55 protein-coding genes, 1 tRNA gene and 1 pseudogene (2 of these 57 only partly in view) are annotated in these 57,671 nt (G+C 33.9%); 33 read left to right on the top strand and 24 right to left on the bottom strand.

The window, feature by feature from the left end; genetic code table 11:
* On the top strand, positions 1–1,434 hold the 3' portion of the coding sequence (gene dnaG / locus P2W75_RS00995; RefSeq protein ID WP_207297636.1) for a DNA primase. 642 nt of this gene lie to the left of the window's left edge; the window shows 1,434 of its 2,076 coding nt (coding positions 643–2,076); the start codon falls outside the window, past its left edge; the stop codon is at positions 1,432–1,434.
* 83 nt (positions 1,435–1,517) lie between these two features.
* On the opposite strand, the gene P2W75_RS00990 is transcribed toward dnaG, so the two are convergent.
* The gene (locus tag P2W75_RS00990; protein WP_207297635.1) at positions 1,518–2,147 is read right to left on the bottom strand and encodes a response regulator transcription factor; all 630 of its coding nucleotides are present in this window, start codon (positions 2,145–2,147) and stop codon (positions 1,518–1,520) included.
* A gap of 92 nt (positions 2,148–2,239) precedes the next feature.
* Positions 2,240–3,046 (bottom strand): NAD(+) synthase, encoded by an 807-nt coding sequence (gene nadE / locus P2W75_RS00985; RefSeq protein WP_276378573.1) that lies wholly within the window; start codon positions 3,044–3,046, stop codon positions 2,240–2,242.
* A 98-nt stretch (positions 3,047–3,144) separates the two neighbouring features.
* Between nadE and gldB the strand changes: the two genes are divergently transcribed.
* Together gldB and gldC are read left to right on the top strand one after the other, a co-directional pair.
* A complete protein-coding gene (gene gldB / locus P2W75_RS00980; protein ID WP_207297633.1) occupies positions 3,145–4,098 on the top strand; it encodes a gliding motility lipoprotein GldB in 954 nt (317 codons plus the stop codon).
* Positions 4,098–4,436 (top strand): gliding motility protein GldC, encoded by a 339-nt coding sequence (gldC, locus tag P2W75_RS00975; RefSeq protein ID WP_207297632.1) that lies wholly within the window; start codon positions 4,098–4,100, stop codon positions 4,434–4,436. Before gldB ends, gldC begins: the two co-directional genes overlap by 1 nt.
* Before the next feature lie 126 nt (positions 4,437–4,562).
* Here gldC and yihA read toward each other — a convergent pair whose 3' ends face one another.
* Positions 4,563–5,183, bottom strand: coding sequence for a ribosome biogenesis GTP-binding protein YihA/YsxC (yihA, locus tag P2W75_RS00970; protein ID WP_207297631.1), 621 nt, complete (start codon positions 5,181–5,183; stop codon positions 4,563–4,565).
* A gap of 41 nt (positions 5,184–5,224) precedes the next feature.
* Positions 5,225–5,989, bottom strand: coding sequence for an alpha/beta fold hydrolase (locus P2W75_RS00965; protein WP_207297630.1), 765 nt, complete (start codon positions 5,987–5,989; stop codon positions 5,225–5,227).
* A 378-nt stretch (positions 5,990–6,367) separates the two neighbouring features.
* On the opposite strand from P2W75_RS00965, the gene P2W75_RS00960 reads away from it, so the two are divergent.
* From P2W75_RS00960 to P2W75_RS00880, 17 genes are all read left to right on the top strand, one after another.
* On the top strand, positions 6,368–6,841 hold the full coding sequence (locus tag P2W75_RS00960; RefSeq protein ID WP_207297629.1) for a division/cell wall cluster transcriptional repressor MraZ: 474 nt from the start codon (positions 6,368–6,370) through the stop codon (positions 6,839–6,841).
* On the top strand, positions 6,816–7,724 hold the full coding sequence (gene rsmH / locus P2W75_RS00955; RefSeq protein WP_276378572.1) for a 16S rRNA (cytosine(1402)-N(4))-methyltransferase RsmH: 909 nt from the start codon (positions 6,816–6,818) through the stop codon (positions 7,722–7,724). Before P2W75_RS00960 ends, rsmH begins: the two co-directional genes overlap by 26 nt.
* An 18-nt stretch (positions 7,725–7,742) precedes the next feature.
* Positions 7,743–8,090, top strand: coding sequence for an FtsL-like putative cell division protein (locus P2W75_RS00950; RefSeq protein ID WP_207297627.1), 348 nt, complete (start codon positions 7,743–7,745; stop codon positions 8,088–8,090).
* Positions 8,081–10,090 carry a penicillin-binding protein gene (locus P2W75_RS00945; RefSeq protein WP_207297626.1) on the top strand — a complete coding sequence of 670 codons (2,010 nt, stop codon included), beginning with the start codon at positions 8,081–8,083 and terminating at the stop codon, positions 10,088–10,090. Before P2W75_RS00950 ends, P2W75_RS00945 begins: the two co-directional genes overlap by 10 nt.
* Entirely contained in the window at positions 10,087–11,550 is a 1,464-nt protein-coding gene (locus P2W75_RS00940) for a UDP-N-acetylmuramoyl-L-alanyl-D-glutamate--2,6-diaminopimelate ligase (RefSeq protein ID WP_276378571.1), read from the top strand. Before P2W75_RS00945 ends, P2W75_RS00940 begins: the two co-directional genes overlap by 4 nt.
* A 101-nt stretch (positions 11,551–11,651) precedes the next feature.
* Positions 11,652–12,884, top strand: coding sequence for a phospho-N-acetylmuramoyl-pentapeptide-transferase (gene mraY / locus P2W75_RS00935; protein WP_276378570.1), 1,233 nt, complete (start codon positions 11,652–11,654; stop codon positions 12,882–12,884).
* 51 nt (positions 12,885–12,935) lie between these two features.
* Positions 12,936–13,286: a four helix bundle protein gene (locus P2W75_RS00930; RefSeq protein ID WP_207297623.1), complete on the top strand. Its 351-nt coding sequence runs from the start codon at positions 12,936–12,938 to the stop codon at positions 13,284–13,286.
* 65 nt (positions 13,287–13,351) lie between these two features.
* Complete coding sequence (gene murD / locus P2W75_RS00925) at positions 13,352–14,683, top strand: UDP-N-acetylmuramoyl-L-alanine--D-glutamate ligase (protein WP_276378569.1); 1,332 nt, start codon at positions 13,352–13,354, stop codon at positions 14,681–14,683.
* A gap of 66 nt (positions 14,684–14,749) precedes the next feature.
* Entirely contained in the window at positions 14,750–15,109 is a 360-nt protein-coding gene (locus tag P2W75_RS00920) for a four helix bundle protein (RefSeq protein ID WP_276378568.1), read from the top strand.
* A 57-nt stretch (positions 15,110–15,166) separates the two neighbouring features.
* Positions 15,167–16,486, top strand: a complete 1,320-nt coding sequence (locus P2W75_RS00915) for an FtsW/RodA/SpoVE family cell cycle protein (RefSeq protein ID WP_207297620.1) — start codon at positions 15,167–15,169, stop codon at positions 16,484–16,486.
* Between the two features lie 36 nt (positions 16,487–16,522).
* Positions 16,523–17,608: an undecaprenyldiphospho-muramoylpentapeptide beta-N-acetylglucosaminyltransferase gene (murG, locus tag P2W75_RS00910; RefSeq protein WP_276378567.1), complete on the top strand. Its 1,086-nt coding sequence runs from the start codon at positions 16,523–16,525 to the stop codon at positions 17,606–17,608.
* A gap of 156 nt (positions 17,609–17,764) precedes the next feature.
* Entirely contained in the window at positions 17,765–19,114 is a 1,350-nt protein-coding gene (gene murC, locus P2W75_RS00905) for a UDP-N-acetylmuramate--L-alanine ligase (RefSeq protein WP_207297618.1), read from the top strand.
* Positions 19,101–19,823, top strand: a complete 723-nt coding sequence (locus tag P2W75_RS00900; protein WP_207297617.1) for a cell division protein FtsQ/DivIB — start codon at positions 19,101–19,103, stop codon at positions 19,821–19,823. Before murC ends, P2W75_RS00900 begins: the two co-directional genes overlap by 14 nt.
* Before the next feature lie 6 nt (positions 19,824–19,829).
* A complete protein-coding gene (ftsA, locus tag P2W75_RS00895; RefSeq protein ID WP_207297616.1) occupies positions 19,830–21,236 on the top strand; it encodes a cell division protein FtsA in 1,407 nt (468 codons plus the stop codon).
* 79 nt (positions 21,237–21,315) lie between these two features.
* Entirely contained in the window at positions 21,316–23,307 is a 1,992-nt protein-coding gene (gene ftsZ, locus P2W75_RS00890; RefSeq protein ID WP_207297615.1) for a cell division protein FtsZ, read from the top strand.
* A gap of 244 nt (positions 23,308–23,551) precedes the next feature.
* Complete coding sequence (locus P2W75_RS00885) at positions 23,552–24,001, top strand: GatB/YqeY domain-containing protein (protein WP_276378566.1); 450 nt, start codon at positions 23,552–23,554, stop codon at positions 23,999–24,001.
* An 82-nt stretch (positions 24,002–24,083) separates the two neighbouring features.
* Positions 24,084–24,157: transfer RNA gene (locus P2W75_RS00880), tRNA-Arg, on the top strand.
* Between the two features lie 106 nt (positions 24,158–24,263).
* Here P2W75_RS00880 and P2W75_RS00875 read toward each other — a convergent pair.
* From P2W75_RS00875 to P2W75_RS00865, 3 genes and pseudogenes are all read right to left on the bottom strand, one after another.
* Positions 24,264–24,413 carry a hypothetical protein gene (locus P2W75_RS00875; RefSeq protein ID WP_276378565.1) on the bottom strand — a complete coding sequence of 50 codons (150 nt, stop codon included), beginning with the start codon at positions 24,411–24,413 and terminating at the stop codon, positions 24,264–24,266.
* A gap of 30 nt (positions 24,414–24,443) precedes the next feature.
* Positions 24,444–24,983 (bottom strand): SRPBCC family protein, encoded by a 540-nt coding sequence (locus P2W75_RS00870; RefSeq protein WP_276378564.1) that lies wholly within the window; start codon positions 24,981–24,983, stop codon positions 24,444–24,446.
* A 12-nt stretch (positions 24,984–24,995) separates the two neighbouring features.
* A pseudogene (locus tag P2W75_RS00865) lies at positions 24,996–25,565 on the bottom strand (NAD(P)H-dependent oxidoreductase).
* Between the two features lie 178 nt (positions 25,566–25,743).
* Between P2W75_RS00865 and P2W75_RS00860 the strand changes: the two are divergent.
* The 3 genes from P2W75_RS00860 to P2W75_RS00850 all read left to right on the top strand — a co-directional run bounded on the left by P2W75_RS00860 (position 25,744) and on the right by P2W75_RS00850 (position 30,203).
* Positions 25,744–26,646 (top strand): LytTR family DNA-binding domain-containing protein, encoded by a 903-nt coding sequence (locus P2W75_RS00860; protein WP_276378563.1) that lies wholly within the window; start codon positions 25,744–25,746, stop codon positions 26,644–26,646.
* A 102-nt stretch (positions 26,647–26,748) separates the two neighbouring features.
* Entirely contained in the window at positions 26,749–27,903 is a 1,155-nt protein-coding gene (locus P2W75_RS00855) for an acyltransferase (protein WP_276378562.1), read from the top strand.
* Positions 27,904–28,001: 98 nt separating this feature from the next.
* Positions 28,002–30,203 carry a carboxypeptidase-like regulatory domain-containing protein gene (locus P2W75_RS00850; RefSeq protein ID WP_276378561.1) on the top strand — a complete coding sequence of 734 codons (2,202 nt, stop codon included), beginning with the start codon at positions 28,002–28,004 and terminating at the stop codon, positions 30,201–30,203.
* Between the two features lie 60 nt (positions 30,204–30,263).
* On the opposite strand, the gene P2W75_RS00845 is transcribed toward P2W75_RS00850, so the two are convergent.
* The 4 genes from P2W75_RS00845 to P2W75_RS00830 all read right to left on the bottom strand — a co-directional run bounded on the left by P2W75_RS00845 (position 30,264) and on the right by P2W75_RS00830 (position 33,098).
* Positions 30,264–30,857 (bottom strand): dihydrofolate reductase family protein, encoded by a 594-nt coding sequence (locus P2W75_RS00845; RefSeq protein ID WP_276378560.1) that lies wholly within the window; start codon positions 30,855–30,857, stop codon positions 30,264–30,266.
* 160 nt (positions 30,858–31,017) lie between these two features.
* Positions 31,018–31,482 carry an Mpo1-like protein gene (locus P2W75_RS00840; RefSeq protein WP_276378559.1) on the bottom strand — a complete coding sequence of 155 codons (465 nt, stop codon included), beginning with the start codon at positions 31,480–31,482 and terminating at the stop codon, positions 31,018–31,020.
* Positions 31,483–31,558: 76 nt separating this feature from the next.
* Positions 31,559–32,830, bottom strand: a complete 1,272-nt coding sequence (locus P2W75_RS00835) for a TMEM143 family protein (protein WP_276378558.1) — start codon at positions 32,828–32,830, stop codon at positions 31,559–31,561.
* A gap of 61 nt (positions 32,831–32,891) precedes the next feature.
* Positions 32,892–33,098 (bottom strand): hypothetical protein, encoded by a 207-nt coding sequence (locus P2W75_RS00830; protein ID WP_207297606.1) that lies wholly within the window; start codon positions 33,096–33,098, stop codon positions 32,892–32,894.
* A gap of 90 nt (positions 33,099–33,188) precedes the next feature.
* Here P2W75_RS00830 and P2W75_RS00825 point away from each other — a divergent pair, with 90 nt between their 5' ends.
* On the top strand, positions 33,189–33,572 hold the full coding sequence (locus tag P2W75_RS00825; protein ID WP_207297605.1) for a hypothetical protein: 384 nt from the start codon (positions 33,189–33,191) through the stop codon (positions 33,570–33,572).
* 309 nt (positions 33,573–33,881) lie between these two features.
* On the opposite strand, the gene P2W75_RS00820 is transcribed toward P2W75_RS00825, so the two are convergent.
* Positions 33,882–34,313 (bottom strand): hypothetical protein, encoded by a 432-nt coding sequence (locus tag P2W75_RS00820; protein ID WP_276378557.1) that lies wholly within the window; start codon positions 34,311–34,313, stop codon positions 33,882–33,884.
* A 315-nt stretch (positions 34,314–34,628) separates the two neighbouring features.
* On the opposite strand from P2W75_RS00820, the gene P2W75_RS00815 reads away from it, so the two are divergent.
* On the top strand, positions 34,629–35,045 hold the full coding sequence (locus P2W75_RS00815) for a hypothetical protein (protein ID WP_276378556.1): 417 nt from the start codon (positions 34,629–34,631) through the stop codon (positions 35,043–35,045).
* Positions 35,046–35,283: 238 nt separating this feature from the next.
* The gene (locus P2W75_RS00810) at positions 35,284–35,568 is read left to right on the top strand and encodes a hypothetical protein (protein ID WP_207297602.1); all 285 of its coding nucleotides are present in this window, start codon (positions 35,284–35,286) and stop codon (positions 35,566–35,568) included.
* A gap of 59 nt (positions 35,569–35,627) precedes the next feature.
* Here P2W75_RS00810 and P2W75_RS00805 read toward each other — a convergent pair whose 3' ends face one another.
* The 4 genes from P2W75_RS00805 to P2W75_RS00790 form a co-directional block, all read right to left on the bottom strand.
* Positions 35,628–36,089, bottom strand: coding sequence for a hypothetical protein (locus P2W75_RS00805; protein WP_276378555.1), 462 nt, complete (start codon positions 36,087–36,089; stop codon positions 35,628–35,630).
* Positions 36,090–36,266: 177 nt separating this feature from the next.
* Complete coding sequence (locus P2W75_RS00800; protein WP_276378554.1) at positions 36,267–37,391, bottom strand: hypothetical protein; 1,125 nt, start codon at positions 37,389–37,391, stop codon at positions 36,267–36,269.
* 158 nt (positions 37,392–37,549) lie between these two features.
* Positions 37,550–38,260: a LytTR family DNA-binding domain-containing protein gene (locus P2W75_RS00795; RefSeq protein WP_276378553.1), complete on the bottom strand. Its 711-nt coding sequence runs from the start codon at positions 38,258–38,260 to the stop codon at positions 37,550–37,552.
* Positions 38,233–39,318: a histidine kinase gene (locus P2W75_RS00790; protein WP_276378551.1), complete on the bottom strand. Its 1,086-nt coding sequence runs from the start codon at positions 39,316–39,318 to the stop codon at positions 38,233–38,235. Before P2W75_RS00790 ends, P2W75_RS00795 begins: the two co-directional genes overlap by 28 nt.
* Positions 39,319–39,437: 119 nt before the next feature.
* On the opposite strand from P2W75_RS00790, the gene P2W75_RS00785 reads away from it, so the two are divergent.
* The 4 genes from P2W75_RS00785 (at position 39,438) to P2W75_RS00770 (ending at position 43,687) form a co-directional block, all read left to right on the top strand.
* A complete protein-coding gene (locus P2W75_RS00785) occupies positions 39,438–39,650 on the top strand; it encodes a hypothetical protein (RefSeq protein ID WP_207297598.1) in 213 nt (70 codons plus the stop codon).
* Between the two features lie 298 nt (positions 39,651–39,948).
* Positions 39,949–41,478 (top strand): SulP family inorganic anion transporter, encoded by a 1,530-nt coding sequence (locus P2W75_RS00780; RefSeq protein ID WP_276378550.1) that lies wholly within the window; start codon positions 39,949–39,951, stop codon positions 41,476–41,478.
* A 368-nt stretch (positions 41,479–41,846) separates the two neighbouring features.
* Positions 41,847–42,755, top strand: a complete 909-nt coding sequence (locus P2W75_RS00775) for an AraC family transcriptional regulator (RefSeq protein ID WP_207297596.1) — start codon at positions 41,847–41,849, stop codon at positions 42,753–42,755.
* 92 nt (positions 42,756–42,847) lie between these two features.
* Positions 42,848–43,687 (top strand): SDR family NAD(P)-dependent oxidoreductase, encoded by an 840-nt coding sequence (locus P2W75_RS00770; protein WP_207297595.1) that lies wholly within the window; start codon positions 42,848–42,850, stop codon positions 43,685–43,687.
* A gap of 236 nt (positions 43,688–43,923) precedes the next feature.
* On the opposite strand, the gene P2W75_RS00765 is transcribed toward P2W75_RS00770, so the two are convergent.
* From P2W75_RS00765 to miaB, 8 genes are all read right to left on the bottom strand, one after another.
* The gene (locus tag P2W75_RS00765) at positions 43,924–45,123 is read right to left on the bottom strand and encodes an ectonucleotide pyrophosphatase/phosphodiesterase (RefSeq protein WP_276378549.1); all 1,200 of its coding nucleotides are present in this window, start codon (positions 45,121–45,123) and stop codon (positions 43,924–43,926) included.
* Positions 45,124–45,395: 272 nt separating this feature from the next.
* Positions 45,396–47,027, bottom strand: coding sequence for a chaperonin GroEL (gene groL / locus P2W75_RS00760; protein ID WP_276378548.1), 1,632 nt, complete (start codon positions 47,025–47,027; stop codon positions 45,396–45,398).
* A 79-nt stretch (positions 47,028–47,106) separates the two neighbouring features.
* Positions 47,107–47,382, bottom strand: coding sequence for a co-chaperone GroES (groES, locus tag P2W75_RS00755; protein ID WP_008467105.1), 276 nt, complete (start codon positions 47,380–47,382; stop codon positions 47,107–47,109).
* A 146-nt stretch (positions 47,383–47,528) separates the two neighbouring features.
* Positions 47,529–47,867 (bottom strand): preprotein translocase subunit SecG, encoded by a 339-nt coding sequence (secG, locus tag P2W75_RS00750; protein WP_207297593.1) that lies wholly within the window; start codon positions 47,865–47,867, stop codon positions 47,529–47,531.
* Positions 47,868–47,872: 5 nt separating this feature from the next.
* Positions 47,873–49,531, bottom strand: coding sequence for a tetratricopeptide repeat protein (locus P2W75_RS00745; protein WP_276378546.1), 1,659 nt, complete (start codon positions 49,529–49,531; stop codon positions 47,873–47,875).
* Between the two features lie 83 nt (positions 49,532–49,614).
* Positions 49,615–50,118: an LptE family protein gene (locus tag P2W75_RS00740; protein ID WP_207297591.1), complete on the bottom strand. Its 504-nt coding sequence runs from the start codon at positions 50,116–50,118 to the stop codon at positions 49,615–49,617.
* A 102-nt stretch (positions 50,119–50,220) separates the two neighbouring features.
* A complete protein-coding gene (locus P2W75_RS00735) occupies positions 50,221–51,480 on the bottom strand; it encodes a sigma-54-dependent Fis family transcriptional regulator (RefSeq protein WP_207297590.1) in 1,260 nt (419 codons plus the stop codon).
* Between the two features lie 148 nt (positions 51,481–51,628).
* Complete coding sequence (miaB, locus tag P2W75_RS00730; RefSeq protein ID WP_276378545.1) at positions 51,629–53,074, bottom strand: tRNA (N6-isopentenyl adenosine(37)-C2)-methylthiotransferase MiaB; 1,446 nt, start codon at positions 53,072–53,074, stop codon at positions 51,629–51,631.
* Positions 53,075–53,409: 335 nt separating this feature from the next.
* Here miaB and topA point away from each other — a divergent pair, with 335 nt between their 5' ends.
* The 3 genes from topA to gldK all read left to right on the top strand — a co-directional run.
* Complete coding sequence (topA, locus tag P2W75_RS00725; protein WP_207297588.1) at positions 53,410–55,923, top strand: type I DNA topoisomerase; 2,514 nt, start codon at positions 53,410–53,412, stop codon at positions 55,921–55,923.
* A gap of 15 nt (positions 55,924–55,938) precedes the next feature.
* Complete coding sequence (locus P2W75_RS00720; RefSeq protein ID WP_207297587.1) at positions 55,939–57,090, top strand: formimidoylglutamase; 1,152 nt, start codon at positions 55,939–55,941, stop codon at positions 57,088–57,090.
* A gap of 263 nt (positions 57,091–57,353) precedes the next feature.
* Positions 57,354–57,671, top strand: the beginning of a protein-coding gene (gene gldK / locus P2W75_RS00715) for a gliding motility lipoprotein GldK (RefSeq protein ID WP_207297586.1). It continues 1,086 nt past the right edge of the window; only the first 318 of its 1,404 coding nucleotides appear in the window; it begins with the start codon at positions 57,354–57,356; its stop codon lies beyond the right edge, outside the window.

Here is a 57,671-nt window from a genome sequence, read left to right as displayed (position 1 = left end):
GGTTTTGGCGGGCGTATTTTAACGAATGATAAAAAAGCGGCTAAATACCTTAACTCACCAGAAAGTGATATTTACCATAAAAGTAAAGTCCTTTACGGAATTTATCAGGCCAAGCAGTCAATTGCTAAACAGAACAACTGTTATCTTGTTGAGGGTTATACTGATGTGATTCAGTTTAATCAGGCTGGAATTGAGAATGTTGTAGCGTCTTCAGGAACAGCTTTAACACCAGATCAGATTCGTTTGGTAAATCGTCTTACAAGAAATATTACAGTACTTTTTGACGGTGATGCGGCAGGTTTACGAGCTTCTATACGTGGAATCGATTTGATTCTGGAAGAAGGAATGAACGTAAGAGTCTGTGCGTTTCCTGATGGAGAGGATCCTGATAGTTTTGCTAGAAAAAATTCGCATGACGATCTAGTAGCATATCTCGAAAACAATAGTAAAGATTTTATTCAATTTAAAGCTTCGATCTTAATGGGCGAAGCTAAAAATGATCCTATCAAAAAAGCCGATTTAATTCGTGATATGGTCACGAGTATTTCTAAAATTCCAGATCGTATTCAGCGCGAAGTCTATATTCAGGAATGTGCAAGAATCATGGATATTTCTGAGCAGGTATTGGTAAGTACATTGGCACAGCTGGTTCAAAAAGATCTTGCAGAAGCTAATAAAAAGCAAAAACAAGAACAAAAGCCTTTTCAAGTTTTTAGAAATCAAAATCAAAATCAGAACCCTGTTAGTTTTTCAGGAGGAGATCCAGAAGATCCAAGAACTGGACCTCCAGACGATTATTATCCCGGAGATATGGGTTATCCTCAAGAAGCCGCAGAAAAAGTAGATATTTTGTATGGTTTTGAAAGAAAGGTTATAGAGTTGCTTCTTTTGTACGGAAGTGTTACAGAAGATTTTGAAGATGTTTTCCTAAAAGCAGATGAAGAAGGAAATGTAAAAGAAGTTTCTGAAAAAAGAAAGTATAAAGTTTACGAAAAAATATATTTAAGCCTTCAAGAAGATGAAATAGAGTTATCTAACGCATTATTTCAAAATCTTTTTGCCAATATCATTGATTTCTATAATCAAAATGAGACTTTTAGTTTAGATAAATATTTAATGCACCTCCCGCCAGAATTTGCGCAGGAAGTAACTAATATTTTAATGGAAGATGAAAAAGTGACCATTCATAATTGGGAAGGACAGAACATTTTTCCAAAACATAAAAATGTCACAATTGAACAAAATGTTTCGGATACAATCTTTTCGATGCGATGGTTTTTGGTTTCAAAAATTATTCACGACCTAAAGCAATCACTTATAACCGATCCGCAGGATGATAATTCAGAATTATTGATGATGGTGGTTGATTATTCGAAACTGCTCAATAATTTTTCAAAGAAACTAGGACGGGTAGTCGTTCCTTATCACTCATAAGTCAAAAAGCTCTATACTGTAAACAATATAGAGCTTTTTTTTATGGTTAATGTTTTGCCGAAGCAAACCAGGATACCATTACATTAGATGATTTCTAAAGTCTTAGCTTTATTTACTAAATCAACTAAGTTAGTAACGTTTAATTTTGTTAACAATCTTAATTTGTAAGTACTGATCGTTTTTTCGTTCAGGCTTAAGATTTTAGAGATTTCGTTGTTTTTCTTACCATCGCTTAGGTAGCGTAAAACTTCGATTTCACGGTTAGAAAGTTTTCTGTACAAACGCTCACTTTTGCTTTGTTTAGCAATAAGTGCCATGTTTTTACGCACAGTTTCGTTGATGATAATTTTTCCTTCGTGTACTTTAATAATAGAAAGACCTAAAGTTTCAAGTTTTTCTGTTTTGTGTACATAACCGGATACACCAGCTTTAATCGCATTTGGAGCATACATTTGCTCTGCAAGGTCACTGAAAATTACAATTTTTGTTTTTGGGAAATTTTTCAAGATAGATTTAACTTCAAAGATACTTGAAAGACCTTCTAATTCTAGATCTAAAATTAGGATGTCGATCTCCTTCGTTTGAAGAATATCTCTAACCATTGAAAAATTGCCTACGTTGGCAACAACTGAAATTTGATCGTGGTCTTTGAAATAAGACTTAACGCCAAAGTGAGTCACAGGATGATTGTCTGCAAGACATACTTTAATCATAATTTTACCTTTTTAGAATTGTTATCATGTTTTTGGAGCTGTAAAATTAATAAATAAATTCTGTAATTAATTGCAGACAAATGTTAAAATATTTATTTTAACGTTTTTGGGATCTCACAAACAGGTATTGGATCCATTTTATGCTTGTTGCTGGTGTTTAATCTTTTATAGATTTCAAAGACAGATTTTTCTCTCCCAGTGAAGTTATCCGCTGTATTTCCTGACTCTGACGCGATCATCGCCCATTCTAATTCATCGTAACTTGCGCCTAATTGATCTTCATCGGTTCTATTGTCGCCAAAAAGTCCGTCTGTTGGAGCAGCTGTTAAAATTGATTCTGGAACACCTAAATAAGTTCCTAAAGCAAAAACTTCAGATTTCATTAAATCAGCAATCGGACTCAAATCTACACCTCCATCTCCGTATTTTGTATAGAATCCTACACCGAAATCTTCTACCTTATTGCCCGTCCCTGCTACTAATAGCCCGTTTATTCCTGCTAAATAATATAAAGAAGTCATTCTTAAACGTGCTCGAGTATTCGCTAACGATAAATTAACTTTTGTTGAATCTTTTGAAGAGGGTACAGAATACTTAAATGCTTCAAAAGTAGCTGTTAAGTCAGTTTGGACACTTGACACATTTGGGAAACGCTTTTTTAACTGCTCAATATGTTCTTTTCCTCTAGAAACTTGACTTTCAGCTTGATGAATCGGCATTTCAACACATAAAACCTGCAGTCCGGTCTGCGCACAGAGCGTAGAAGTGACAGCAGAATCGACTCCGCCGGAAATTCCAACGACAAATCCTTTCGCTTTTGCAGTTACCGCATAATTTTTTAACCATTCAACAATATGTGTATTTACTTTTTCTGTCTGAATTGTGCTTTTTTTAGCCATAATAGTTCAAGTTTTAAGATGCAGGGATTATATTTGCAGAATTATTTTTAAGTATACGAATACTTAAAATCCTGCAACACAAATCTAATTAAAATAAAATGAAAATGTATCGCTTTGTAGTGGTTCTGTGCTTGTTTTTTTTGTCTTGTGACCAAAAAACAAAGGTTGAAAAAGAAGTCGAGGAAATTCCAGTAGACGTTAAAGTAGAACGCTTTGACAAAGTGTTTTTTGAAACTAAGCCTGAAGATCTAGCTAAAATAAAAAAACAATATCCTTATTTCTTTCCTGGAAATGATGATAATGTATGGCTTCAAAAAATGAAGGAACCCATCTGGAGAGAAGTTTATGATGAGGTTCAAAAAAAATATTCCAATTTTGAGCCAGTGCGAGAAGAGTTTAATTCACTTTTCCAGCATATAAAATATTATTTTCCTAAAACAAAAACTCCTAAAGTAATTACAGTAATAGGAGAAATGGATTATAATGCTAAAGCAATTTATGCAGACAGTCTGGTAGTGGTGGCTTTAGAACTATATTTAGGTAAAGATCATAAGTTTTATGAGTTTCCAAATTATCTAAAACAAAATTTTGAAGAAAAGCAAATCATGCCAGATGTGGTTTCGAGTTTTACTTATAGAAACATTCCTGCGTATCCTGATAAGAATTTGGTTTCGCAAATGATTTTTGAAGGCAAACAATTGTATGCAAAAGATTTATTGCTGCCGAATTATACCGATGCGGAAAAGATGGGGTATACACCCGAACAAATAAAATGGTGTGAAGAAAATGAAAGCTATATGTGGCGTTATTTTCTAGAAAACGAAATGCTGTACAGTTTAGATCCTAAACTTACAACCCGTTTTATTACGCCGGCTCCGTTTTCTAAATTTTATCTCGAAATCGATAACGATTCTCCAGGAAGAGTTGGGGCGTGGATTGGATGGCAGATTGTTCGTTCTTATATGAAGAATAATAACGTATCGTTGTCAGAATTATTAAAAGTGAATGCAAAAGAAATTTTCGAAAAGTCAAAATATAAACCTAAGAAATAATGTCAAATACAATAAAATCAGAAATTAAATTCAATATAGAATTAGACGAGAACCGAGTTCCGGAAAAATTAACTTGGAGTGCACAAGATGGCGGAGTAGTTGCAGAAGAAGCAAAAGCTATTATGTTGTCAATCTGGGATAGCAAAGCGCAGGAAACAATGCGTATTGATCTTTGGACAAAAGATATGCCGGTAGACGAAATGAAGATTTTCTTCCACCAGACTTTAGTAGCGATGGCAGACACCTTTAAACGTGCCACAGACGATGAAAAAATGTCTGACACAATGAAGGATTTTTGTGATTACTTTGCAGAAAAATTGGAACTTACGAAACAATAGTAGAAATTCCAATTAAATAAAAATCCCAAATTCCGAGTTTAAACTTGGAATTTGGGATTTTTATTATGGTGTATTATATAAGTATAATTCTTGGAATTTGAAATTTTAAAAAATTGGAATTTCAAATCAAAACTCACTATTATTTTTAAAAACTTCCTGATTTACTTCATCAATATAAGATAAAACTTCTTCTCGTCCAGTAGCTTCTGTAGAAGAAGTGACAAAGTAATGCGGCATTTCGGCCCAGTTATTAGCATACATTTGTTTGCGGTAAGCGGCAATGTGAGCCTCAACTTTTCCTTTGCTGATTTTATCTGCTTTGGTAAAAATAATGCAAAACGGAATTTCGCTTTCGCCCATATACGACATAAATTCAATGTCAATTTTTTGTGCTTCATGGCGAATATCTATCAAAACAAAAGCACAGACTAATTGCTGTCTGTTTTCGAAATAATCAGTAATAAATTCCTGAAAAACCGATTTCGTTTTCTTGGAAACTTTAGCGTAACCGTAACCTGGTAAATCGACCAAAAACCAATTGTTGTTAATCTTAAAGTGATTTATTAATTGAGTTTTTCCCGGTTTTCCCGAAGTTTTAGCTAAATTTTTATGATTCGTAAGCATGTTGATCAAAGAGGACTTACCAACGTTTGATCGGCCTATGAAAGCGTACTCGGGTAAAAAATCTTTCGGACACTTTGATGCATCAGAATTACTGACAATAAATTCGGCGGTATTAATTTTCATGTTTCTTGGTTTTAAAACCTCCTAAAATCGAAAGTTAAATGCTATAAATTTTTCTCAGTAAGCCATTTTTCAAGAACTTCATTAAATTCCTGAGGATGTTCCATCATGGCAGCATGTCCGCATTTGTCAATCCAATATAAAGTTGAATTAGGCAGTAGCGTATGAAATTCTTCGGCAACATTTGGTGGTGTTACAGAATCATTCTTGCCCCAAATAATGCAGGTTTCAACTGTCATTTTTGGTAAATCTTTGGCCATATTATGACGAATTGCGCTTTTGGCAATCGTTAATGTTTTGATCAATTTGATGCGGTCATTTGCAGTTGCATAGACTTCATCAATAAGCTCAGGAGTTGCAATTTTAGGATCATAAAATACATCTTCAGCTTTCTTTTTGATGTACTCATAATCACCTCTTCTTGGATAACTGTCTCCCATTGCACTTTCGTAAAGACCTGAACTTCCTGTAATTACAAGTCCAGCCACTTTTTCAGGATACAGCTTTGTGTGATACAATGCAATATGTCCTCCTAATGAGTTTCCTAATAAAATAACTTTGTCAAAACCTTTAAAAGTAATAAAGTCTTTGACGTATTTAGCGAAGCTTTTTACGTTCGTTTTTAAAATGCTTTGTGTGTATATTGGCAAGTCCGGGATTACCACTTTGTATCCTTTCGTTGGGAAATATTGCGCTACACCATCAAAGTTACTAAGTCCCCCCATTAATCCATGTAAAATAACAATCGGAGTTCCTTCACCAGCTTCATAATAGCTGTATTTGCCTTCTTTTTTGTAGTTTTTGTCCATCTAGTTTTATGCCAATTTCAATTTCGACAAATATAGGGTTAATTACATAAAAATTAATTTTTGCTGCCATTTTTTAACTACATAATTTAAGTAGAATTTATAAGTGTTTAAAAATCAGGTTTTAGAGTGGGTTTTGTGATATTTTCTTAATGTTAATTTTGTTGCATTATCGTTACTTTTTTAAGAGAATTACTATATATTTTTTTTAATTGTTAAAAGATTTGATTTTTTAGCTGATTAATATCTAAAGTATTGATTATTCAATATTTAAAGGAAGTGGGACAAAAGTGGTTAAACTTATCAACAAAGTGGTATTTAGTGGTAATATGTGGTAATTTTTTTTATATTTTTGCTGTGTAACATGTTAAGTGGTTTTTCTTGAATACAATTGTTGGGACATATGAGTGTAAAGTTGATGCTAAGGGGAGGTTAATGATACCTGCGCCCCTTAAAAAGCAATTGGCTTCCTCACTTCAAGACGGATTTGTTTTGAAGCGTTCGGTTTTTCAACAGTGTTTGGAGTTGTATCCAATGGAAGAATGGAATTTAATGATGGCAAAAATTAATAAGCTGAATCGTTTTGTAAAAAAGAACAATGATTTCATCCGCAGATTTACTGCCGGCGTAAAAGTGGTAGAGATTGATGCATTAGGAAGATTGTTGGTGCCAAAAGATTTAGTGACGTTTTCAGGTATTTCTAAAGATGTTGTATTCTCATCTGCGGTTAATATTGTGGAAATTTGGGATAAAGATTTATATGAAAAATCAATAAGCGGCGAAGATATGGATTTTGCTGATTTAGCCGAGGAAGTAATGGGAAATATTAATGACGACGATAATGGAATATCATAATCCGGTTTTACTTCATCCGACTGTTGATGGTTTAAATATTAAGCCTGACGGCATCTATGTGGATGTGACGTTTGGCGGCGGCGGCCACTCAAAAGAAATTTTGAAACGTTTAGGGCCAAATGGAAAATTATTTGCTTTTGATCAGGATGAAGATGCTCTTGCGAATGCGCTTCCAGATGAAAGATTTACACTGATTAATGAAAACTTCAGATTCATCAAAAGATTTCTTCGTTTTCATGGTGTAAAAGCAGTTGACGGAATTCTGGCTGATTTAGGAGTTTCATCACATCAGTTTGATGTTCCAGAAAGAGGTTTTTCAACCCGATTCGATGCTGAACTGGATATGCGGATGAGTCAAAAAAATGATTTAAATGCGTATCGTGTAGTGAACGAATATGAAGAACAGGATTTGCGTCGTGTTTTTTTTGATTATGGGGAATTGAAAAATGCACCAGCTCTGGCAAGAACAATTGTAGAAGCGAGAAGAGAATATCCAATCAAAACAACTGATGAATTAAAAGAAGTTTTGAAAAGATATCTTCCTGAAAAAGTTCGAAACAAAATATTAGCTCAGATTTATCAAGCTATCCGAATTGAAGTAAATCAGGAAATGGATGTTTTAAAAGAATTTATTGAGCAGTCATTAGAAATTTTAAAACCAGGCGGAAGATTCTCAGTAATCTCATACCATTCTTTAGAAGACAGATTGGTAAAAAGATTTATAAAAAACGGAATGTTTGAAGGAGAACCAGAACGCGATTTTTTTGGAAACTATTCGGTACCGTTTAAAACAATTGGAAAATTGATTGTTCCTGATGATGAAGAAATCAAAATAAACAACAGAGCAAGAAGTGCCAAATTGAGAATTGCAGAAAAGATATAATATATATAGGTAGAAAAAATGAAAGGGGGAGTATTCGCAATATTAAAAGCAAGATTTCTGATTCATGATGATGCAGTGAAAAACTGGCGTTTCATTGTGTTCATAATTCTGCTGGCGATTCTGATGATTGCTAATACACAGCGATACGAGCAAAAAGTTTTTGAGATTGCAAAACTCAATAACGAAGTAAAAGAATTGCGATCAGAATTTGTAGATCGACGTTCAGAATTGATGAAATTAAAAATGGAATCCACGATATCGGATAAAATGAAAGAAAAACAAATCTTTCCATCAACGGTTCCGCCTATTAAAATTGAAGTTAAAAAAGAAGAAGAAAAAAGTTTCTTTAAAAGAATATGGCAGTAGACGATAAACATATATCCTACAGAATTTACCTCGTAGCAGTTTTCATCTTTTTGATGGCAATTGCTATTGTCGTTAAATTAACCAATATTCAATGGGTTGAAGGAGATTATTATAGAAAACTAGCGAAACAGCGTACCGTTAGAAACTTTGTAATTCCGGCTAACAAAGGAAATATTTATTCGGCTGACGGAAGTTTATTGGCAACATCAATCCCGAATTATGAAATTCGTTTTGATGCAAAAGCGCCAAAAAAAGAAACTTTTGAGAAGTATGTAAAACAACTTTCAGATTCTTTAGAAACAGTTTTAGACAGACCATCAGGTTATTACGAAAAAGAATTAAGAAAAGCACGTGAAAATAAAAACCGTTACTACTTAATTGCCCGCAATTTAAGCTATACCGAATATGTAAAAATTAAAGGTTTTCCATTATTCAATTTAGGAGCTTTTAAAGGCGGAATTATCGTAGAGCAGGAAACGGTTCGAAAACACCCAATTGGGAAAATTGCTGAAAGAACAATTGGTTATGACCGAATTGATCCGACAACAGGAATTGAAGTAGGAAAAGGAATCGAATGGGCTTTTAAAAGCTATTTGAATGGAAAAGACGGTAAAATTTTAAAACAAAAAATTGCAAAAGGACAGTGGAAACCCATTCGTGATGTTAACGAAGTAGATCCAATTGATGGTTACGATGTGATTTCGACAATAGATGTTTTTATTCAGGATATTGCACATCACGCTTTATTGAAACAGCTGGAAGATTATGAAGCCGATCATGGTTGTGTGGTGGTTATGGAAACGCAGACAGGACATGTAAAAGCAATTTCAAATTTAGGAAGAGCAGAAGATGGATCGTATTACGAAACCACAAATTACGCAATTGCAGAATCTCAGGAGCCGGGATCGACTTTTAAATTAGTGGATTTAATGGCGATTCTAGAAGATAAAGTAGCCGATACCAGTACGGTTTATGACAGCCACGGTGGTATAGTGAAATATTATGGAAGATCGGTACGTGATTCGCATAATGGCGGTTACGGAAAAGTTTCATTAGCCCGCGGATTCGAACTTTCGTCAAATACTGTAATGGTTCAGGCGGTTTATAATAATTACAAAAACAATCCTTCAAAGTTTGTAAATCACATTAAAAGCTATGGATTGAATAAAACATTAGGACTGCATTTTAAAGGAGAAGGAAGACCGTATATTCCAGAACCTGGAGACAAACATTGGTCAGGAACTACACTTCCGTGGATGGCTTTTGGATACAATGTTTCGGTTACGCCTATGCAGACCCTTGCTTTTTATAATTCAGTTGCCAATAATGGTGTAATGGTAAAACCGCAGTTTGTATCTGAAATTAAAGAATGGAACAAAACCATTAAAAAGTTTGATGTTGAAGTCATCAATCCAAAGATTTGTTCTCCTGAGACGCTGAAGAAAATAAAAGCAGTTTTGCAAAATGTAGTTAAAAAAGGAACAGGTTCTAAATTGTATTCGAAAGATTTTTCGATGGCAGGAAAAACAGGAACAGCTCAGGTAAATTATGGTGGTAAAGAAGGAAAATCAGCATTGTATTATGCTTCTTCTTTTGTGGGCTACTTTCCAGCAGATCATCCAAAATATTCTTGTATTGTAGTAGTTCACAAACCCAATACAGCTAAGAATAATTATTACGGAGCAGACGTTGCAGGACCAGTTTTTAAAAGAATTGCTCAAAAGATTTTTACAGATGCACCTTCAACTAATAAAATTAAACAACTCGATTCTAAAATAGCAAAACAAGAAACAAGCTATGATAAATACGATTTAGAATCGAGAAAAAAAACAAATCAAATTCCTGATTTAAAAGGAATGCCTGGAATGGATGCTATTGCTTTATTAGAAAATTTAGGTTTGAAAGTAAAGGTAAATGGGGTAGGAAAAGTAAAGAATCAATCGATTCAGGCTGGGCAGAGTATAAATAAGAACACAACTATAGTATTAGAATTATCGTGAAAATACTAAAAGACATATTATATAAGGTAGCAATTGAATCTGTAACAGGTTCAACAGAAATTGCCATTCAGAAAATTGAATTTGATTCACGTAAAGTACAATCAGATGATGTTTTCGTGGCCATTCGCGGTTCACTTTCTGATGGGCATGATTATATCGAAAAAGCAATTCAGTTAGGAGCTACAGCGATTATATGCGATACGCTTCCTCAAAATGTAGAAAAAGGAATCACCTACATTCAGGTAAAAGATACAAATACAGCATTGGCTTTTATGGCTGCTAATTATTTTGGAGATCCTTCTTCAAAATTAAAATTAACAGGTGTAACCGGAACTAACGGAAAAACAACCATTGCATCATTATTATATCAGTTATTCAAAAAAGCAGGATTTAAAGTAGGTTTATTATCAACCGTAAAAATCATGGTTGATGAAACGGAATATCCGGCAACACATACAACGCCAGATTCAATTACGATTAATCATTATTTAAATGAAATGATTGAAGCAGGTGTAGCCTATTGTTTTATGGAAGTAAGTTCTCATGGAATCCACCAAAAACGTACAGAAGCGTTACATTTTGCTGGTGGAATTTTCACGAATCTTTCTCACGATCATTTGGATTATCACGCTACGTTTGCGGAATACAGAGATGTTAAAAAGTCATTTTTTGATTCTCTGCCAAAAACAGCTTTTGCATTATCGAATATCGATGATAAAAACGGAACCGTCATGCTCCAAAATACCGTAGCAAGAAAGTTGACGTATGCGCTTAAATCTTATGCTGATTTTAAAGCTACAATTTTAGAAAGCCAATTGTCAGGTTTACTATTAAAGGTAAATGATAACGAAGTTTGGGTAAAACTAATTGGAACTTTCAATGCTTACAACGTTCTGGCAATTTACGGAACCGCTGTAGAATTAGGAATAGATAATCTTGAAGCATTGCGTTTGCTATCTGATTTAGAAAGCGTTTCAGGACGTTTTCAATATATTGTTACTGATTCGAAAGTAACGGCAATTGTAGATTACGCACACACTCCAGATGCTCTAGAGAATGTTTTAAAAACAGTTGATGACATCCGTACCAAAAACGAACAATTGATTACAGTTGTGGGTTGTGGGGGAAACCGAGATAAAACGAAAAGGCCAATTATGGCAAAAATTGCAACAGATCTAAGTGACAAAGCAATTTTAACATCAGATAATCCAAGAAACGAAGATCCTGAAGTAATTCTAGATGAAATGGAACAAGGTGTTGAAGCTCATAATTATAAAAAGGTTTTGAGAATTACTGATAGAAAACAGGCTATTAAAACTGCTTGTCAGCTGGCTCAGCCCAATGATATTATTTTAATTGCCGGAAAAGGGCACGAAACTTATCAGGAAATAAATGGAGTAAAACACCATTTTGATGATATGGAAACCGTAAAAGAAATTTTAGAACAGTTAAATAAATAACAAAATAAAAATTCGAAATTCTAAAACCCAATGTAATGTTGGAATTTGAGATTTAAAAATTGGAATTTAATTCGAAATTGGAATTTAAAAAATAGAAAAATATGCTATACTACTTATTTGAATATTTTGACAAAACATTAGATATACCTGGAACAGGAGTTTTCCAGTATATTACTTTTAGATCAGCTTTAGCATTTTTGCTTTCATTGCTTTTGTCAACTATTTACGGTAAAAGAGTGATCAACTTTTTGCGTCGTCAGCAGGTAGGAGAAACAGTTCGTGAGCTGGGTCTGGCAGGTCAAAATGAAAAAGCAGGTACGCCTACAATGGGAGGACTGATTATCATTTTTGCCACTTTGGTTCCAGTATTGTTGTTCGCTCGTTTGCATAATATCTATATCGTTCTGCTTATTGTAACCACTTTATGGATGGGAACAATTGGTTTTGTAGACGATTACATCAAAATATTCAAAAAAGACAAACAAGGACTTAAAGGAATTTTTAAAGTTATTGGTCAAGTAGGTCTTGGAATCATAGTAGGAGCAGTTCTTTATTTTAATCCAGCTGTTACTGTAAGAACAGATACAGGACGTACAGATGTTTTTAGAACAGCAGCAAACACAACAGTTGTGTTGCCTGCACCAGTTGAAGAAAAATCTACAGCAACGACAATTCCATTCGTGAAAAACAACGAATTTGATTACGCTGAGATATTATCTTTTATGGGAGACGGATATGAAAAATGGGCGTGGTTAGTGTTTATTCCAGTAGTAATTTTTATCATCACAGCGGTATCAAACGGAGCCAATTTAACGGATGGAATCGACGGACTCGCCGCAGGAACATCCGCAGTATCCGTCCTCGCACTCGGAATCTTTACGTTTGTTTCAGGAAATATCATTTTCTCAAACTATCTAAATATAATGTATATACCCAATTCGGGAGAGATGACCGTCTTTATTTCGGCATTTGTGGGAGCTTTGATAGGTTTTCTTTGGTACAACTCATTTCCGGCTTCGGTCTTTATGGGAGATACAGGAAGTTTAACCATTGGAGGAATCATTGCAGTTTTGGCAATTGCAGTTCGCAAAGAAATATTGATCGTTTTGTTCTGTGGAATTTTCCTTGCGGAAAGTGCTTCAGTAATAATTCAGGTAACCTATTTCAAGTATACCAAAAAACGATTTGGTGAAGGTCGAAGAATTTTCCTGATGTCGCCTCTTCATCATCATTATCAGAAAAAGGGATATCACGAAAGTAAAATCGTAACCCGTTTCTGGATTGTTGCCGTAATGTTAGCCATATTGTCAATTGTTACGTTAAAATTGAGATAACTCAATTAAAAATTCAGAATTAAAAATTAAAGATTACACGTTCTTATAAAAATGAAAGAAAATATTATTCAGGATAAATCATTCGATTTTGCGGTCAGGATTGTCAATTTATACAAATACTTGACTGATGTAAAAAAGGAATTTGTTCTGAGTAAACAAGTCTTAAGATCAGGAACTTCAATAGGCGCTAATATTGAAGAATCGATTGGAGGACGTTCTGATAAAGAGTTTTTGTTCAAACTTGAGATTTCATATAAAGAAGCGAGAGAAACAATTTATTGGTTAAAGTTGCTAAAGGCAACAGATTATATTTCTACAAATGAATTCGGCAGCATCTTTATTGAGGCAGATGAAATTTGCAGAATATTAGCAAAAATTATATTAACCTTAAAAGGAAAATAGGAATTCAATTAAAAGATCAGAAATGGTTTTTAATTTTTAATTCTGAATTTTTAATTATATAGAGTATGAGGCTAGTAGTTTTAGGAGGAGGCGAAAGCGGAGTTGGAACCGCAATCCTCGGTAAGAAACAAGGATATGACGTTTTTGTATCTGATTTCGGAAAAATAAAAGAAAGCTATAAAGAAGTTCTTATCATTAATAAAATTGCTTGGGAAGAAGAACAGCACACAGAAGATTTAATTCTAAATGCTGATGTGGTGATGAAAAGCCCCGGAATTCCAGAAAAGTCTCCGATAGTAAAAAAGCTTATCACTGCTGGAGTAAAAGTAATTTCAGAAATAGAATTTGCGATACCCTTTACAGATGCTATGACAATTGGAATTACTGGAAGTAACGGAAAAACGACCACCACTATGCTGACGCATCACTTGCTTAAATATGCAGGATTAAATGTGGGATTAGGAGGTAATATAGGAAAGAGCTTCGCCTGGCAGGTAGCCGAAAATAAATACGATGCATACGTTCTTGAATTAAGCAGTTTTCAGTTAGATGGAATTATAAATTACAGACCCGATATTGCTATAATAACCAATATTAGTCCAGACCATTTAGATCGATATGAATATAAATATGAAAATTATATCAATTCGAAATTCCGAATAACAATGAATCAGACCGAAAGTGATTATCTCATTTACGATGCAGACGATGAGGCAAGCACAGAATGGTTAAAGAACAACAAAACAAAAGCAAAATTAATTCCTTTTTCATTGACCAAAACATTCGATGAAGGGGCTTCTATAAATAACAACAAAATGGAAATTAAAATCAACCAAGAAGAGTTTACAATGGATACAGAACACATTGCGTTAGAAGGAAAACATAATATGAAAAACGCAATGGCAGCAAGCTCTGTAGCAAAATTGATGCAGATTAGAAATGCAACAATTCGTGAAAGTCTATCTAATTTCCAAGGTGTAGAACACCGTTTAGAAAAAGTATTGAAAATACAAAACGTTCAATACATCAATGATTCAAAAGCAACAAATGTAAATGCTACTTTCTTTGCTTTAGACAGCATGAATGTTCCAACTGTTTGGATTGTTGGAGGTGTCGATAAAGGAAATGATTACAACGAATTAATGTCATTGGTTCGCGAAAAAGTAAAAGCAATTATCTGTTTAGGAATTGATAACCGTAAAATAATCGATGCTTTTGGAGATGTTGTTGATATTATGGTAGAAGTAAACAATATGAGCGATGCAGTAAAAACAGCTCAAAGATTAACAGAAAAAGGTGACGCGGTTTTATTATCTCCAGCCTGCGCAAGTTTCGATTTATTCGAAAACTACGAAGACAGAGGGAAGCAATTTAAGCAAGCGGTACACAATTTATAATTTTAGATTTTAGAGTTCAGATTTTAGATTGTTTCTAAACTTTGAACTCAAAATAAGTTCTTTTGTATGACGACGAGTGAAATGAATGTGAGAACAAAGAAATTTTCTTTGATGATAATTGATCTAGCTGAAAAGCTGCCAAATACAAATGTAATTAGATCGATTACAAGTCAAATAGTAAGAAGCGGAACATCAGTTGGAGCGAATTATCGAGCAGTTTGCAGAGCTCGAAGCGATAAAGAGTTTGTTGCCAAAATGAACATAGTTTTAGAAGAAGCTGATGAAACTTTATTTTGGATAGAAATTATAAAAGAAAAAATGTGGCTCGCCAAAGAAGAGCTGGAAACAGCTTTAAAAGAAGCTAACGAATTAACTGCAATTTTTGTAAGCAGTCTAAAAACAGTAAATAACAGAATCAACAAATAGAACCGAAGGTTCGAAAAAAAATCTAAAATCTAAAATCAGAAATCTAAAATTAAGATTATGAAAGAACTAGTAAACAAACTAAAAGGAGATAGAGTAATATGGTCATTCGTGGCTTTATTAGCGCTGTTTTCGTTTATGCCTGTTTTTAGTGCAAGTAGTAATCTGGCGTATATAGGTCATGGAACCGGAAATACATTAGGGTATCTGGTAAAACACTTAGCTCACGTTTGTATTGGTTTCTTGATTATTTACTGGGTGCACAAAGTGCCATATCATTATTTTAGAGCCATTTCAAAAATTGCACTGCCAGTAGTTTGGCTGTTATTATTGTACACTTTGTTAAAAGGAACCGTAATCGCAGGAGCAAATGCAAGCCGTTGGATTCAGGTGCCTTTCATTGGAATCACGTTTCAAACCTCGACATTAGCGGCAAGCGTATTGTTTATTTATGTAGCACGTTATTTGTCAAAAACGAAAGAAGAAAACGAACCGTTTCAAACCTCGTTTATTCAGCTTTGGATTCCGGTTTTTATCACATTGGCATTGATTTTACCAGCGAACTTTTCAACAACGGCGTTGATCTTTTCAATGGTTATGATGCTGACGTTCATTGGAAAATATCCGTTAAAATACATTGCCTTTATTATTGGTTCAGGAATCGTAATGTTAGCCTTTTTCCTTTTAGTAGCGAAAGCCTTTCCAGAATCACGATTCTTCAGCAGGGTTTCAACATGGGAAAGCCGTATTATGAACTTTACCACAGATAAACCGGATGAAGACGATTACCAAATCGAAAAAGCTAAAATTGCAATCGCTTCGGGAAAATTAGGCGGACTAGGCCCTGGAAAAAGTGTTCAGAAAAACTTCCTTCCACAATCATCTTCCGACTTTATTTACGCAATTGTAGTTGAAGAATATGGTTTAGTTGGTGGTGTTTCAATATTGTTATTGTATTTACTGCTTTTATTCCGATTTGTAATTGCATCACATAAAGCAAATACCTTATTTGGAAAATTAGTCGTCGTCGGACTCGGTTTTCCAATGATATTTCAGGCGATGATTAATATGGCCGTTGCAGTAGAATTACTGCCGGTAACAGGGCAGACGCTTCCGCTGATAAGTTCTGGTGGTAGTTCGATCTGGATGACGTGTTTCTCACTTGGAATCATTATTAGTGTAACTAAGAAAGAAGAAGAAATCGCCGAAGAAAAAGAAGAAAAAGAAAGAAGAAAAGAAGCACTGCAAAGATTAATAGACAAAGAACTGGCTGAAGAAGATTTAGCTGGAAATGAAAAAGAAGAGATTTATGAAGAAGAAGCGATGTATTCGATTGAAGACGCTTCAAGAAATCCTATGAATGCAGTTTTAAATAAATAAAAAGGATAAAATAGTTTAACAACAACTATTAGAAATATGACAAAGTATAAATTCATATTAAGCGGAGGAGGAACAGGAGGACATATTTATCCTGCAATTGCGATTGCAAACGAATTAAAATTACAATTTCCTGATGCAGAATTTCTTTTTGTAGGTGCCAAAGATAAAATGGAAATGCAGAAAGTGCCTCAGGCAGGTTACGAAATAAAAGGTCTTTGGATTGCCGGTTTACAGCGAAAATTGACATTACAAAACATGATGTTTCCTCTAAAACTAGCCTCTAGTTTATTGGAGTCAAAAAGAATTATTAAAAAGTTCAAGCCAAATGTAGTGATAGGAACCGGAGGTTTTGCCAGCGGGCCTTTATTGCAAGCGGCTGGATCAGCGGGAATTCCAACTGTAATTCAGGAACAGAATTCTTTTCCCGGAATTACGAATAAATTGCTAAGTAAAAAAGCAAATGCAATTTGTGTAGCTTATGATAACTTAGACCGATTTTTTCCTAAAGATAAAATCGTTTTGACAGGAAATCCGGTTCGTCAGGATTTAATTGACATTGATACAAAACGTGATGAAGCAATTGCTTTTTACGGTTTAGATACGAATAAAAAAACACTGCTTGTTCTAGGCGGTAGTTTAGGAGCGAGAAGAATCAATCAGTTGATCGAAAAAGAACTGCAAAATTTTCTTTCGCAAGATGTTCAGATTATCTGGCAATGCGGAAAACTATATTTTGAGGATTACAAAAAATACAATCAGCCAAATGTAAAAGTGGTTGATTTTATAGAAAGAATGGATTTTGTGTACGCAGCTGCCGATGTCATTATTTCGCGTGCCGGTGCATCGTCAGTTTCAGAATTATGCATTGTGGGAAAACCGGTAATTTTTATTCCGTCCCCAAATGTAGCTGAAGATCACCAAACTAAAAATGCGCAGGCTATTGTAGAAGCAAAAGGCGCGATTTTGTTGAAAGAATCTGAGTTGGACGCCGAGTTTAGCATTGTTTTTGAAGCGCTGCTGAAAGATGAGGGAAAACAAAAACAGCTCAGCGCAAACATTAAAAAGTTGGCACGACCAGACGCAACAAAAGTTATTGTAGAACAGATTAAGAAGTTGTTATAATATAACATTTTACGAAAATTATACAACGCAGAGAATAAATAAGAAGGCTATTTTAGGCAATTTAGGCTTGGAAAGACTTCAAAAAACGCAAAGGTTTAATTGCTAGATTCTTACAAAAAATAAGAGTAGTGAACAAGTCTGAAAAATATATTTAAAATGAATTTAAATCAAATACAAAACGTTTATTTTATAGGTATCGGAGGCATCGGAATGAGTGCTTTAGCTCGTTATTTTAAACATATCGGGAAAAAAGTTTCTGGTTATGATAAAACACCTTCTATGCTAACAAGTGAACTAATCGAAAGCGGTATTGATATTCATTTTGAAGATAACATCAATTTGATTCCATCGGATTATTATGTAGAAAATACACTGGTGATTTTTACGCCGGCAGTTCCTATTACGCATTCAGAATGGAATTATTTCATCGAAAGAAATTACCAAGTTAAAAAACGTGCTGAAGTTTTAGGAATTATTACAAAAGGAACTTTCAGCTTTGCAGTAGCAGGAACGCACGGTAAAACCACTACATCTAGTATTTTAGGCCATATTTTATATGAAAGTGGAGCAGATGTTACGGCATTTGTAGGCGGAATTGTAGAGAATTACAATTCTAATTTAATTGGAAGCGGAAAGACTGTTACAGTCGTTGAAGCAGATGAATTTGACCGTTCATTTCTGCATTTGCACCCAAACATTGCCTGTGTAACTTCAATGGATGCAGATCATTTGGATATTTACGGAACGAGCGATGCTATTGAAGCTTCCTTTGTTGAATTTGCCTCAAAAGTAGAAGATAAAAGCAAATTGTTTATCACAAAAGAACTGCCTCTTGATGGAGTTCAATGTGCTATAAACGAAGATGCAGTATATAAAGCATACAATGTTCGAATTGAAGATGGAAGTTATGTTTTTGATGTGCAGACGCCATCAGAAATTATGAAAGATCTTCGTTTTGGATTGCCTGGAAAACACAATTTGATGAATGGTTTAATGGCAATTGCAATGGCAAAAACGTATGGCACTGCAACCGATGCTATTGCAAGAGCACTTGCTTCTTTTAACGGAATCAGAAGACGTTTTTCATATCAGATTAAATCTGAAAAACTAGTTTATATTGACGATTATGCACATCATCCAACCGAAATAAATGCAGTGCATCAGGCTGTTAGAGAATTATATCCAGGCCGAAAAGTACTGGCGATTTTCCAGCCGCATCTATTCAGCAGAACAAGAGATTTTGCAGATGGATTTGCTGAAAGTTTATCTCAATTTGATGAAGTATTTTTAATGGATATTTATCCAGCCAGAGAACTTCCGATGGAAGGAATTACATCAGAATGGCTGTTAGGTAAAATGACAAATTCGAACAAAAAAATTGTTGCAAAAGAACATTTATTAGCAGAAATCAAAGCCAGTGATGCGCCAATAATTGTAACAATAGGAGCTGGTGATATTGGAGAAATGGTACCATCAATCAAAAAGATGTTAAATGAAACTATTTAATTGGACAAATATTCGATTAGTACTCATTTTAGGCCTCGTTTTATTCTTATATTCTTTCGCACAGCATCGAAATGGGGATAGAAAACTGAAAAAATCTATGGTCATTTTTGTAGGGGAGAATACACTTTTTGTGAAGCCGGAAACGGTTAATAAATTGTTGATAGAAAATAAAAGGGACGCTTCCAGTATTAGAAAAGATGAAGTAGATTTGAATAAGATAGAGAAAACCATCAACTCACAAGACATGATTGAAAAGTCAGATGTTTTTGTAAGTATCGATGGCGTTCTAAAAGCGGTTGTAAAACAGAAGACGCCCATAGCAAGAGTTTATGATGGCGCTCAATCTTTTTATATTGACTATGAGGGTAATAAAATGCCTTTATCTGATAATTTTACCGCAAGAGTTCCTCTTGTTTCAGGGGCAATAAATGAAAAAAATAACGAAGATTTAGCTGCTTTATTTCGCACAATTTATGACGATGCGTTTTTGAAAAAAAACATCATTGCTATACAAATTATGCCGAATGGCAGCCTAAAAATGTTTAATCGAAACTATGATTATGTCATAGATTTTGGTCGTACAATGAATGTTGATAGAAAATTTAGAAACTATAAAGCCTTCTTTCAAAAAGCAGTTTTAGATAGTTCGTTATATAAATACAATAAAATTGACCTTAGGTTTACGGAACAAGTAGTTTGCACTAAATAATAGAAAATGGAAAAAGATAATATTGCAGTAGGTCTAGATATTGGAACGACAAAGATAGTTGCCATGATAGGCAAGAAAAATGAGTATGGAAAACTGGAAATTTTGGGTATTGGTAAATCCAAAAGTCTGGGAGTGGCACGTGGGGTTGTAAACAACATTACACAAACTATCCAGTCCATTCAACAAGCAATACTTGAAGCGGAAAATAATTCAGGTTATAAGATTAAAGATGTCGTTGTGGGTATTGCCGGACAACACATCAGAAGTATTCAGCATACAGATTATATCAGTCGTAATAATCCGGAAGAAGTAATTGGTGAGAAAGACATTCAGCTTTTAATCGATCAGGTAAATAAACTGGCGATGTTACCGGGAGAAGAAATCATTCACGTACTGCCTCAAGAATTTAAAATTGACGGACAATCTGAAATTAAAGAACCAATCGGAATGTACGGCGGAAGACTTGAATCTAGTTTTCACGTTGTTGTCGGACAAGCTTCTTCAATCAGAAACGTGGGAAGATGTATCCAAAGTTCAGGAATTGAACTATCTGGATTAACATTAGAACCATTAGCTTCGGCAGATGCTGTTTTAAGCCAGGAAGAAAAAGAAGCTGGAGTGGCACTTATCGATATTGGAGGTGGAACAACAGATTTGGCGATTTTCAAAGATGGAATCATCCGTCACACAGCTGTAATCCCTTTTGGAGGAAATGTAATTACAGATGATATAAAAGAAGGCTGTTCGATTATCGAAAAACAAGCTGAACTTTTAAAAATAAAATTCGGATCAGCATGGCCGGGAGAAAATAAAGACAACGAGATTGTTTCTATTCCGGGACTGAGAGGAAGAGAGCCAAAAGAGATTTCATTAAAAAATCTTTCTAAAATTATCCACGCACGTGTGGTGGAAATAGTAGAACAGGTTTTTGCAGAAATCAAAGCTTACGGACACGAAGATCCTCGTAAAAAATTAATTGCTGGAATCGTTCTTACAGGTGGTGGTGCACAATTAAAGCATATTAAACAATTGGTTGAGTACATCACAGGAATGGACACCAGAATTGGATATCCAAATGAGCATTTAGCAGGAAATTCAAGCGAAGAAATTTCAAGTCCATTGTTTGCGACAGCTGTTGGTTTAGTAATGAACAGCATTGAAAACAGCACACAAAGTGCGATTCGAATGGAAGTCGTAAACGAGCAACCAAAAGTTGTGTACAGAAATGTGCCTCCGCCAGTGCAGAAATACGAAGTTGAAGAAAACTACGTTGAGAAAGTAGAAACTATTGAAGAGCCTAGAGAACTTAAAACAGTAAAGGCAGAATCAGAATCTACTGAAACAAAAATTAGAAGATCATTTTTTGACAGATACGTCGACAAAATCAAAGATTTTTTAGATAACGCTGAATAATAATAAGAGAAAAGGATTACTTTTTGCCCCAAGTCAAGAAGTAAAAAATGTACAAATAAGAATTTCAAAAACCAAAAAGATGATGAGCAACTCAGAATTTGGAAGTATTTCATTTGATTTACCAAAAAACCAATCAAATGTAATCAAAGTAATAGGTGTAGGTGGAGGTGGTAGCAACGCTATTAACCACATGTTTAAACAAGGTATTAAAGGCGTTGATTTTATCGTTTGTAATACAGATTCACAGGCACTGCAGAACAGTTCAGTACCTAACAAAATTCAGTTAGGAGTAAATTTAACAGAAGGTCTTGGAGCAGGAGCAAATCCTGACGTAGGACAACAATCTGCTATTGAGAGTATTGCCGACATCGAAAAAATGTTAGACCGTGGTACTAAAATGGTATTTATTACTGCTGGTATGGGTGGTGGTACAGGTACAGGTGCTGCGCCAGTTATCGCTCAATTAGCAAAAGAAAGAGAAATCTTAACGGTGGGTATCGTGACGATTCCGTTTCAGTTTGAAGGGAAAGTACGTCAGGAGCAAGCACTTTTAGGAATCGAAAAATTGCGTAAACAAGTTGACTCTTTAATTGTAATCAACAACAACAAATTAAGAGAAGTTTACGGAAATTTAGGTTTCAAGGCAGGATTCTCTAAAGCGGATGAAGTTTTGGCAACGGCCTCTAGAGGTATTGCTGAAGTAATTACGCACCACTATACTCAAAATATCGATTTACGTGATGCTAAAACAGTTTTAGCAAACAGCGGAACAGCTATTATGGGATCTGCAGTAGCGCAGGGAGAAAACAGAGCAAAAGACGCTATCGTATCTGCTCTTGACTCTCCATTATTAAATGACAATAAAATTACAGGAGCCAAAAACGTATTGTTGCTTATCGTTTCTGGATCTGATGAGATAACACTTGATGAGATTGGAGAAATCAACGATCACATTCAAGCAGAAGCGGGTTACAATGCCAATATTATCATGGGAGTTGGTGAAGACGAAACTCTTGGTGATGCTATTGCTGTAACTATTATTGCGACCGGTTTTGATGTTGAACAACAAAATGAAATCGTAAATACAGAGCCTAAGAAAATTATTCACACGTTAGAAGATGAACAGAGAAGTGTTCACAACTTAACAAATAGACCACTTACTACTTTTGATATCAATGCAGAAACACCAGCTGCAAAATCAGAAGACAGAGTAGTTTTTGATTTAATGGAGGATACAGCTGTTGCTCCTGTGTCTAATCCAGTTGCTCCAAAAACACCAACAATCAATCAAGAAGAATTGGTTGTAATGTCTGAGTTTATTAAAAATCTAGACGTGACTTTTGAAATCGTTTCGCCAATCACCGATATCGATTTTAAAATTTCAACTCCAGCAGCTGAAACTTTCCAACAAGAAGTAAAGCCTGTACAGCAGAGAACTTTTGAAAGAGAAGAACAACAACAAACTTTTTCATTTGATTTACCGCTATTCAAATCAGAGCCTGAAGTTAAGAAAGAGCCAGTTGCCGAACAGCAGCAAGATAATAGAATCGTTTTTGAATTATCAAACGAAACTAAAAATATCAAAGTAAACGATCCCGTTTCGTTTGTACCGGTAACAGAACTTTCTGATAACGGAATTATCAAATATTCGTTAGAAGAATATATGGAAGTTGAAAATGATTTAATGTCATCTAAACCAGTTGAAAAAGTGGTTGAAGATACGGTTCCTGAGGAATTGAACATTACATTAAAATCAAGAGCTGATTTTGCAAGCCAGCCTGATTTCTCAACAACTTCTGAAGTCTCTCCAATGGAATTAACAATTGAAGAAACATTACGTTTACGTGCTGAAGAAAGAAGAAAGAAACTAAAAGAATTTAACTATAAATTCCATAACAATGTTTCAAGAATTGACGAGCTGGAAAAAGAACCGGCTTACAAAAGATTAGGAATCGATTTATCAAATTCTCAATCTGGTAATAGCAATTCAAGAATTTCGGTTGGAACAGACAGTAATAACGATTTACAATTGCGTTCAAACAATTCATTTTTGCACGATAATGTAGATTAATACTGCGTCTTAATAATTTAAGATGACCCGAAAATTGGATTTAATTTTCGGGTTATTTTTTTTATCTTCGCACAGAATTTAGAAATTTGACTTTTAAATAGTACTTTTAAAAACAATATTGTCACCCTGAGCAAAGTCCAAGGGCTTCTTGTCGGAATGGGCTTCGACTAAGTAATAGTCAAAACAAATTGCAAATTAATATATCAATTAATAGGCTTAGGCTTATTTTAAATAAAACATAAACATGAGTTTACAAGCAAAAATCATGGACGAAATCAAAACGGCCATGAAAGCAAAAGATACTGTAGCATTAGAAGCATTGAGAGCTGTTAAATCAGAATTATTGCTGGCTTCAACAGCTTCAGGATCTAAAGAAGAATTAAAAGAAGATGAAGAAATTAAATTACTTCAAAGATTAGTAAAAACACGTAAAGAAAGCGCAAGAATCTTTACAGAGCAAAACCGTCCCGACTTAGCTGAACCAGAATTGGCTCAAGTAGCTGTAATCGAGAAGTTTTTACCAGCTCAGTTAAGCGAAGCAGAAGTAGAAGCAGTTATCGAAAAAATCATTGCTGAAACTGGAGCTTCTGGAATTGCTTCTATGGGTAAAGTTATGGGATTAGCATCTGCGCAATTAGGCGGAACTGCTGAAGGAAAAACCATTTCTACAATTGTAAAGAAATTACTTTCGTAAATATCATTTTAGATTTTAGAGTGTAGATTTTAGATTCCAATTGGCCAATCTAAAATCTATAATCTGAAATCATAAATTAACTGACCTCGTAGTTCAACTGGATAGAATATCAGATTTCGGCTCTGAGGGTTGGGGGTTCGAACCCCTCCGGGGTCACAATAAAATTAAAAGCCTGAGAATGTAGATTCTCAGGCTTTTTTATAGTTTGAAAATTGTGATCAAACTTGTTGTAGCTGTTGGCAGTTGCTGTTTATATTTATTACTATTGCCATCCCATAAATCCTTCGTAAGCAAAGTATAGCACGATGGCATACAAACTATATTTCAGGATTTTTTTTGCTGCTTTATAACTTTTAAATAATAGCGGATTGTAACTCGATTTGTCGAAAGTTGTTTTTGTTGTCTGTTTCATTTTTTCTAATTTTTAATTGTTGTAAATAAATTATTTTTCAGATTCAGCTTTTAATGCAGTAAGCCAATAATCTATTGAGGTGTCGAGGCTGGATTGAAAGTTGCTTTTCAATAAAGAAACCAGCCAGCCTTCCATGCTTTCTTCTACAGTTATTGTCGTTTGATTATTCTGTTCGTTAAAATACCAAGTGTGTATCGCAAATGCTCCAAATGCGGGTCCAGACCAGCCAACCATTTTGTTGGTTTTGACCGTTTGTAACGTAGAAGTAATGTTTAATCCATTGCTTTTCCAATAAAAAGATGTTCCTGGTTTAAACGAGCCATCAATTCTAGGCGTTACGATTTCCTTTTGCCATGTTCCCCAGTTATTTACGTCACTAAAGATTTTCCAAACCTTTTCGACAGGTGCATTAATTACAATACTCTTTCTTGTAATTACAGGCGCATCAAGATGAATGGTTTTAGAGGTTTTATAACTACTGAAATACTCAAGTGAAAAAATAGTAACAGCAATTAGTAAAAGGAAAGAAATAAAAACAAATAATACCTTTTTGAGTGTTTTGATTTTCATAATAATATAGAATTAATAGTTTGATATAATTTCTTTTGTCCAATTTTCTATACTTTCTGGAGCAGGTTTGTCGGCTTTGTCAAAGAAGAAATGCTGATTAATTTTAAGTCCGCAATAAGTAAAAATACCTTTGTCTGATGTCAGCGATAAAGCTTTATCCATGCCGATTTTTTCATATTCGGCTTGTGATTTTCCGTGAGTATTGATTACGGTTGTTTGTTTGCCCGTAAATAGTCCCTTTTGAACACCTTGGTCGTAACGATAGGCAAAACCATAACTAAAAACACGGTCTATATATCCTTTCATAATGGCAGGCATTCCTGTCCACCAAATAGGATAAATAAAAATAATATGGTCTGCCTACGAAATAAACTCCTGTTCTTGCTTTACATCGTCGGCAACTTTTCCCATTCGTTGTCCTTGCATATCATGTAGTGAAAGCACGGGGTTGAAATTGAGTTGATTTAAATCGCGAATTATTACTTCCTGTTTGCTGTTTGATAGATGTTCTGCAAGAGTTTTTTTAAAATGGCTGTTTAGGCTCTCTGGATTTGGATGGGCATAGATAATTAAGTGTTTCATTGTTCTATTTTTTGAATTTGTTAGAACAAAAGTAAATCAGCAATTTTCGCTAAAATTGTAAGAAAACGAACTTGACTTTCCCCTTCGGCTTGCAAATAATATTTGGAATTATTTGATTTACTAATTCAAACGCCATCAAATTGTTATTTTTGTATTTATTCCCAACAAACCTTTTATTATGCCATTCTACATCAATACAGAACATTTGCGAAATGAAATTGAATATCCCCGACGATATCAATCTCAAAATCTCGTAAAAAGTTCAGTTATTGTTTTTCTGGTCATTTTACTTTTTCTTTTAGCATTCAAACCATTTGGGGTTTATGATCCAGAACTAAGAATGCATTATTTCTTCATTTGTTTTTTGCATGCACTGGCTCCAGCACTTGTTCTGTTTATTTATTTTAGAACACTGAATTATTTTAGATTATTGAAAAATAAAACGGAATGGACTTTACTAAAAGAATATGTTTGTATTGGAGTTCTATTTGTTTTTATTGGCATAACCAGCTTTTTAATGCGTGATTTGCTTTATACCAATTCCAACAATTGGTCGTGGAATTATCTTTTTGAAGAAATTAGAAATTGTATTGTAGCGGGTATTTTCTTCTATCTTTTTCTAAGATTATCCAGTTTTTATTTTGAGTCCCAAAAAGGATCTACATTTATTGTTCAATTTGCTCCATTACAAACCGAACCCGAAAAAACAGTTACACCTGCTCTTTTTATTCATACGCAGGTAAAACAAGATGATTTTAGTCTGGATATAGATCAGTTACTGTTTGTAAAAGCTGATGGAAATTACATCGAGTTAACAAAATCGAATGGCGATCAAATTATCACAGAAGTAAAAAGAATTTCCTTAACTCAATTTGAAAATCAAATAACAGATTATCCGCATTTTTTTAGATGTCACAGAACTTATTTAGTAAATATGTTTAAGGTCGAAAAAGTGTCTGGAAACTCACAAGGATATTTGCTTTCATTCAACGAAACCAATGTTAAAATTCCAGTTTCAAGAAAGCAGGTCGACAGTTTTAATAATTATTATCAGGAGCTTCGCAGTAAATGTATTCCGTAAGGTTGTTGTTCGTCACAAAAGCTAGTTGTCAGTAACAACCCTGATTTTACTGGACTTTCTTATTGTACGTTTGTCATCAATAACAACAAAACCAAAATTATTATGACAACTGTGATTACTTCTAAGAATCAGGATTCTGAGTCTTCAAAAAAACTTCTTTATGTCGACAATATCAAAGTACTTCTGACTGTATTAGTGGTGCTTCATCATACTTTTATTGCTTATAGCGCTTCTGAAGGCTGGTATTATAATCAGCCAACGAATATTTTAGGCGCACGTATTCTTGCCACAGCAATCATCAGTATAAATCAATCCTTCTTTATGGGGTATTTTTTTCTGTTGGCGGCTTATTTTACTGAAACTTCCTATTCTAGAAAAGGAGCGTTTACATTCATCAAAGACCGACTCATTCGATTAGGAGTTCCGTTGTTATTCTATTCTTTCCTTCTTACACCCTTTATGTGTTATTTGGTTTACTATTTTGCAAAAGGGCATCCTATTACCTTCTTCGAATATTTAAGTGGCTACAATAGTTGGATCGATTTAGGTGTTACATGGTTTGTGGCAGCTCTATTGCTTTTTACATTACTTTATGCAGCAGTAAAAAAGATATTCAAAATTAACTTCAGCAAATCTATACAAGTTCCAGATTCACGCGCTATACTATTGTTTTCAATACTACTGGGAATTATTAGTTTTTTGGTTAGAATTATATTTCCGGTTGGCTGGGTTCTTAAACCAGTTGGATTTCAGCTTGGGCATTTTCCGCAATATATTGCCTTATTCATTATGGGCTTATTAGCTTCAAAAAACAATTGGTTTGATCAGCTTTCAGAAAAAACAGGCAAACAACTCAAAAGATCAGCAGGATTATGTCTATTGTTTTTTCCAGTATTTTTTATTGTAAAATTTAAACTCGACACACCTTCTTCTTGGTTTTCGGGAGGGTTTCACTGGCAGGCATTATTATATGCAGTATGGGAACAATGGATTGGTATTTCTATTCTAACGACGCTTTTAATTAATGGGAAAAGAAATTGGAATACTGCTTCAAAATTGCTCATTAAAGCATCACGCAGTAGTTTTGCCGTTTACATTTTTCATCCGTTAATCATAATCGTTTTTACATTATGCGTGAGAAATTGGGATATTGAACCAGCGATAAAACTTGTAATCATGACTCCCTTAATCATAATTGGCAGTTTTATATTTGGAGCACTTGTTTTATTAATCCCAGGAGTAAAGAAAATCATTTAGTTCTTTTACGGTTTTTATTGTTTTTAAAATAAATCTGTTTTGCTTCCCAACCATTTATTCAAAAAGATCATCTTAGTTAATATAAACACCTTTTAGCTATGATGAAAATATACTCTCCTTCGAAAACAGGTTTATTAATAACCTTATTATTTATCTTATTTGGATTAAATGTAAGCGCTCAAAAAATCAGCGGAATTATTTATGATGAAAATAAGAAACCTTTGGCTGATGTTGAAATCATAAATCAGCAGAACAATTTTGTGACTTATTCAAATTCTGATGGAAGTTTTACGATTAAAGGGAAGAAACGTGATGAGTTGAAATTTACATTTCAAGGAAAACGTGCAAAAATTGCAGCAGTAAATGATAGTAAACACTTGAAAGTCTATTTTGATGATCCGGAAACAATTAGAAAACAAGAAGAGAAAATAAGACAGAAAGAAGACAGAAGGGTAGAAAGGGAAGATAGGAGAGAAGACAGAAGAATAGAAAGAAATGAAAGAAGGTCAGCTAGAAGAGATAAAGCAAGAAATGAAAGAATTCCTATTGTTACTGCCGATCATTCTTTACGTGGAAACTCTTTAAAAAAATCAGTAATAGGACAAATTACAGATGAATATGGAGATCCCTTGCCGGGAGCCAATATAATGATTAAAGGAACTAAAATAGTTGCAAATACTGACTTTGACGGTTTTTACGGAATTGATGCAAAACTGGGTGATGTTTTAGTAATCAGCTATATTGGTATGAAAACCGTAGAAGTAATTGTAGATCATAGAATAATGAATATCGTAATGAAAAGCGATGTCGTTATGCTTGAATCAGTTGTTACAACCGCAATGGGTATATCAAGAAGTAAAAAAGAAAAAAGAATGACTGAAAAATCAGTTAGTAGTGTTGGTGCAGCAGAAGTTGCTGTTCCAGCTCCGGTATCTGATAAAAAGATTGTAGCAGAAGGGAAAAATAGTTCGCTAAAAGCAGGACAATTAACGGCTGGAGAAGTTAATGATTTCAGTCATTACAGCTATTGGCAGGGATTAACAGAAACAGAATTAAACCAATGGAAAAATCATTGGAAATTAAATCCAGCCTACAGATATTCTGTAAGCTTGAAAAATGACACAGGCTTTCCGATAATTAATAAAACGGTTCATTTACAAAATGAAGGAAAAACTATCTGGACAGCAAGAACTGATAATACTGGCCGTGCCGAGTTATGGTTTCAGCCAAATGATGTATCAGTCGAAAAAACTTCAGCCAATCTTCAAATTATTGATGAAGATAAAATGGTTTTAGTTTCAAAACCAAAAGAGTTTCATGACGGAATTAACGCTTATACCTACAAGCAGAATTGTATTGAACAAGATAAAATAAACATTGCTTTTGTAATTGATGCTACAGGTTCAATGGGTGATGAAATAAATTATCTGCAAGCCGAATTGTACGATGTAATTGAACGCACCAAAAAAGAATTTCCAACCTCTGATTTGTCTATGGGAAGTGTTTTTTACAGAGATGCCGGAGATGCCTATTTAGTGAAGAATTTCGATTTTACAACGAATATAGAAAACGTGATTTCGTTTATTAAAAAACAAAATGCCGATGGCGGCGGTGACTATCCCGAAGCTGTAATTGAGGCTCTGGAAGCATCAATAGAAAATATGAGTTGGGATGACGATGCCCGAAGCAAACTTTTATTTCTTTTGTTAGACGCGCCGCCGCATTATAGTGATGTAAATATTGTAAAACTTCAAAATCTCGCCAAAAAAGCAGCAGAAAAAGGAATCAGAATTATTCCAATTGCGGCAAGCGGAATCGATAAAAGCACCGAATATTTAATGCGTGCAATGGCTTTAGAAACAAACGGAACGTATCTTTTTATAACCAATCACAGTGGAATTGGAAATGATCATATTGAGCCTTCCACAGAAAGTTATAAAGTGGAAATGCTGAACGACTTGCTTTTGAGAGTTATTATTCAAAACTGTTCTGTTAATAGTTGTGCTTCAAAACAAGATTCATATTCTGAAAACAAAAAAATAGAAGAACAGCTGACAAACGATACAATAATCGATTTTAAATATTTCCCAAATCCAACAAGCGATGTGGTAAATGTAGCTTTAAATCAAGAAGCAACAGAATTATATTTATTTGATACCACTGGGAAATTAATTTTATACCGAACAGATAAATCAAGAGAGTACAAACTCAGTTTAGCATCATTGCCCAATGCAATTTATTATTTGAAAATTTTGGTAAATGATAAAGAATTGTTCGGGAAAATTATAAAGCAGAATTAATTTAATTTTTAAAATATAAATGCAAAACCTGTTTCGTTATGAAGCAGGTTTTCTTTTAATTTAAACCGTAGCATCTCCAGTTTTTACTTCGCCATTTCTTTTGTAATTCGCTAAAATAACTCCAGTTGAAGTTATCGTGCTTTCTGTTAAAACAAATGCTGATGGATTTATATTCTCATCAAACAGCTTTTTGCCTTTGCCTAATAATAACGGATGAATTTTTAAACGCAGTTCGTCAATTAAATCATTTTTTAGTAATAAATGAATAAGTTCACTGCTTCCCCAAATATTAATATCCAAACCATCAGAATCTTTAAGCTTTTTTATAGCGTCAAGATCATTAATAAAAACCGAATTTCTCCATTCAGATTCCTTTCTTGAATTGGAGAAAACATATTTAGTGCCTTCGTTAATTCCAGGCCAGAAATCGTTATGAAAAGGCCAGTAATTTTCCCAAATATCAAATGTTTTTCGACCTAAAAGATAATCTGCGGGTTCTAGCTCTTTTTGTACAGCATTATTATAAATTTCATCACCATACGGAACCGTCCATCCGCCAAATTTAAAACCACCTGATGTATCTTCTTCCGGTCCGCCCGGCGCCTGCATGACACCATCTAATGAAATCATTGATAAAACAATTATCTTTCTCATACCGTTTATAATTTGATTTATATATAAATTTAATGAATATTTATTTATTGATAGTCAGTTGTGTAGCAGTATTAAAGAGTTTAATAAAAGGTTTGAAAACAAAAAGGACAAAGAAAAACTCTTCTTTGTCCTTTTTAATATTTTGAATCGCAAATGATTTCTACTTTTTCGAAAACAAATTCTCAACTACCCAAGCCGGACCAATTAATAAAAACTGAAGATCTTTAAGAAAAGAAGGTTTCTTTCCTTCAATATTATGTCCATAAAATTGTCCGATCCAAGCGATTACAAATACACCAATTGAAAACATCCAAAGAGGCACAAACTGACTCACATAATAATTGACAGCAAGACAGATAAATGAAAAAACAGCAATTTTAAGCGCCATTACAACCGACAATCTAATGTAGAATATCAAAACAAAAAGCAGAACCACAAAAGCCCAGTTTTCGATAATAGGAGCATTTAATTGTAAAGTACTTGCAATAATACCGCTTGGAATGCTCATTAATAATCCCACAATAGAAAAATAAATAGCAGGAACACAAATGTAATGTATAGCTTTGTTTGTTGGGTTTTGGTGGCTTACAGCATATTCTGCAAACCATTGGTCTAAAGTTCTCATTTTTGTGGTTTTAAGGTTAGTTACGTAAATCTAGTGAAATTTCTTTTAGATTGATAACCAGCCCAAAAACTAAACTTTATTTTTGATTGTATTCAAAAACAGTATCCCACAATTCATCAATGGTTACCAAAGCTTCTTTTACGGGAACTACGTGCCATTTTCCGTTGTTTTCTTTGCCAATTCCTATACTTCTTAATTTCAGTAAAGCATCGTTTACATCAAAGTCAAGTTTAGTATTCAGCTTGGTTTCAAACCAAGATTCGATTTGAAAATCAAGTTCTTCGGCGGTAAGAGGTTTTTCGCTTTCGTGTAAAAAAGTGTAGGCGAGAATAGTTTCTTTTAAAGCTTCTTCTTCAGATGAATTTAAAAGCGAATAAAAAGCACCGCTGTTGTTTCCCACATTTTTAAAATACAAACTATCTGAAAGCATTTTCGAATAGCGGATTTTTTTATTGATGAAATTATTGTACTGACGGAAACAATATGCCGCCAAGATTCCCAGTGCAATCAAACCTTGATTTAAGGAAGTTTTACTGTTTAATAAATCAATTGTTTCGCCTGTTTGGTAGGCATCATACATATTAATCAAAGCTGGAATTACTTTGGCACTCAATAAAGAAAGTCCACCAAAAAGCCCTGGAACCCAAAGCAGTAATTTATCTCGAAGAGACATTCGCGGAATAGCATTTGGGAAAATAGTTTCTAAATCGTTTTTAGGAACACGTTTGAAAATCTTCAATGCAATAGAACCCGGATCGATTGGCATTTTGCCTAATTTGACTTTCTTTTGAGTCAGAAAATCAGCGTCGCTGTAATTAAGGTAAATTAAAACGCGGTCGTAATATTCGATTTCAACTTCTTTTTTCCAGAAATAAAATTTTCTAACCTTTTCTTTTGCGGCGTGATGTCCTCGCGCGTAAAGCTCATAATCTTTGAAAGCATTAAAATCAATCGCCAGATTTAAACCAATCAAATCCGATTCTTTAAAAGCATCTTTTAAAGTACCTTCATCAATTCTGTAGTAATTACCTCGTTGTAAAACCGTCAGCAGCGTTTCTTTAAAAACCGGAAAACTGCTTTTGCTTATAAACTGTTCACGTTCTTTTTCGCTCAAATCTGGATCGTATAAAGCATAATGCTGTTTTAGATTTCGGTTGAGGTTAAAAGATTCATAATGATAGTAATGCTCAACAATATCAAAAAGCTTTTTAAAATCATCGACTTTTTGAGAATCATCGGCGAAAGCGGCAATTTGTTGTTCGAGTAAGAATTCTTTGTTAAACGGAATATAATGTTCTCGGATCATATCGATTTCTGGCTTTAATTTCGTGGCGTTTACTAAACGCAAAAATACTGCCTCAATTTAATTTCCGAAAACTTTTTCTGTAAAATAAAGAACAATAAAGAGTTTACAATTTGCTGACTTGTATTTCTATAGCCTTTCTAGACTCACTTACAAGCTTGTTGTATTCGTATTTTATTTTCTCGCTAATCTCTCCAGAACGATCTCCTCTAATTGATTTACGAATATAGTCGTAAGAATACCCGTATTTATTTTTTAAAATCTTTAGGATTTCTTGGTTATAACTTGGTTTAGTTTTTATATTTTTGTTCATTACTTTGTTTGTATTATAGCTAAGACAAATATAGTAAGAATTTTCCTAAATAACTAATATATTGTAGAATATTTTCTAAATATTTATATAATGGCAGAAAACACTATAGAAAGAATAAAGCAATATCTAGATTCGAAGAAAATCCGAGTAAGTGCTTTTGAGAGAGAAGTTGGCATGTCGAATGGTTCTTTTGCTAGTCAGTTAAAACACCATAAAACCATTGGAGTTGATAAGTTAGAGAATATCCTAAAAAGATATTCTGATATTAATCCTGAATGGCTGCTGACAGGAGTTGGAAGTATGATAAAACCAACCATTTTTGAAGAAGAAGGTGAAATTTATGGTTTTTCTGACCCTGAAAATGCGGTTAGTTATAAAGATCTTGCCGATTCGAGAAAAGAAACTATCGACGGATTAAAAAAGATTATTATGCACCTCGAAGAACAAGTCGAAACCTATAGGAAAAGTAAATAAATATATTTAAAGTACTAAAAAACAAAAGTGGGATTTCTAATCGTTACCAGCGATTTGAAATCCCACTTCTTGTTCCAAAAAAAAAGTGACAAAAGTTTAAAAAAGCTTCTTCTGCAAGAAACTGCATTCTAAAGTAAAAATTATTCCTTGCAATTTTACCACTTAATAAACTTCTGGCAATACGTATTTATACCTGTTTTTGTAAATGGTACTCAAATAGTAGTAAAATTTTCTCAGAGTTATAATGCCTAGAATTCCTTCCTCTCTGCAAATGAGAAAGAAAGTTTTCAATTGTATGAATTTGAGAGTTTAATTGAAATTGGATCTTTTAAATTCAATTACACCTTGAATGTATTTAATTAAGCTTTCTTTATCGACAGAAAAAGGCGCAGTTTCGTCTTCCGTTTCCATGTATAAATTGGCAATACTTTCGGCATCCAGATTTTGGTTTTGAAGGTGTTTTTCTGCAAATTGGATTAAGTTTTCGATAAAAAGTTCGCGTTGTTTTCCTTTTTCTATCGCTTCTTCTTCGCCATTTTTAATTTGTTCGATTTCAGATTCGGGTAAATCTATCGTGAGGTATGTGCAGTCTACAGCCACTTTTGAAAGCATCTCTTTGTCGACTCTTCCTTCGCCGTTGCAGTAAGCGCAAGGCGCGGGAACCCATTTTAATTGTTTGTTCAAACGGCGAATATCTTCCCAATCCACAAATCCCTTGCCCAAACATCTCGGACATTTCATATTTGATCTCCTAAATAAATTAAAAATATTCATGAGTTTGTAGATTATCGTTCTGGGACTTTTGCGAAGGTAAATTATTTAAGTAAGAAAATTATATTTAAAGCTGATATTTTACGTAAGAAAGATTTCGTAAATAATTCAAACCATAACCTAAAGTATGTTTTGACAGTGTTTTGTAGCCTTTACAAGATGATCAAAATGGATATTAAATAATTATTTTACCACGAATGTAGAAAGCGTTTTGCTTTTGAATGTTTTAAATTTGGAATACAGATTTTTATAAATGCTGTTTTAACTCATGAAATTATTTCACATATGGAAAATATACAAACAACCAAAACGCAGAATTTCTTTAGAATCCTACTAGGACTTTTTATGATTACAGCCGCAATTGGGCATTTTACTTTTCAAAGAACCGATTTTCAGGCGCAAGTTCCAAATTGGGTACCGCTAGATAAAGATCTTGTCGTGATTCTTTCCGGAGTTGTCGAAATAGCTTTAGGTCTCAGCATGATATTTCTAACACGATATAAAGTAATTGTGGGCATTGCGCTGGCAGTATTTTATGTATTGGTTTTCCCAGGCAATATTGCCCAATATTTAAATAAAACTCCAGCATTTGGACTCGACACCGATCAAGCCCGATTAACACGATTGTTTTTTCAACCCGTCTTGATTTTTCTGGCTTTGTGGAGTACGGGAGCGATTAGTTATTTAAAGAGGAAATATTGAGGATTTAAAATTTGTAAGAAAATATCTTATTTTTTTATTCTTTCTATAACTTTAATTTTGTACGTTTGTCACCGACAAAATATAGCAGTAAAACAATCTTTTTAAACTTTTATAAGTTAACATAAGCGAACCCTCGCCATGATGAGCAGTTTAAACCGAAAGGCTAGCAAATCTATCTGTTTTACAGGTATTTTGTCACATCTAAAGCGAGGGTTTCGTGCGTTTAAAAATTTTCGATATGACAAAAGAAAATCAAAAAACATCAAACCGCGCTGTAATGCGCGCAGTAGCCATTTTCGTTTCTAACTTAAGTTTCGATGGAGAATTTCAAAAGCAACCTATCTATTTGCAGGAAGTATTTGAGGTATTACTCAAGACAGAATTTGGAAACGATCTTATTCTAAGGCAGAAAATGCTAAGCTGTTTGAAAACCAGCAGAGATTTGGTTAAAGTTTTATCTCAGTTCACAGACAAGCAAATTCAAAAAGCTTGCGATAATGTGATAATGGTAAAAGCAGTTTAGCTTTTTAGATAAAATTTAAAAGCTCCGATATATTTCGGAGCTTTTTTTATATGTGGTTTTTACGAATTAAATTTTTCTAATGCTATTGCTTCATCAAAATATTCTTTGAAAACATCAGATAAATTTTTGTCTTTAAATTTAATGATGGTGAAAGTGCTGTCAAAAGCAATAATCTCGATAGTAGAATTGGAGATTTGAAGGTTTTCATTTTTCCAAATTAAATCATTTCCTTCAGCAAAAGGAAGGTTGCATTCATCAATTATAATTTCTTCATCTTTAGCAAAACCAGAAATTACACCCCAAATAAATTGAACATCCGAATTTAGAATTTTATTAAATTCCTGATCAGATAAAACAAAAAAATCTTGATTATGATTAATGGGAAGTTCTTTGTCTTTTATAAAATCAAAATCACTTATTACCCAATTAAAAGATTTTACTTCATCTAAAATTGGTTTTAAAATTTCTTTTAAGTTAGTGTGAAATTCTATTTTATCTGAGTTTTGAATGATCCAGTTCATTTACTGTTTAGTAATGTTACTTTAAAAGTAGTAGATTTTTGATTTTTCCTTCAATCTTTTGACTGTAATGTAAATTTAAGAAATTTAAAAGTTATTCATTTTACGAGAATCTATAATCTTTACAACAAAAAAAGCCCAACTAAAAAAGTTGAGCTTTAAATTCTAATAAGTGTTACATTACATTGCGCTATATGGTGTTAAAACACTTGGCGTATTTTGTCTATCGTTTGGCAAGTTTAATATTTTATTTTCGATGTTTTGTATAAGTTCACCAACTGTTTGCCATTTCTCGTAACTTAAGTTGTATGCTTTATTTGGGATAGATATAAATTTAGAGTCCTCTGATTTAAATGCATAAGCTGCATTTGCGGTAAATATGGAGGCAATTGCTGCATTTCCTTCATTATTTATTTTTGTGCCATTTGTAACTGAAAAGATACCACTTTCTATAACATCAAAACCTCTTAACATAAATATATTTAGAGATGAATCATTTAGTTTTAATTTACTAACAAGTGCTTTCTTGTTTAATAAATCTAAATCTGTTACTAGTTGGGAAAAACTAGTATTGTTGAGAAAAGGATAATATGAAATATCCCATTTTATTTGATTTAGATCAGAACTTGACATCATTGATTCTATACTTCCATATATTGGTACACTAACTTTGAGTTGGGATATGATAGATTTTTCTGTAACAGTGGACTCCTGTAAAACAGATGTTCTATCATATGTGATGTCAATATTTTTTAGAGGTATAACGTCAATTACTATTAATTTTTCATTTTCTTTTTTTCCTATAATTAGGCTTCCTAATTGCTGTTTTACATCAGTTAATCGTGTAAAAGTTGTTGAAGCATTAAATTTTAGGTCTGTACCAACAGAGATTAAACGTTGCTTGTTATCGTTAACGTCATAAAGAACTAAACCAGTTAGAGGTATAGTGTGATTTAAATCATTACTTGTACTTGGGATTTGTATTGGATCCAATGTGAATTTTGTATTTGATTCAGTAGGGTTGTATTTTATTTTTATATTACCTTCTTTATATCCTTTAATTATGACAACTTCATTAGTTGATATAATATTTTCGACGTTTTCAGTTTTATTTACAGTGGCTTTAGGGATTATAAAAGATTGATTTACTTTTAATTTGCCCTTTTTGTCATAACTTTCTATATTGACAGTTATATCTGTTTTAATGTAATTACGAAATTCTAATTTCGTTTTAATTTGAGCCGTACTTATTGTTGAAACAATTACAAAATAACATACTAGGATTCGTGAGATTTTAATTTTCATACTTTTTAGGTTTTTAGTGAATTTATTTTTATTTGATTGGTACACCAAGATTACCAAAAAACAAAAAACCTTCATAGCGTATTTATACGGTTTTTTAGTACAAAAAAAATTTCAACTATTTATAGTTGAGATTTTTATATTTAATAATTACGTGACGTTTATTTCAGAAAACCGTCTAGTAAAATCTGATACTTCCGTCCAACGGGAATAATTTCGCCGTTGCACATCGTAAGGGTTTTAAAAGTAACCGCAGTAATTTTGGTTGTATTTACAATATACGAACGATGTACTTGAACAAAACTTTTGCAATCAATTTCGGAGGCGATGCTGGAAAGCGAACCGTAAATAATATGAGGTAAATTGAGTTTAGTGCTGTACAGTTTCATGTAATTGCCAAGACTTTCGATATAAATAATATCTTGAAGAGGCATTTCGGTTATTTGTCCGTTTATGCGGTATGAAAGCGCTTTTGAGTTCGGACTGATTTCCTTTTTCAAATTATTTCCAGAGAAATACGTTTTGGCTTTTTCAATCGCTTTAGCAAATTTTTCGGGAGAAATAGGTTTCAGCAGATAATCAATCGCATCGTTTTGATACGCCGAAAGCGCAAAATCAGAATAAGCGGTTGTAACAATCGTAAGCGGACGATTGGGCTGTAATTCCATTAACTCAACTCCAGAAATTACTGGCATATTAATATCAAGAAAAATAATATCGTATGGGTTGGCATTGAGCATTTTTAACGCTTCCATACCACTAAAGGCACTTCCGGAATGTTCCAGTTCGTCAAATTTTGAGATGTGCGAAATCAGCGCTTTGTGCGCCGGCGATTCATCATCGATTATGAGACAGCGGTAGGTAAGTGCCATATGCTTAATTTTACAGTAAATGCATTTTTTTCTTTTCTACAGCATAAATCATGTTTTAAGCCGTAAACTTCCAGACGTCTTTTTAGGTTTTCAATTCCAATTCCGGTACTCGAAAGTCGGGAACCAGAATCAAGATAACTGTTTTTTATGGTAAACGTCAAATTTCGGTTTTTTATCTTTAAATCCAGATTAATAAATGGCTGAACAGTTTCGGCAGAAAATTTCACCGCATTTTCAACCAATGGCAAAAAGAATAAAGGCGGAATCTCGATTCCGTTATGAACGCCTTCAATATTCTGGGTTACAGATAATCTTTCGTTTCTAAAAGTGTAATATTCGATATACTTTTCTACAAAAGCTATTTCTTCTTCAATTAAAACATAATCTTTTTTAGAAGCTTCAATTTGATAACGCAGCATTTCCGAAAGATTTAGGATTCGGTCAGGAACTTTATCAGGTTCTGCAAGGGCTTCTCCGTATAGATTATTCATGGCATTTAATAAAAAATGCGGGTTCAGCTGTTGTTTTAAAAACGAAAGCTCTGATTTGAAATTCATAATATCCTTATCGGCCTGAGTGATTTTTTTGGTAATCACAATATGAACAAAGTAGAAGAAAGTCCCGTTAATAATCAGCGATAAAATCTGAAGTGTTTTTAAATTTCCTAATCCTACAAATGGGAAAAACCAATCCATAAAAAAGAAAAAGGCTGTCCAATAGATTAAAAGCAGCAAAAAGAAATGTTTGAGTTTTTTGCGGAATAGAAAGGGTCTGATAATACAAACATTAAAACAAGTAATCCAGATTATACACGGAAAATAACCCAGAGCAATTTTGCCAAACATGTAATTGATATCATGTCCTTCGGCTTTTATTTCGTCATATACACAAGCGATAATGACCAAATAAACAAGAGTGTTTACGAGAATGTTTCGCAGGATAAAGTTCTGGTAAATTTTTGCAATTGTCATAGAGGCAAAAATACTATAATCGTATAGTTTATAGTGTTTTGAAAAGAATAATTTATACGAACGCCATTCGTATAAATCATACGCCACTGGTATAAAATTGCTGTTATAATACGATTTGGTAATTTACTTTTGACACACCGATTTGAGAATCAGTTCTAAAAAAACAAATTAGAAAGAGAGTTTTTAAGATTTAAAATTGTTTAGTTATGGTTGTTGAAATTTTTAAAACAAACGTAGAAAAGGAAACCGAAACCAATTATGTTATCGCAGTAATTAAAAGACAATTTCCTTCTTATAAGGTGAATTTTGATTTAGAAGACTGCGATAAAATCCTTCGTGTAGAAGGTTTAGAATTGCAATGGAATACGATAATTGATTATGTCAATTGTTTGGGATTTTTATGTATTCGATTAGAATAAATGTTTTTTGTTTCAGGTTTCAAGTTTCACGCATTGACTCGATAACCTGAAACTTAAAACTTCAATCCTGAAACAAAAACAGGTACAAATACGTGATTCTATGTGATTTTTTTTGTAAGTATTTTGTGTTGTTTTTTATTTCGAAAAATTATTTAAAAATGATAAGTTTTATCCTTTCAGTTTTTGTTATGCTTTTAAAGCTTTTATTGGGATAACAAATTGTTTCTGCTTTTATGAATGCTTTTTAGGTCAAAAGGAATAGTCGCTTTTTGGGCATTATTTTTTACATTTGTGCCTTATGAAAAAAGCATTCCAACTCTTCGATTTTACTCAAAAAGTCAATTATAAAAATGAAATTTTAGCCGGCTTTACTGTGGCAATGACCATGATTCCAGAATCGCTGTCGTTTGCTATTTTGGCTGGATTTCCACCTTTGGTAGGATTATATGCGGCTTTTATTGCCGGATTGGTAACCGCTATTTTTGGAGGAAGACCAGGAATGATTTCTGGTGGAGCAGGAGCAACCGTAATCGTTTTGATCGCCTTGATGAAATCGCACGGAATTGAATATGTTTTTGCAGCCGTTGCGCTTGGCGGCGTAGTGCAAATTTGTATCGGACTTTTTAAACTCGGAAAATTTATTCGTTTAGTGCCACAGCCCGTAATGTTTGGTTTTGTAAACGGATTAGCGGTTGTTATTTTTATGTCGCAGTTGGAACAGTTCAAAACGGGTGTAAACGGACAAGTTTCGTGGCTTCAAGGAACACCTTTGTATATTATGGCGGGTTTGGTTGCTTTAACAATTGGAATTGTTTTAATTTTTCCGAAGATTACAAAAGCAGTTCCGGCTTCTTTAGTGGCTATTATGATTGTTTTTGCGTTGGTCATTGTTTTGAATATCGAAACCAAAACTGTAGAAGATATTGCGTCTGTACAAGGCGGATTTCCACCTTTTCATATTCCAAATATTCCGCTTTCATTTGACACTTTAAAAGTCATATTTCCCTATTCGGTTATTGTTGCAGCTGTTGGTTTAACAGAAGGTTTGCTTACGCTGAATTTAGTTGATGAAATTACAGGAACACGCGGAAACAGTAATCGTGAATGTATTGCGCAGGGAAGTTCAAACATTTTAAATGGATTTTTCTACGGAATGGGAGGCTGTCCTATGATTGCACAAACGCTGGTAAATCTTGGAGCAGGTTCAAGAGCCCGACTTTCGGGAATTATCGCAGCTTTGACCATTTTAATTATCATTCTTTTTGGTGCTCCCGTAATTGGGAAATTACCAATGGCAGCATTAGTAGGCGTGATGATGATGGTTGCAGTTACTACTTTTGAATGGGCAAGTTTCAGGATTATCAATAAAATGCCGAAACACGATATTTTCGTTGGAATTTTAGTAGCATTAATAACTATTGTATTGCATAATCTGGCTTTGGCAGTTTTGATTGGTGTGATTATTTCGGCTTTGGTTTTTGCTTGGGAAAGTGCTAAAAGAATTCGTGCCAAACATTTTATAGATGAAAACGGAATTAAAAATTACAAAATTTTTGGACCGTTATTTTTTGGATCAACAGCAGGTTTTCTGGAGAAATTCGACATTGTGAACGATCCGGATCATGTTATTATCGATTTTAAAGAAAGCCGAGTTTCAGATATGTCGGCAATTGAAGCTTTAAACAATCTAACAAAAAAATACAATCAGCTAAATAAGGTTGTTGAGCTGAAACATTTAAGTGAAGATTGTCGCCAATTGCTGAAAAATGCAGATGCGGTTATTAATGTAAATATAATTGAAGATCCCACTTATAAAGTGGTTTCTTGATAATTAGAGAATGTGGCAATTTGCCAATTAGATAATTCAATAAAACCCGATAGTTTTTAAAACCTATCGGGTTTGTTTTTTGATAATTGATTAAGTTTTGTCAGGCTGAGCGAAGTCGAAGCCCACGTGCCAATTGGAGCGTCCTTCGACTTCGCTCAGGATGACAGTAGATAATCATTATAAAACCTATCGGGTTTGTTTTTTTGATAATTGATTAAGTTTTTTGTCAGGCTGAGCGAAGTCGAAGCCCGCGTACCAATTGGAGCGCCCTTCGATTTTGCTCAGGGTGACAGCAGTTAATCATTATCTAATTGTCACATTTTCAAATTGTCTAATTAAATAAAGATTGATTTTCGTAACTTTACAAAATGAAGCTGACAGAAACCTTAGAAGATTTTTACACAATCAAAGTAAACGGAATGCCCGAGAATCTTAAAAAAGAAATCGGACATTTTAATGTTTTTAAATTAGATGACTTTGTTGGAAGTATCTGCAAACCATTTCCATACACGAGAAAAGACTTTTATAAAATAAGTTTGATTATTGGAAAAAACAAAGTTCACTATGCTGATAAAGTAGTTGAAATTGAAGATCAGGCCTTGTTTTTTGCCAATCCGCAGATTCCTTATAATTGGGAACAGATTGATGAAAACCAAACAGGATTCTTCTGTATTTTTACCGATGCTTTTTTTAGCCAATATGGGAATTTAAAAGAATATCCATTATTCCAGCCGGGCGGGAATCCGATTGTTCCCATCTCAATGGAATTAGCCGAATCTCTAAAATTGGTTTACTTAAGAATGTTTGATGAAATCAATTCCGATTACGCTTTTAAATATGATATGCTCCGAAATTTAGTTTTCGAAATTATTCACCTTGCGCTTAAAACACAAACCGTAACTACTTCATTATATAGTAAATCAAACGCGACAATTCGCATTTCTTCCTTGTTTTTAGAATTATTAGAGCGTCAGTTTCCGATAGAATCGATCACACAGCAGATTAATTTCCGTTCGCCTTCAGAATATGCGAGTCAATTAAATGTACATGTGAATCATCTCAATAAAGCTTTAAAAGAAACTACCGGAAAAACGACTTCGCAGATTATTTCCGAAAGAATTGTTCAGGAAGCTATGATTCTTTTAAAACAAACCAATTGGAATATTAATGAAATTGCTTGGTGTTTAGGATTTGAAGAACTGTCTCATTTTATCAATTTCTTCAAGAAAAATGTTCAGGTTTCGCCTAAAAACTATCGTTTAACTGAAATTGTTTGATTTTTGCAACTTCTTACTTGATTGCTTTAATTTTTGAGAAGCACTTCGGTAATACCTTTGTCCTGTAATTATAAACGTAAAAATTTAAAATCATGGGAAATAACAAAGTTTGGTTTGTCACAGGTGCTTCAAAAGGACTTGGATTAGAATTAGTTAAAAAGCTTTTAGCAGAAGGTTTTAAAGTAGCTGCAACTTCAAGAAGTGAATCTTCATTAATAAAAGAATTAGGAAATGTATCTGAAAATTTCCTTCCTCTTGAAATGGATTTAGTAGATGAAAAAAGCGTGAAAAATGCCATCGACAAAACCGTAAATCATTTTAAAACAATTGACGTATTAGTCAATAATGCTGGTTATGGGTTATTAGGAGCTTTGGAAGAATTAACCGATGCTGAAGCTAGAAAAAATTACGAAGTAAATGTTTTCGGGTTATTAAACGTAATTAGACATACAGCACCAATTCTTCGTGCCAATCAATCAGGACATATTTTTAATATTTCTTCAATTGGAGGATATTACGGAGAATTTCCGGGTTGGGGAATTTACTGTTCTACAAAATTCGCAGTTGCAGGTTTAACAGAATCTTTGGCAGCAGAAATTAAACCATTTGGTGTTCACGCAACAATCGTGTATCCAGGTTATTTTAGAACCGATTTCTTAAAAGATAGTTCTTTATTACTGCCAGAAAATCCAATTGAGGAATATAAAGAAGTTAGACAATCTGAAAACGCACACAAAGAAGGAATCAACGGAAATCAGCCGGGAGATCCTGTAAAATTAGCAGAAGCTTTAATTAAAGTTAGTCAAGATCAAAATCCACCGTTGCATTTATTTTTAGGTGAAGATGCTTTCAATATGGCAAATCAAAAAATAGCAAGTGTTCAAGGTGAATTAGGACAATGGAAAGAGGTTTCTGTTGGGACTAATTTTTAATTAGATAATGTGTCAATTTGGTAATTAGAAAATTTGCCCATAATTTTTGTTGAATTGCCTCCAGATTCATCTGGAGGAATAAAATAAATGATGAAAAAAGGGCTTTAGCCGAACTATGAAGTTTGGCTAAAGCCCTTTTGGGATTCAATAAGTCAACCTCCAGCTAAAGCAGGAGGCAATTGATTTTTATGTAATGAATAGAAATTATCTAATTGACAAATTTTCTCATTGACACATTATTTAAGCATTGCATCAACATCGCTCAATTTTCCGTCAATTTCGCCAATCTGCAATCCTAGAATATGAGCAATTAAAGGATAAACCGAAACATTTTGAAACGTTTTTACTTTTTTATTGACTTTAAAAGCAGGTCCTTTTGCGTAGAAAATAGCATGCATATCTTTCTCATTATTATCATAACCGTGAGTGCCTCCCTTTATATGTGTACTTTCTTTGCTTACTAAACTCCATCCTTTTTCGGCTTCGATAACAAAATCATGTACACGCGGATTTGTTCCATAATGTAATCGTTCAGGAACTTCTGCGGCTTTCCAAAATTTAATATGCGGTACTTTTTTTAAAGCATTTGCAATAGAATCCTGAAATCCGGGTTTTGCCTGTATACTCATAATTGGATTCACCACATCTTTATAACCCAGCCATTCTGGTTTTAAATAATCAAGAATTGCTACTTTTTTGGTATTACTGATATCAGCCATTCCGTGATCTGAGACAAGAATTAAATTAATTTGTTTTCCGATAGGCAGTTGCTCTAATTTACGAGATAGTTGGCCTATAATAGAATCCATTTTGATAACCATTTTTTCAGTCTGAGGAGAAAGAGGGCCAAAATTATGTCCTGTGTGATCAGGCTCATCAAAATATAAAGTAACCAGATGAGGTCTTTGTTTTTCAGGAAGCTGTAACCATTTCATAACGGTGTCGATTCTGGCTCCGTACGTAATTTTATTATCGTAATTTTTGAAATAGCTTGGATTTCTTTTGTCAATATCTGAACCCGGCCAAAAGAACGAAGCCGTTTTTACACCTTGTTGCTCTGCTAGATTCCAAATGGGGTTTCCTCCGTAAAAACGGGAATCTTTTTTAGCATCGCTTGATAATGAAAACGATTGGTTTAAGGAAGCATCGTAAAAAACGTTATTGATGATTCCGTGATGATCCGGATAAAGTCCTGTTACAATCGAATAATGATTTGGAAACGTTTTAGTTGGATATGATGGTTTCATCGATTTGGCGTGAACGCCTTCTTTTTCGATTTTTTTCAGGTTTGGAAGATTATAAAGTTTGCCGTAATCCCAGCGAAATCCATCCATCGAAACTAAAACAACATAGTTGTCTTTGCTGTTTTGGGCTTGTAAAAAAGTTGTAAGAAGTAAGAATGTAAAAGATAAAAAGTGAGTTTTGAATTTTCTCATTTTGCAATTTTAAATAGAAATACAAAGGTATTAATATCACATTTTTTAAAGAGAAAGAGAATGTTAAATAAAAAGAATAGCCACGAATTCACGAATTATTTTTTTCAAATCTTTGTGTTTAAAAATAGTTGTCATTAATTATACGAATGCTTTGATCTGTGTAATTGAACAAAATATTCGCAAAGATTGCATAATAATTCGTGAATTCGTGGCTAACAAAAAAAAGCGCCAGATAAAAATCCAGCGCTTTTAAGTTTTAAGAAGAGAATGAATTACATCATTCCTGGCATTCCGCCTCCCATTGGCATTCCGCCTCCGGCATTTTCTTCTTTAATATCTATTAATGCACATTCTGTAGTTAAGATCATTCCAGAAACAGATGCAGCGTTTTCAAGAGCTACACGAGTTACTTTTTTAGGATCGATAATACCAGCAACAAGCATGTCTACATATTCATCAGTTTTTGCGTTGTATCCAAAGTCACCAGAACCTTCTGTAACTTTTGCAACTACGACAGAACCTTCAAGACCTGCGTTTTCAACGATAGTTCTTAATGGAGATTCCACAGCACGAGATACAATCTGGATTCCAGTTGACTCGTCAGCATTGTCTGCTTTAAGTTCTGCTAAGACAGCTTTTGCTCTTAATAAAGCAACACCGCCTCCGGCAACGATTCCTTCTTCAACAGCAGCACGAGTAGCGTGTAATGCGTCATCAACTCTGTCTTTTTTCTCTTTCATTTCTACTTCAGAAGCAGCACCAACGTAAAGAACAGCAACACCTCCAGCTAATTTAGCCAAACGCTCTTGTAATTTTTCTTTATCGTAATCAGATGTTGTAGTTTCCATCTGGCCTTTAATTTGGTTGATACGGTTTTTGATGATATCCGCTTCACCAGCTCCGCTTACGATTGTAGTATTGTCTTTATCGATAGAAACTCTTTTTGAAGTACCTAACATTTCTATAGTAGTATTCTCTAAAGTATATCCTCTTTCTTCAGAGATTACTGTTCCTCCTGTTAAGATTGCGATATCTTCTAACATTGCTTTTCTTCTGTCACCAAAACCAGGTGCTTTTACAGCAGCAATTTTAAGAGCTCCTCTTAATTTGTTTACTACTAAAGTAGAAAGAGCTTCACCATCTACATCTTCAGCGATAATCAATAATGGTTTTCCTGATTGTGCAACCGGCTCTAAAACTGGAAGTAATTCTTTTAAAGAAGAAACTTTTTTGTCGTATAATAAGATGTATGGAGAGTCTAATTCAACTTCCATTTTCTCTGGGTTTGTTACAAAGTAAGGAGAAAGGTATCCTCTGTCAAACTGCATTCCTTCAACAACGTCTACGAAAGTGTCAGTTCCTTTAGCTTCTTCAACCGTGATAACACCTTCTTTACCTACTTTTGCGAAAGCATCAGCAATTAATTCACCAATAACTTCGTCGTTGTTTGCAGAGATAGAAGCAATTTGTTTGATTTTGTCAGAATCGCTTCCAACTACTTTAGCTTGTTTTGCTAAATCGGCAACGATAGCTTCAACGGCTTTATCAATACCACGTTTTAAGTCCATTGGGTTTGCACCTGCAGCAACGTTTTTAAGACCTTCTTTTACGATAGCCTGAGCTAAAACTGTAGCAGTTGTAGTTCCGTCACCAGCTAAATCATTGGTTTTAGAAGCAACTTCTTTTACCATTTGCGCACCCATATTTTCTAATGCGTCTTTTAATTCGATTTCTTTTGCAACAGAAACACCATCTTTAGTAACGGTTGGTCCACCAAATGATTTTCCAATAATTACATTACGACCTTTTGGTCCAAGTGTTACTTTTACAGCATTTGCTAATGCATCTACACCGCGTTTTAAACCATCGCGTGCTTCAATATCAAATTTTATATCTTTTGCCATTTTTAATTTTTGTTTAAAGTTTTGATTTGTTTCAAGTTACTTAGTCTTAATACTTAATACTGTTGTACTTAATACGTTTTTAGATAATTGCTAAAATGTCATCCTCACGCATAATCAAATAATCAGTTCCTTCAAGTTTTAATTCTGTTCCGGCATATTTGCCATAAAGAACAGTGTCACCAACTTTTACAGTCATAGTATGATCTTTAGTTCCGTTTCCTACTGCTACAACAGTACCCTTTTGAGGTTTTTCTTTGGCAGTATCTGGAATAAAAATACCTGAAGCAGTTTTAGTTTCAGCTGCAACAGGCTCAATAAGTACGCGGTCAGAAAGCGGTTTAATGTTTAAAGCCATGATTTAATATTAATTAAGTTATAAGTTATATATTTTTTAATGTTCAATAAACTTTCAGAAATTGTGCCATGCTCTATAAACTGACATTATTTCCTAAAAAAAATGCCAGCTTTGACAGGCTGGCATTTTAATTTGTTTTGTATATATTATTTTGCTGCAGGTGCTGCTGGAGCAGGAGTTCCTTGTACAGGAGCTGCCGGAGTACTTGCAGGAGCTTCCGTTTTTTCAATGATTTTAGATCCTGTATCTCCTAATGATCCAGTGAAGCTTAAACTTGAAAGTAAGATTAAAGCAATCAAAATAGTTGCTAGTGTCCAAGTACTTTTGTCTAAAAAGTCAGTTGTTTTTTGTACACCACCTAACATTTGAGTTCCGCTGATAGTAGAAGACAATCCGCCTCCTTTAGGGTTTTGTACCATAATCACTACGATCAATAGAAAGCAAACTATTGTGATTAAAACTAAGAAAATTGAAAATGTGCTCATTTGTATTAATTGTTATTGTTATTTTGTTGTAAAATCTTTATATCCGAAATGCGGTTTGCAAAGAAAGTAATTTTTTCTGGATATTTCAAAATTAATATTTCATATGCTTGTATAGCCTTTGTATATTTTTTTTGTTCCAAATATACTCTGGCCAAAGTCTCTGTCATTAGGTATGAATTCTCCTCTTCATCAACATTTAATTGTATCGACGGATTGGCCATAGTAGGCTTGATAGGTGAGATTTTTGGATTTGCTTCAATAAATCTGTCAATTATTTCTGCCTTTTTCTTTTTTTCATCCTCGACTGAAGCGTTTTCGGTTATTTCAATACTTTTTTTTTCATTTGAATCTGATTCTGTCGAAGTATCTTTTGTGCGGTCAATAGGCTCTGTTCTGGCCAATTGAAGCCATTCCTGAAAAGAATGTTTTTCATTTCCTTTGAAATCTATTGGTTTTCCAATTTCTAGATTTTCTTCGGCTGTTTTTACAATTTCCGAAATTTCAGTTTTTTCAGTTTCCTGAACTTCAATAATTTCTTCTTCATCTGCAGCTTCTTTATCGATTTTTGATTCCTCAATTACTTCAGGTGCTTCAAAAACAACATTCGCAGGCTCAATAATCGAAACTAAAACAGCTTCCTCAGCTGGATCAACGGTTGGCTCAGCAATTTCTTCTTCTTCCTCGTCATCTACAAATTCATCAAAAAAGGTATGAGTTCTAAGTTTTACAACAGGCTGTTCAGTAATAATTTCGGCTGGTTTATTTTCGTTTTCAACTTCCTTAAAGGTGTTAAGAATTTCTTCTTCGCTAGGAGCTGCAATTACATCTTCTATAACAGGTTCAGGAATTTCTTCTGTTTCAGTCTCTGTAACTTCTTCAAAACTTTCGAATATTTTTTGTTCGTCCTCAATTTCGGCAGGCTGATCTATTACAGGAATAAAAGTATTTAGGATTTCTTCTTCACTTGGACTTATAATAGATTCTTCTTCGGGAATAACTTCTTCTGTTTTTTCTTCCGTTTCAGTTGTTACCTCTTCAAAGGTATTTAATATTTCTTCTTCCGTTGGAATTGCAATCGCAGGTTCAAGAGCGCTATCGTCTAGTACTTCTTCTGTTTCAGTTACTTTTACAAAAGAATCTAAAATTTCTTCTTCACTGAAAACAGCAATAGGTGGTTCAACAATGGTTTCTTCAACTGTTTCAGCAGTTTCCTTTGGTTCTTCTGTTTTTTCTACAATTTCAGAAGGTTTTTCAAAAACAACGGTTGTAGCTTCTTTAATTGATTTTAAAATAGACTGTTCGATAGGATCAATACGAACTTCTGGAGTTTTTTTGACATCATCAAATGAAACAATTTCACTATCTAAAACATTGATTTCTAAAAGATCTTTAAGTTTCTGATCGTAAAATTCATTTTGAATCGAGGTAAATTTCTCAGAAGTAATAAAATCAAATAAAACCGAACGATCTGCCGTATGCGCAGCCGCAACTTTTAAAGCATAATTATACTTAAAGCTGTTTTGGCTGTAAAGTCCTTTTAAGCGAAGTGCTCTGGCACTTTGAAAATATGGAAATTCATTCAAAACGCTTCCTAATGCTTCCGTTTGCTTTTCTGTAATAGCATCAGGTTTGTTCATTAAGTAGGTATAATCAGTAACGTTCATTATTTTTTATTTAATCGAATTTTTCTTTTTATTAATTATGGCTTCATCTTCAGTCTATTAACGACCAAATGATTGGACTTATTTTACCACTTGGCAAGAGATTCATTAAAGATGTCTTGTGTGATTCTTTCAAAAATGGTTTTAATAGCTTCGTTTAACACCGATCCTGTAGGTAGAGAAGTTCCAGGGAAATCGTAGTAAAACTCAAATGTTTTTTCGAAATCATCTGTTTCTTTCTTTTTGTTTGTAAATCGTACCATAACACGAATTGTCAAGCGGTTTTGTGCGGCTTGCTGATCTGCTGTTGCAGTCATTGGCGTGATTCTGTAATCTACGATTTCACCTTCATAAACCAATTCACCTCCATTACTAACTAAATTCAAATTGGTTTGATTCATAATCAAATCCTGTAAGGCCAGGGTAAAATCCCTGTCAATTCCAGGTTCAACCAAATCAGCATTATTATGAAAAAAGTTAACCTGAAAAGTTTTTGCATCAATTGTAGATGCTCCTGTAAAGTTATAAACACCACAGCCGCTCAACATGAAAAGGCTAAGAAATGCAAATAAAGAATATATTTTTTTCATAATGTTTATTGGGGAAATTCCAATGTTTTAAATCTCAAATTCCAATTCTGTCCAAATATAGGTAATTGAAATTTGGAATTTTGAAATTGTATTTTAATTATTTTATAAATCGAATTGTTTGATTTTGCGGTATAAAGTTCTTTCTGAAATACCTAATTCATCAGCTGCAGCTTTTCGTTTTCCTTTGTTTTTCTCCAATGATTTTTTAATCATTTCGATTTCCTTTTGTTCTAAGCGTAAAACTTCTTCTTCTTCAATAGTTTCGGCAAACAAATAATTGTCTTCGGGTATTTGATAATTTTCTTCGCGTACTGCAGGAGTAGTCATAACAGCGGTTCTTGGTTCTTCTTCAAAATCAATTTCGCTGTCATTTTGCTGATTACCGTATATTTTCTGAATCAAATTCGGATTAATGTCCTGCACTTTAGAAGTGCCGTTTTTCATTAATTCCAAAGTCAGTTTTTTAAGATCATTCAGGTCGCTTTTCATATCAAAAAGTACCTTATATAATATGTCTCTTTCGGTACTGAAATCACTTTCTTTTTTATTGTCGTTAATAACAGATGGCAGATTGCTTCCTTCGGCTGGTAAATACGATTGTAAAGTCGCAAGATTGATATCGCGATTGGTTTCTAAAACTGAAATCTGTTCTGCGACATTTCGAAGCTGACGAATGTTTCCGCTCCATCTGAATTTCTGTAAAAGTTGTACGGCATTGTCATCTAGTCTTAGAGGCGGCATTTTGTATTTATGAGCAAAATCGGCCACAAACTTTCTGAACAACAAATGAATATCGTCGTTTCTTTCGCGCAAAGGCGGTAATGTAATTTCTACGGTGCTTAAACGGTAGTACAAATCTTCGCGAAATTTTCCTTTTTCAATGGCATTGAATAAATTCACATTGGTTGCAGCTACGATTCTTACATTTGTTTTTTGAACCTGAGATGACCCCACTTTTATAAATTCACCATTTTCCAAAACACGAAGTAATCTTACCTGAGTCGTTAATGGCAATTCGCCAACTTCATCAAGGAATATCGTTCCGCCGTCTGCAACTTCAAAATAACCTTCACGTGTGCTTGTTGCTCCTGTAAAAGCTCCTTTTTCGTGTCCGAAAAGTTCACTGTCAATTGTTCCTTCTGGAATGGCACCGCAGTTTACGGCAATATATTTACCATGCTTTCTGTGTGAAAGCGAATGGATTATTCTTGGAATGTTTTCTTTACCAACACCACTTTCCCCAGTTACCATTACTGAAATATCAGTTGGGGCAACCTGAATGGCTTTTTCGATAGCACGATTTAATTTTGGATCATTACCAATAATCTCAAATCGTTGTTTTATTGCTTGAACTGTTTCCATTTGTGTTTTGTTTCAAGTTTTTTATTTGTTTCAGGTTTCAGGTTGTACAACTTTGACCATAAAACTTTAAAATCTGGCTTATAATTTTGTTTCAAGTTTGAAGTTACAGAAATAACCTGAAACTTGAAACCTGAAACTTCAAACAATTTTAATTCATGCTGCTCAACCCTAAAGCTTCACCTTTAAGGGTTCCACTTGTACAGCTTGTTATTTTTACATTTACGAAATCTCCAATTTTATAATTTTCTTTTGGGAAAACCACTGTAATACTTTGAGAGTTTCTTCCTGAGAATTCGTCTTTTGATTTCTTTGAGACTTTTTCTACTAAAACTTCTACGGTTTTTCCAACAAACTCTTCGCTTCTAAACCAAGCATGTTTTTGCTGTAAATCCACGATTTCTTGTAATCTTCTGGCTTTGGTTGCTTCTTCAACATCATCTTTCATTTTTCTTCCTGCCAAAGTTCCAGGACGTTCAGAATATGAATACATATAACCGAAATTATATTTTACATATTCCATTAAACTTAATGTATCTTGATGATCTTCTTCCGTTTCTGTTGGAAAACCAGCAATCATATCTTGCGAAATCGAAGCATCTGGAACAATTGCTCTGATTTTATCAATCAAAGCCATATATTCTTCGCGAGAATGCAGACGATTCATTTCTTTCAAAATTCTATTACTTCCAGATTGAACTGGTAAATGAATGTGTTTACAGATATTTGGATATTTTGCAATAACATGTAAAATGCTTTCGTGCATATCCTGCGGATTTGAAGTCGAAAAACGAATACGCATTTTCGGAAATCCTGCAGCCACCATTTCAAGAAGCTGTTCAAAATCAACAGCGGTTGCTTTTTGCATTTCAGAAGCGTTTACAAAATCCTTTTTCAATCCGCCTCCGTACCAAAGGTAACTGTCAACGTTTTGTCCAAGAAGCGTAATTTCTTTAAAACCTTTGTTCCATAAATCTTGAATTTCAGCCATAATGCTCTGTGGCTCACGGCTGCGCTCACGTCCGCGTGTAAAAGGTACAACACAGAACGTACACATATTATCGCATCCACGAGTGATTGAAACTAAAGCAGTTATTCCGTTACTCATCAAACGAACTGGCGAAATATCTCCGTAAGTTTCCTCTTTCGATAAAATTACATTGATCGCGTCGCGTCCTTCTTCAACTTCTGCTAATAAATTTGGAAGATCTTTGTAAGCATCTGGACCAACAACCAGGTCGACGATTTTTTCTTCTTCCAAAAATTGGCTTTTCAAACGTTCTGCCATACAGCCTAAAACGCCCACTTTCATTTTCGGATTGGTTCGTTTTACGGCGTTGTATTTTTCAAGACGTTTACGAATAGTTTGCTCTGCTTTGTCACGAATTGAACAGGTGTTTACCAAAACTAAATCGGCTTCTTCTAAAACCGAAGTAGTGTTGTAACCTCCGTCAGATAAAATGGAGGCTACGACCTCACTGTCCGAAAAATTCATCGCACAGCCGTAACTTTCTATAAATAGTTTTTTTGTATTCTCGGGTTTATTTTCTAAAACAAGACTTTCGCCTTGTTTGCTTTCTTTAATAATCTTTTCCATTGTAAAAATTCAAAGTGCAAAGATAACGGAAAAAGGAGCAAAGATGACAAGATGGCAGAAAAGAATTTTAGATTTGTGATTTAAAATTTTATATGTTTATATTCTTTGCGAAGATTTGCAGACAATTTATAATCTAAAATCTAAAATCAGAAATCTAAAATAAAAAGAACATTTCTTGGTCAGAATAGTGTAAAAGTTATACCTATATATATAATGTAGAATATTACAGATAAATCTGCAATTTTAGGTTTCATAATATCAAAATACTTCAAAAATGCATCCATAAGGTTAATATTTAAAAAAAATAAATACTTTTGTTGCAGAAAATAAGAGCAATGGCAAAGAATTTAGTAATAGTGGAGTCACCTGCAAAGGCAAAAACGATCGAGAAATTTCTCGGGAGCGATTTTCAGGTGGAGTCAAGCTATGGTCACATAGCAGACTTACCATCAAAGGAAATAGGGGTAGATGTAGAAAATGGTTTTAAACCTAAATACGAAGTTTCCCCAGATAAAAAAGCCTTGGTAACGAAACTAAAATCACTTTCTAAAAATGCCGAAACGGTTTGGTTAGCAAGCGATGAGGACCGCGAGGGAGAGGCTATTTCATGGCACTTGGCGGAAGAATTAAAATTGGATACAAAAAAGACCAAACGAATTGTTTTTCACGAGATTACAAAATCTGCGATTCTTAAAGCAATTGATAATCCAAGAGAAATTGATTATAATTTAGTAAACGCACAACAGGCTAGACGTGTTTTAGATCGTTTAGTAGGTTACGAATTATCTCCTGTTTTATGGAGAAAAATTAAAGGCGGACTTTCTGCTGGACGTGTACAATCTGTATCTGTACGTTTAATTGTAGAGAGAGAACGTGAGATTCAGAGCTTTAATGCAGTTGCAACGTATTCAATTGTAGCAGAATTTGTAAATGAAGGCGGAAAAGCATTCAAAGCGAAACTGCCAAAAAACTTCAATACAAAAAAAGAAGCCGAAGATTTTTTAAATCGAAACATCGGTTCTAAATATAAAGTAGGAGATTTAGAAACTAAACCTACTAAAAAATCACCAACAGCACCTTTTACAACTTCAACCTTGCAGCAGGAAGCAGCAAGAAAATTGTACTTGCCGGTTGGAATCACTATGCAGTTAGCTCAGCGTTTATACGAAGCGGGGCTTATTACTTATATGAGAACCGACTCTGTGAATCTTTCAAAAGAAGCAATGGACGCAGCTGAAGCAGAAATCATTAAATCTTACGGAAAAGAATATTCAAAACCTCGTGTTTTTGCTAATAAAAACAAAGGTGCTCAAGAAGCACACGAGGCAATTCGTCCAACAGATATGTCTCGTCACTCCGTTAATATTGATCGTGACCAAGCTCGTTTATACGATTTGATCTGGAAAAGAACTTTGGCTTCTCAAATGAGCGACGCACAGTTGGAAAGAACAAACGTAAAAATAGAAGCCGATAATCATGATGAAGTTTTTACAGCTTCTGGAGAAGTATTGCTTTTTGAAGGTTTCTTAAAAGTGTATTTAGAAGGTCATGATGATGATGAGGAAGAACAAGAAGGAATGCTTCCAGCTTTAAAAGTAAACGAAAAACTAGCTAATAATTATATTACAGCTACAGAACGATATTCTAGACCGCCGGCTCGCTATACAGAGGCTTCTTTAGTAAAGAAGTTAGAAGAGCTTGGAATTGGTCGTCCTTCTACTTATGCGCCAACAATTTCAACAATTATCAATAGAAATTATGTTGAAAAAGGAACACTTGAAGGTGTAGAACGTAATTACACACAGCTTACTTTGCAAAATAGTAAAGTAGGAGAGAAAGTTTTAAAAGAGAATACTGGTTCTGATAAAGGGAAATTAGTTCCAACTGATATTGGTACCATCGTTACGGATTTCTTGGTAAAGAATTTCGGAAACATTTTAGATTATAATTTTACTGCAAAAGTAGAACAGGATTTCGATGAAATTGCTGAAGGAAATATCGACTGGGCAAAAATGATGCAGGATTTCTATAATCAGTTTCACCCAAATGTAAAAGAAGTTGAAGCAAATGCTGAACGTGAAAGCGGTGAAAGAATTCTAGGGAAAGATGCTGATGGAAGACAAGTTTCTGTTCGTTTAGGAAAATTTGGGCCAATGGCTCAGATTGGAGAAGCAGATGATGAAGATAAAAAGTTTGCCAGCTTAATGGCAGATCAAAATATTGGAAATATTACTCTAGAAGAAGCTCTGAATTTATTCTTGCTTCCTAAAAATCTAGGTACCTATAAAGGAGAAGAAGTGGAAGTAAGCAATGGTCGTTATGGCCCTTACGTTCGTCACGGAAACATGTTTATTTCATTGCCTAGAGGAGAAGATCCGCTGAGTGTTTCAAAAGAAAGAGCTCAGGAATTAATCGATGAAAAAGCATTGGCCGATGCTCCAATTGCAGTTTATAAAGGAGAAGGTGTTCAAAAAGGAGTGGGGCGTTTTGGTCCATTCATCAAATGGAACGGTCTTTTTGTAAACGTAAGTAAAAAATACAATTTTGATAATTTGTCTCAAGCTGATGTTGAAGAATTAATTGAAGATAAACTTCAAAAGAATATCGACAAAGTAATTCATAACTGGGAAGAAGAAGGAATTGTAGTTGAAAAAGCACGCTGGGGGCGATCGGTGATTTTGAAAGGAAAAATCAAAATTGAATTGAGTAAAGATGTTGATGCTTCAAAATTAACATTAGCTCAGGTTCAGGAAATGATTGAAGCAAAAGCTCCAGCTAAAAAGACTCCTGCAAAAAAGGCAGCAGCAAAGAAAGCTCCGGCAAAAAAGACAACAGCGAAAAAGAAATAATTTTAAGCACAATAAATGGAATTTGATTTTCTAGAACCAGTAAGCGACGTAGTTTTAAAATATGTCAATACACTGTCTTCACAAGAACTTGGGAGTAAAATAGTTTTTCATACTCAAGATCAGTTTCCTGATATTGATAAAATCCATATTGCAATTATTGGGGTTCTAGAAGACCGTCGTAATATCAATATGGTAAATGAAGTGAATCTTACAGCAGTTCGTAAGAAGCTTTATGGGATGTTTCCAGGAAATTGGGATGCGTCAATTGCAGACTTAGGTGATATTTTGGCAGGAGATTCAGTAGAGGATACATACTTTGCAGTAAAGAAAGTAACTTCTTCCTTAATTAAGAACAAAGTTATTCCTATAGTCCTGGGAGGTTCTCAAGATTTAACATACGCTTTATATCGCGCATACGATGATTTAGAGCAAATGGTAAATTTGGTTGCGGTAGATAATAGATTTGATTTTGGAAAAGAAAATGAAACAGTTTCAGCAAATTCATACCTTACACAAATTATAATCAACGAACCAAATAATCTTTTTAATTATTGTAATATAGGATATCAAACCTATTATAACTCTCAGGAAGAGATTGATTTAATAGAAAAATTGTTCTTTGATGCCTATCGTTTAGGAGAGATTTCGAATCAAATTACTTTGGCTGAACCGGTTTTTAGAGATGCTGATTTAGTGAGTATTGATTTGAATTCAGTAAAATCCTCAGCCTCAGGGAATATGGTTTCTTTTGAGCCAAATGGGTTTAACGGAAAAGAAATTTGCGCTCTTGCCCGATATGCAGGAATCAGTGATAAAGTATCGTCTTTTGGGATTTTTAATCACAACAGTACAGTCTCAGAATCACCAATTATGGCTCAAATTGTATGGTATTTTATTGAAGGGTATCACTATCGTTCTAAAGAATATCCTTTTGGAAGCCGAACCAATTATTTAAAATATATTGTTCCGCTTGAAGAAGAAGAATTGGTATTCTATAAAAGTGACAAAACCGAGAGATGGTGGATTGAAATTCCATACGAAACAAATGGCAGCAATAAATTGAAAAGAAATACGTTATTACCGTGTTCTTACGACGAATATTTGAGTGCTTGCAATCAAGAATTGCCAGAAAGATGGTGGAAAGCACAACGAAAAAATGCTTTGTAAAATAAAAATTAAATAAAAATCTTATTTTTTGTAAAACTATAGAAATTAAGTTAAAAATATTAGTAAGATAAGTTTTATAATGCATAAAAATTAACGTTTTACGTCGATTTTTTTAATCAGTTTGTCGATGAAATATTTTTTTTTTATTTTATTTAACATTATTTTTGAACGGTAAAATAAAATTCGCAAATAGCTATTGTTTTTTAGATAAATAATAAATACGTTTACGGACTTTTAATAATGAATAGATAATCCAAATTTATATGAAGAAGTTTATTGCATTTACAGCAATGTTAACACTAGTAATCGGCTGTGGTAAGTCAGGTGACAAAGGTGAATTAGTTGGTGTTACAGGAGGGAAATGGCACCCTGAAAAACCGTATGGAATGACTTTGGTTCCGGGTGGATCTTTTATTATGGGTAAATCTGATGCTGATTTAGCTAATGTGGAAGACGCTCCAACTAAATCAGTAACTGTTCGTTCTTTTTATATGGACGAAACTGAGATTACAAATAGTGAGTACCGTCAATTCGTGGAGTGGGTAAAAGACTCTACAATGAGAGTTCGTCTTGCTATTTTA

This window comes from Flavobacterium sp. H4147 (assembly GCF_029360735.1).
In the GTDB taxonomy this organism is placed as follows: Bacteria; Bacteroidota; Bacteroidia; order Flavobacteriales; family Flavobacteriaceae; genus Flavobacterium; species Flavobacterium endoglycinae.
Note: the sequence above shows the minus strand (reverse complement) of the source record. Positions and strands in the feature narration are given on the sequence as shown.

Excerpts from the sequence above, each read along its gene's own strand:
- P2W75_RS00800 (WP_276378554.1), bottom strand. The coding sequence starts at position 37,391 with ATGAAAATTAAAATCTCACGAATCCTAGTATGTTATTTTGTAATTGTT.
- P2W75_RS00775 (WP_207297596.1), top strand. The coding sequence starts at position 41,847 with ATGAAGCTGACAGAAACCTTAGAAGATTTTTACACAATCAAAGTAAAC.
- groL (WP_276378548.1), bottom strand. The coding sequence starts at position 47,027 with ATGGCAAAAGATATAAAATTTGATATTGAAGCACGCGATGGTTTAAAA.
- P2W75_RS00845 (WP_276378560.1), bottom strand. The coding sequence starts at position 30,857 with ATGAGAAAGATAATTGTTTTATCAATGATTTCATTAGATGGTGTCATG.
- P2W75_RS00830 (WP_207297606.1), bottom strand. The coding sequence starts at position 33,098 with ATGAACAAAAATATAAAAACTAAACCAAGTTATAACCAAGAAATCCTA.
- P2W75_RS00810 (WP_207297602.1), top strand. The coding sequence starts at position 35,284 with ATGACAAAAGAAAATCAAAAAACATCAAACCGCGCTGTAATGCGCGCA.
- P2W75_RS00815 (WP_276378556.1), top strand. The coding sequence starts at position 34,629 with ATGGAAAATATACAAACAACCAAAACGCAGAATTTCTTTAGAATCCTA.
- gldC (WP_207297632.1), top strand. The coding sequence starts at position 4,098 with ATGTCAAATACAATAAAATCAGAAATTAAATTCAATATAGAATTAGAC.
- P2W75_RS00915 (WP_207297620.1), top strand. The coding sequence starts at position 15,167 with ATGAAAGAACTAGTAAACAAACTAAAAGGAGATAGAGTAATATGGTCA.
- P2W75_RS00930 (WP_207297623.1), top strand. The coding sequence starts at position 12,936 with ATGAAAGAAAATATTATTCAGGATAAATCATTCGATTTTGCGGTCAGG.
- P2W75_RS00770 (WP_207297595.1), top strand. The coding sequence starts at position 42,848 with ATGGGAAATAACAAAGTTTGGTTTGTCACAGGTGCTTCAAAAGGACTT.
- topA (WP_207297588.1), top strand. The coding sequence starts at position 53,410 with ATGGCAAAGAATTTAGTAATAGTGGAGTCACCTGCAAAGGCAAAAACG.
- P2W75_RS00820 (WP_276378557.1), bottom strand. The coding sequence starts at position 34,313 with ATGAAATGTCCGAGATGTTTGGGCAAGGGATTTGTGGATTGGGAAGAT.
- ftsA (WP_207297616.1), top strand. The coding sequence starts at position 19,830 with ATGGAAAAAGATAATATTGCAGTAGGTCTAGATATTGGAACGACAAAG.
- P2W75_RS00855 (WP_276378562.1), top strand. The coding sequence starts at position 26,749 with ATGACAACTGTGATTACTTCTAAGAATCAGGATTCTGAGTCTTCAAAA.
- miaB (WP_276378545.1), bottom strand. The coding sequence starts at position 53,074 with ATGGAAAAGATTATTAAAGAAAGCAAACAAGGCGAAAGTCTTGTTTTA.
- P2W75_RS00885 (WP_276378566.1), top strand. The coding sequence starts at position 23,552 with ATGAGTTTACAAGCAAAAATCATGGACGAAATCAAAACGGCCATGAAA.
- P2W75_RS00720 (WP_207297587.1), top strand. The coding sequence starts at position 55,939 with ATGGAATTTGATTTTCTAGAACCAGTAAGCGACGTAGTTTTAAAATAT.
- P2W75_RS00780 (WP_276378550.1), top strand. The coding sequence starts at position 39,949 with ATGAAAAAAGCATTCCAACTCTTCGATTTTACTCAAAAAGTCAATTAT.
- rsmH (WP_276378572.1), top strand. The coding sequence starts at position 6,816 with ATGACGACGATAATGGAATATCATAATCCGGTTTTACTTCATCCGACT.
- gldB (WP_207297633.1), top strand. The coding sequence starts at position 3,145 with ATGAAAATGTATCGCTTTGTAGTGGTTCTGTGCTTGTTTTTTTTGTCT.
- nadE (WP_276378573.1), bottom strand. The coding sequence starts at position 3,046 with ATGGCTAAAAAAAGCACAATTCAGACAGAAAAAGTAAATACACATATT.
- P2W75_RS00875 (WP_276378565.1), bottom strand. The coding sequence starts at position 24,413 with ATGAAACAGACAACAAAAACAACTTTCGACAAATCGAGTTACAATCCG.
- yihA (WP_207297631.1), bottom strand. The coding sequence starts at position 5,183 with ATGAAAATTAATACCGCCGAATTTATTGTCAGTAATTCTGATGCATCA.
- P2W75_RS00785 (WP_207297598.1), top strand. The coding sequence starts at position 39,438 with ATGGTTGTTGAAATTTTTAAAACAAACGTAGAAAAGGAAACCGAAACC.
- P2W75_RS00805 (WP_276378555.1), bottom strand. The coding sequence starts at position 36,089 with ATGAACTGGATCATTCAAAACTCAGATAAAATAGAATTTCACACTAAC.
- groES (WP_008467105.1), bottom strand. The coding sequence starts at position 47,382 with ATGGCTTTAAACATTAAACCGCTTTCTGACCGCGTACTTATTGAGCCT.
- ftsZ (WP_207297615.1), top strand. The coding sequence starts at position 21,316 with ATGATGAGCAACTCAGAATTTGGAAGTATTTCATTTGATTTACCAAAA.
- murG (WP_276378567.1), top strand. The coding sequence starts at position 16,523 with ATGACAAAGTATAAATTCATATTAAGCGGAGGAGGAACAGGAGGACAT.
- P2W75_RS00945 (WP_207297626.1), top strand. The coding sequence starts at position 8,081 with ATGGCAGTAGACGATAAACATATATCCTACAGAATTTACCTCGTAGCA.
- P2W75_RS00735 (WP_207297590.1), bottom strand. The coding sequence starts at position 51,480 with ATGGAAACAGTTCAAGCAATAAAACAACGATTTGAGATTATTGGTAAT.
- P2W75_RS00765 (WP_276378549.1), bottom strand. The coding sequence starts at position 45,123 with ATGAGAAAATTCAAAACTCACTTTTTATCTTTTACATTCTTACTTCTT.
- P2W75_RS00950 (WP_207297627.1), top strand. The coding sequence starts at position 7,743 with ATGAAAGGGGGAGTATTCGCAATATTAAAAGCAAGATTTCTGATTCAT.
- mraY (WP_276378570.1), top strand. The coding sequence starts at position 11,652 with ATGCTATACTACTTATTTGAATATTTTGACAAAACATTAGATATACCT.
- P2W75_RS00850 (WP_276378561.1), top strand. The coding sequence starts at position 28,002 with ATGATGAAAATATACTCTCCTTCGAAAACAGGTTTATTAATAACCTTA.
- murC (WP_207297618.1), top strand. The coding sequence starts at position 17,765 with ATGAATTTAAATCAAATACAAAACGTTTATTTTATAGGTATCGGAGGC.
- P2W75_RS00860 (WP_276378563.1), top strand. The coding sequence starts at position 25,744 with ATGCCATTCTACATCAATACAGAACATTTGCGAAATGAAATTGAATAT.
- P2W75_RS00965 (WP_207297630.1), bottom strand. The coding sequence starts at position 5,989 with ATGGACAAAAACTACAAAAAAGAAGGCAAATACAGCTATTATGAAGCT.
- P2W75_RS00990 (WP_207297635.1), bottom strand. The coding sequence starts at position 2,147 with ATGATTAAAGTATGTCTTGCAGACAATCATCCTGTGACTCACTTTGGC.
- P2W75_RS00740 (WP_207297591.1), bottom strand. The coding sequence starts at position 50,118 with ATGAAAAAAATATATTCTTTATTTGCATTTCTTAGCCTTTTCATGTTG.
- P2W75_RS00825 (WP_207297605.1), top strand. The coding sequence starts at position 33,189 with ATGGCAGAAAACACTATAGAAAGAATAAAGCAATATCTAGATTCGAAG.
- P2W75_RS00840 (WP_276378559.1), bottom strand. The coding sequence starts at position 31,482 with ATGAGAACTTTAGACCAATGGTTTGCAGAATATGCTGTAAGCCACCAA.
- P2W75_RS00795 (WP_276378553.1), bottom strand. The coding sequence starts at position 38,260 with ATGGCACTTACCTACCGCTGTCTCATAATCGATGATGAATCGCCGGCG.
- P2W75_RS00745 (WP_276378546.1), bottom strand. The coding sequence starts at position 49,531 with ATGAACGTTACTGATTATACCTACTTAATGAACAAACCTGATGCTATT.
- P2W75_RS00900 (WP_207297617.1), top strand. The coding sequence starts at position 19,101 with ATGAAACTATTTAATTGGACAAATATTCGATTAGTACTCATTTTAGGC.
- murD (WP_276378569.1), top strand. The coding sequence starts at position 13,352 with ATGAGGCTAGTAGTTTTAGGAGGAGGCGAAAGCGGAGTTGGAACCGCA.
- P2W75_RS00920 (WP_276378568.1), top strand. The coding sequence starts at position 14,750 with ATGACGACGAGTGAAATGAATGTGAGAACAAAGAAATTTTCTTTGATG.
- secG (WP_207297593.1), bottom strand. The coding sequence starts at position 47,867 with ATGAGCACATTTTCAATTTTCTTAGTTTTAATCACAATAGTTTGCTTT.
- P2W75_RS00870 (WP_276378564.1), bottom strand. The coding sequence starts at position 24,983 with ATGAAAATCAAAACACTCAAAAAGGTATTATTTGTTTTTATTTCTTTC.